Below are 57,671 nucleotides of genomic sequence, written 5' to 3'. Positions count from 1 at the left end.
GGCAAGCTTAAGCTACAGCAGATAATTCATTAATTTTATGAGGGGCTTTTTTAAAGTCTCTCTTTATATTTTTACTGATTATTTTTATACATTTTCTTTTTTTGAGAAGAAGGCTCTTTAATATCGTTTATAAAATAAAATAAAGATTCAATTTCATCGGCTATATTTATATCATTTATAATGCAATCCGGTCTTTCCAAAAGTTTTATAGGAGCGAAATTCAAAACTCCTTTTATGCCTGCATTACAGATAACATCAAACATTCTTTGAGCCTCTAAGTCTGGAACGGTTAATATAGCTATTTCAATATTATTGTTAATGATGAAGTCTTTTAACTCTTCTATTGGAAGTATGGGAGTGGCTGTCTCTCTGTTGATTTTATCAGGATTATGATCAAATGCCGCAACTATTTTTATAGATTCGCTTTCAAAACCTCTGTAATTAACCAAAGCTTTACCTATTTTGCCATAGCCTATTAATACTATATTATGCGATATCTGTTTTCCTAATATTGCATTTATCTGATCCAATAAATCATCTATATTATATCCTCCCTTTTTATTTCCTGAAATATTAAAAAGAGAGAAATCTTTTCTTACCTGAACGGAAGTAATTCCTATAGCATCTCCTAAATTATTAGAATATGCTTTTATAAACCCGAAACTCTTCATGCGTCTTAATGCATTTTTATATTTTAATAGACGCATAATTTGTGTTCTGCTAATCATAATATATCCTTAAGATTGTTATTATATTTATAATTAATTAATATAGTAATATTATAACATAATAAAGTTGTCTGTCAATAAAAATACTATTATAAAATATTGATTTATGAGAAATAATATATAAAATTAAGAACATTAATAATATATTTTGTATTATTGTATATTTTATTAATATGAATTATAATTTATTTTTTATCTTTAATTAAGATTTATTTTAATTTTAAACTAGTAAAAAATATATTTTATTATATAATACAGCTATGATAGATTATAAATTAATAGCAAAAACAATAAAAGAATCAAAATATGTTTCAGCCTTTACAGGTGCGGGCATAAGTGTGGAAAGCGGCGTTCCTCCTTTCAGAGGAGAGAATGGTCTCTGGGAAAAGCATGGCAGTCAGTTTGCCGAGATATCTTATTTTATGAAGCATCAGAAAGAATCTTGGAAATCTTTGAAAAAAGTTTTTTATGATCCTATTACCGATGTAAAGCCTAATAAGGCTCATATAGTTTTGGCAAATTTAGAGAAGATGGGTATAATGAGAAGCATAATTACTCAGAATATTGATAATCTTCATCAGGAAGCGGGAAGTAAAATAGTTTATGAACTTCATGGCACGGCTAAATATGCTGTATGCATAAAATGCAAAACAAGATATAAAATAACAAAAGAAATTTTAGACATGGATCCTCCTGTATGTGAAAAATGCGCAGGTATATTAAAACCCGATTTTGTATTTTTCGGAGAACAGCTTCCTGCATCGGATTTTAATTCCTCAATAGAAGATGCTGATAAAAGCGATTTGTTTATTATAGTGGGAACAGGAGGAGAGGTAATGCCTGCTGCTCAGATTCCTCATATAGCAAAAAAGTCTGGTGCTAAGATTATGGAGATAAATCCCGAACCTTCAAGTTTTACAAATAATATAGTTGATATATATGTCGGTGAGAAAGCGGGCGTAGCATTCAGCGAAATAGAAAAATATTTATAAAGTAAAAAGCCTATAACTGATTGCTATAGGCTTTTTTATACAGCTTTATATTTAAATTAATTCATTTCCTCTTCATACATTTTGCTTAATTTATCTTTTACTTCGGATATGAATTTTTTATCGTCAAGAACTATATGATTTAGAAGCCATTCTTTTAAGAAAACAATAAAATCTTTTATAACCAAGCTGTCTCCGCGTTCATATTTATTCACTTCTTCCACAACTTTAAGAGAAAATGCCCTATGTTTGGATAAATGCTCTTTTGATATTGAATAATTGATAGCATTCATAATTTTTTCTTCATAAGAGAAATGATATGTGGCATAATCTATAGTTCTCTTAATTATCGCATTAAAAGATCTTTTTACTTCCTCATTGCCAAGATCCCCTTTTACACCCGTATCATAAAGATCATTGATTATATTTACAAGTTCTTTATGCTGATTGTCAATTCTTTTATAGCCTGTTTTGAATCTTTCTTCCCATTTGATCCAGCCTTTTTTTACGACAATCTCAATCATTTCTTCCATAAATAAAGCTCCTAAAATTGTTATTGTTGAGAAAGTTTTTGCAGCACTTCCTTAACTTCGGTTATGAATTTTTTATCTGTAACTAAAATATGATTTAAAAACCAGTCTTTCAGATACTGAACTAAATTATTTATAGCGTCCAGAGAACCGTTCTCATAAGACTTAATATAATTATATATTGTCTGCGCAAATTCCCTATGATATGCAGAATGCTCAGACATCTTATTATATTCAATTGCCTGCATTATTTTTTCCTCATAAGAAAAATGATATGACACATAATCTACCGTTTTTCTCAAAGCTTTTTTAAACTCCGACTTTAGCAATTCATCTTCAGAATTTTGATTATCCATACAGTCGTATAAGTCATTAATTATCTCTATTAATTCTAAATGCTGATCGTCTATTTTTTTATAACCTACTTTATATTTATCTTCCCATACTATATACTTATTGCTCATCATCGTTCCTTATATTGTGAAGAAAAAAATATAATTATGTTTAATATCGTAATATTATATATAATTATTATATAAATATTTTTTTCTTTTTAAAGTAAAAAAACAAATTTATGAAAAAATTTATTAATTTTTTTAATTAAATAGTTTTTATTATGATAAAAAAACCTGCATTATTATGCAGGTTTTAAAACTATCATATAAATTAAATTATTTTATAACATTATAAAAAGCTTTTTTACCTAAGTAAACAGCTCTGTTTCCTAATTCTTCCTCAATTCTCAATAATTGATTATATTTTGCAATCCTGTCGCTTCTTGAAGCAGAACCTGTTTTTATTTGTCCTGCATTAGTTGCCACAACTATATCTGCAATAGTAGCATCTTCGGTTTCGCCTGAGCGGTGAGAAACTACAGCCGTATAGTTATGAGTTTTAGCCAATTCTATAGAATCCAAAGTTTCAGTTAAAGTTCCTATTTGATTTACTTTAATTAAAATGGAATTAGCCACGCCTTTATCCAATCCCATTTGCAGACGCTTAACATTTGTAACAAATAAATCGTCTCCCACTAATTGTACTTTTTTGCCTAATTTTTCAGTTAATATTTTCCAGCCTTCCCAGTCATCTTCAGCTGTAGCATCTTCTATAGAAATAATAGGATATTTACTGCATAAATCTGCATAGAAGTCCACCATTTCAGAAGATGATAATTCTCTGCTGTCAGATTTATGGAATACATATTTTTTCTTTTCTTTATTATAAAACTCACTTGATGCAGGATCCATAGCTATCATAATATCATCACCAGGTTTATATCCAGCTTTTTCTATAGCCTGCATAATTACCTGAAGAGGCTCTTCATTGTCTTTGAGAGTAGGTGCAAAACCGCCTTCATCTCCTACAGTAGTGCTTAATCCTCTGTCATGAAGTATATTTTTTAAGTTATGGAATACTTCCGCTATATAGCGAAGTCCTTCTTTGAAGGTCGGAGCTCCTACAGGCATTACCATATATTCTTGGAAGTCTATAGGCGCTGATGAGTGGGCACCTCCGTTTAATATATTAGCCATAGGCACAGGCAGAGTTTTGGCATTGGTTCCGCCTATATATCTGTATAAAGACATGCCTAATTCTTCTGCCGCAGCTTTTGATACGGCAAGAGATACGCCAAGTATGGCATTAGCTCCTAGTTTTCCTTTATTTTCAGTACCGTCAAGTTCTATCATAGTTCTGTCTATTTCTACCTGATCCAAAGCGTCCATATCTATAAGTTCATTGCAAATAATTTCATTAATATTTTCTACAGCTTTTTGAACCCCCTTTCCTAAATATCTTGATTTATCTCCGTCTCTTAATTCCACAGCTTCATGTTCTCCTGTAGAAGCTCCTGAAGGCACAGCCGCTCTGCCCATAACGCCGCTGTCAAGCCATACATCAACTTCTACCGTAGGGTTTCCTCTTGAGTCTAGTATTTCTCTGGCAACTATATTATCTATTAAAGACATATTAAAACTCCTTAAAATTATAATTGTCTATATGATATAACATAACATATAAATTTCAAGTGAGAAACAGACATAATTAAAAATATACATTAGAGTTTTAATCTGATATGCCGTCATTTATATAATTATTTCAAATCTATTTTTTATTTAATAAATTCTTTAAATTTACGATACTTTAATTAAGAATTTATATATTTTAAAGATTTAATTATGAATGAAAATATTTTAGTGGTAGAGCATAGAGCGGATCTTTTAGAAAGATTTGTGGATCTTTTAAGGGAAAGGCATTATAATCCTATAGCTACAAAATCGCGTTCTCAGGCTGTTAATATATCGAATGAAAGCACATTGGATTTAATACTTTTAGATGCCGATATAGGAGATTCTCAGGGACTGCAGCTTCTTGATACTTTTAAAAATCAGGAATCTACCAAGGGAACTCCCGTAATACTTCTAAGCACGCCTTATAGAAAGATGGAGTTTATAGAAGAGTCTATAAATCTAGGCATTGACGGACTTATATTTATACCTTTTGATGAAATGGAGCTTTTTGTAAGAGTTAATAGCTGTCTTAAGTATAGAAAGCTTTATATGGAGCATCAGAAATTAATTAAGCAGGCGGATTATCTTCAGAACTCTTTAAATGATGTTACGGAGGCTTCAAATAGAAATTATCAGTCTTATAAGGAAGCGCAGAAAAAATATGATGATATATTGAATATAGATTTGGAAACAGGACTTTGGAATAAAAAAGAGTTTTATGATCAGTTTACAAGATTAGTTTATGAAACTGTAAGACATGAGGAGACTATAGTATTGGCATGCTTTTCTATAGACGGTCTTGATAATATTATAAGCGAATTCGGTATAATCGCCGCAGAAGAGATAATGCTTAGATTTACTGAAGTACTCAAAAAAACTACAAGAAAAGAGGATATTATAGCCAGATTTGATAATAATCAATTTATGGTTGCATTTAATAGAATGAATATAAAGCTGTATGATAAAAAAATAAATGATATCAGAGGTCTTGTTGATAAAAATGAGCTTGAGTACAACGGTATTATAATAAAATATACCATATCTGTGGGAATATCATATACTGCATATAAGAAAAATTATCATATAGAGGGTATGGAAAAAGAAATAGCTCCCGTATTATTGGCTCTTCATAATGCTAAAAGAAGAGGTTTTGCAAGTTTGTTCATTCACCCTACGCTTATTAAAAGGTAGAGAAATAATGATAATTAATCTTGATAAAACGGATAAGGAAAGCATAAAATATGCAGCATGCGAAGTTATAAAGGTAATAAATAATGGAGGTGTAGTTGTTTCTCCTACCGATACAGTTTACGGAATGCTTGCCGATGCTTTCAATACAGATGCGGTTGATAGAATATACTCTATTAAAGAGAGAGAGAAAGATAAACCTCTTTTAATTCTCTTAAAAGAAATAGATGATATAAAAAAAATTTCGGATAAGGAAATTCCTGATATAATAAAAAAAAATATTCCAGGAGAACTGACTTTTATTATGCCGCTTCTTGAAGAATTAAAAGACAGATTTTCATACTTAAAAGATACAGCAGCTTTGAGGATACCTAAAGACGAATATATGCAGCTTATATTAAAAGGCGTTAATCCTCTGGTGGCTCCCTCAGCAAATCCAAGCGGCTATGGAGTAATATTAAACGGAAATGAATTAGCCGAACTTTATAAAGATAAAGCCAATTTGATAGTTAATGCGGGTATTTTAGAAAATAAAATGCCTTCCACTCTTTACAGCTGCATTCAAAATAAAGTGCTTCGTCAGGGCTCTGTTTATATTAATATATGATTTTTATTATATTATTTGTAATTATATATTTTTATTATATAATTAATAAAATTATAATCAGTTATATAAAAAATAAAAATAAGTTAATTTTATGCAGGATATATGTATAATAACGGATATAGGAACGATATACGGCTTCGGACATATTACCCGTATGAAGTTCATATCGTACAGATTAAAAGAATATTACCGCTTTATATTTTCTTCTATTAATAATGAAAGCGGTATATTTAAAGATGCAGGAATTAAAACATGCCGATATGATGAGATAAGAAATTTAAATCCTTATTTAATAATAGTTGACAGCAGAGAGGTTGAATCAAAATATATAAAAGAATTAAAGAGTATAAGCAGCGTTATTATTATAGACAGTGTGGGTGATGAAAGGGCTTTTGCAGATATAGTAATAGAAATGCTTCCTAATATTGATAATTCTAAAGAAGTTAATATAAAGCCTTTCATAGCTACGATTTTAAACTCTAATATAAAACCTAAATATAAAGAAAATGCCCCTGTGCTTTTATATCTGGGATTTAATAATGAACTAAAAAAGAAAGCCTTAGAAATAATAAGCAGAATAGAAAATAAAGAGTTTGTTATTATAGATACAGAAAAAGAAATCGGTTATGATAATATAAAGTATGTTAATTTCAGCCCTGATATATTTATAAATCCTTACAGCTCGGTTATTACATATTTCGGTCTTACAGCATTTGAATGCATAGAGGCTTCAATTCCTACAATACTGCTTTCTCCTACAAAATACCATGATGATTTGGCTGAAAATCAAAAAGAATTATTTTTTAATTTGGGATTTTTTGAGAATATTAATACAGATGAGGCTGTAATTAAATTAAAAGAGTTTCTCTTTAATGAAGATATACGCATCAAATACCGTGAAAAAGGCAAATTGGTAAATACTGAAAAATCTCTGGATAGAATAAAAACCATAATAGACAATATAAAAGATTTTAAAAATATAAAATGTCCTTTCTGCGGAAGCGCTTATGCATATATGAAAAACAGAAACATAGAATCTAATCTTTACAGATGCAGAAAATGCCAAGCATTATTCAGAAAATATTTTCTTCCTCCTTTTACAGATTATTCTTCTAAATATTTTGTTGAGGATTATAAGAATCAGTACGGAAAAACATATAAAGAGGACAGCAGCAATTTAATATCTTTGGCTAAAATGCGTTTAAAAAAAATAAAAAAAATAAAACCTCAGGGAAAAATACTTGATATAGGAAGCGCTATGGGTTTTTTTCTTAAAGAGGCAGAAGAATGCGGATATGAAACAGAGGGCATAGAGATAAGCGAATATGCATCAAATTACTGTGTTAATACTCTTAATCTTAATGTTCATAATATATCATTACTTGATTTTGAATATAAAGAAAAAGAATATGATATAATAACCGCTTGGTATGTCATAGAGCATATTTATAATTTTGAAAGTATTTTAAAAAAAATAATATTTTCTCTGAAAGATGGAGGGATATTGGCTTTTTCCACTCCTAACGGCAGCGGATTAAGCGGAAGATTCAATAAAAATTATTTTTCAATAGTTCCGAGCGATCATGCTTTTGAAGCAAATCCTAAAGCTTTGGATATATTATTATCTAAATATTCTATGAAATGCATAAGCTTGCAAAATCAAAGTATATATTATAACAGATTCTGCGATATATTTAATTTAAATTTTATTAAAAATAATAATCTTTTATCTAAAATATATACTGCCGTATCAAAAAAAGAAAATTTAGGAGATACTTTTGAATGCCTGTATATTAAGAATAAATAAAATATATAAATTTATTTTATTTATATATTTTTACGAATTATAGGCAATTTTGTTTAAATTATATAATATTAATTATCTCAGCATAATACTAAAATGATCCTTCAAATATTAAGAGGAAAGACTGTTATGAAAAAAATATTTTTAATTATGTTTTTAATTTTAATACCTATTGCAGCCTGCAAAAGCGCTCCTGTAGTTTCAGGACCTGAAGAAGGCAGCGGATTTAACACAAAAGAGGCAGGAGAAGACTTGAATTTACCAGACGGTGCGGGCATAAGAGAAACCCCTAGAGGAAAAGTATTAGTTTTATATGATCCTAAATCTAAAACCGATATAGGAAAGCCTCAGAACACTTATGAAGTAAAATTCAAGTTTGATAATACTATAGAAATAGGAAGCTATAAAGATGCCTATAATTTAGTATATCAGATAATAAATAATAATCCTGATATAAAAATAATGGTGGAGGGACATGCCAGTAAAGACGGACCTGCTCCTTACAATTATAAGCTCTCTCAAAGAAGAACTGATAAAAGCTTTAACTATATAATAAAATTAGGTTCCGAAAACAGCAGATTATTAAAGAATGCATTCGGTGAAGCCTTGCCCGAGTATCCTGTTTTAAGAGAAAACAGAAGAAGCGAGTTCATTATTATAATGAATGAAGATGATTTGAAAAAGTATAACGATTTTGCTAAAACTGTCGACATTAATAAAGAAACAGAATAATGCCGAGGTTATAGCAAGCTATGAAAAAACTTTTATTTATTTTTATTTTTATTTTATTTATATTTGCGCTGTCATGTAAAAGTACGCCGTTAAATAGTGCTCCTGAAGATGTAGTTATAGCAGAAGAGCCGCCGTCTGAAGTTGATACTCCAAAAAAAGCTTTTTATCTTCCAGCTGATACTTATGTGAGAAATACGGACAGAGGAAAAGTATTTGAAACTTCTCCTAAAATAATATTTAAATTTGTGGAGACTAATATGCCTGCATACGCCGATGTACCGTTTACTAAAGTTATGGAGTTATTAGAAAAAAATCCTAATGTAAATATAGTTTTGGAGGCGCATACAAGCAACAGAGGAAAGGCTTATCCGTATAATTATAACTTATCTGTAATGAGAGCCAGAAACGGAAAAGCATACCTTTTAGAGAGAGGAGTAAAGGGAGATAGGGTGATAGAGAGTCCTTTAGGCGAAGCTTTGCCTGAATATCACAGTCAGGACAAGTTAAGACGATATGAGTTTATAATAATAGAAAATGAAGAAGATATGATTAAATATAATACTTATATTTCTAATTTGGATGTGAGAAAAGAGAGCGTATATCAAGGCAATTAATTTAATACAGGTCTCCTTATAGTATTTTAAATTTATAAAGAGGTTTTATTTATAATCTTTATTTATAAGGAAATTTTTTATTTTATGAGAAATATTATTTTAAGTTTTTTATTTTTTAATTTATTTATTGCTTTTGAAGCTTTTTCCCAAACATCAGATGATTATGAAAAAACATTTAAATACGGAACTCCTTCTCAGAAAATAGCAGCTATTTCAAAGATAAAAAGAACAAAAAATGAGGCTGATATTGCAATGATTGCAAATCATTATCCTGAGGAAATGAACAGCGGAGTAAAAAGCGAAATTATAAACTTCTTTAAGCAGAATAAGAATGATAATGCAAAAATTATTATAGAGTATGCTATTGAAGATGAGAATGAAAGCGTGCGCAAAGATGCTTATTATTTATGTTCTATTTATCCTGATATTCAATATGAGATTCCTATAATGAATGAAATTACTAATGCATCAGGGCTTGTATTGGATAGCATGATAAATGCTTTAGGCTCGATAAAATCCGAAACAGCGGCAGATTTTCTATTGGAAAAATATGCGGATAATACGGCTGCTTCAAGCACTAAAGTTGAGATATTAAGATATTTCAGCGAGACAAAAAACCCTAAGGGAGAAGCAATATGCAGAAATGCTGCTCAAAATGCGGGTGAATCTGCTTTAGTCCGTTATATGGGCGTTGTAGCATTAGGAGCTTACCCAAGTATTGAAAATTATAAAATACTTCAAAAACTTCTTGCAGAAGATCTGCCGGAGATTACAGCAAGAGTTATATATATACTTCCCGAATATGAGGCTTACGGCGATGTAAAAAAAGATATAGTGGAAGCCGCTAAAAATGACAGCGATTCTGTGCGTATCTATGCTATTAAAGCTTTAAATAACTATAAATCGGAGCCTGAAATAGAGGAATTGCTGCTTTACAGACTTAAAAATGATAATTCAGAAGCAATTACCATAGAAATATTAAATTTGTATAAAGACTCTCCTTCAGCTGGAAATATGTATGAAGCTATAAAGACTCTTGCCGATTCGTCTGCAAGCGATAAAATAAAAAATCTTGCAAAATCTGTCATAGGCAGAGAATCTAAAACTATAGACGAATCTCTTACAGGTATAAAAAATACTTCTGAAAATTAAAAGCCGTATATATTACTATGCATTTAACTGCATATAAAGTATAAACAGATTGTAATTTAGAGTTTAAATAATATATAAAAATGCATTTGGAATACTGAAATAAAAATTTGCTGTCTGTATTGTTTTAATAAAATATATTATCAGTTTATAATATATACAAAAAGTTATCAGTGTTATTGAAAAAACTATTGAGATTCAAAAGAGTATTGATGAGGTTTATAAGAAAATTGATAATTAAAAAATGCTAGACTTAATTTATATATATGCTAAAATTTATTATAAGAAAATATTTTTTTAATATAAAAATTAAAGCGGGAAAATAAATGCTTGTAAGTTTCAGTGCAAAGAACTATAAATCATTTTATGATGAAGTTGCTCTCGATATGCGTATAGAGGTTAATGACAGCAACAGAGAAGAAATTGAAAATAACCCATTTGTATATAAAATAAATGATGATTATATATCCAAATTATGTATACTATACGGACATAACGGAAGCGGTAAGTCCAATTTATTAAATGCAATTTCATATTTAACTAATATTAATATATATCATGATGCACCTATAAATTATAAATACTTATTTTTACCTAATATGATTTATGGTAAAGATGAAAATACAGAATTTATTTTAGAATTTTATTATAAAAATAATTTATATCATTATAAAATAATATTAGATAATAAAAATAAAAAAATAGAATATGAATTATTAAAAGAAAATGAAAATATAGTTTTTGAAAGAAATAATAGTAATATAATAAATGGAAATAACTTTTTTATAAATATAAAAGGCATACCTAATCAAATTACAGTTATATCTTATTGTTATATTGTAGATGATTATCGTAAAGAAATAAATTATTATATAGATGCATTTGTAAACAATTTTTTTTCATATATGTTTACAAATTTTTCAGATGCATTATTTATTGATATTGATAATATATATTCTCTATTAAAAAATTCAGGACTATGGAATATATATAGAAAATTAATCTCCCTTGCTGATGTTGGAATAGATGATATAAAAGTAATTGAAAATACTGATTATAAAGAAAATAATGGTTATATATCAAATTATTTGAGAAAAAATAAATATAGATTAATATCAATACATAAAGATTATGAAGATGATTTTAGAAAAATAGAATCTGATGGAACAAAAAATTATGCTATTAATCTATTCAGTATGTTAGGTTCTTTGAGAAATGGTATTTTATCTGTATTAGATGAATTTCAAGGTGTGCAGTCTGAACTTTTAGAGCTTGTTATTAGCTTGTTTCAAAAAAATATGTTTGAAGATTTGAATAATCCTACATCTCAATTAATATTATCTACCCACGATACTAATTTGATGTGCCTTAAAAACACACTATTAAATCATTATTGGTTTTTAAACAAAGAAGATAATAAAAGCGAATTATATTGTGCTTCTGACTTTGAAGATTTAAAAAGAGAAGATTTAGAAAAAGAGTATAAAAGAAACAGTCTTAAAGCTAAATACAATTCTAGATTATTTGAAATCCCTTCAAAATTTTTTATTAAAGATAATGAAAATAATGAGCAATAATAAATGAGAAAAAGAAGACAATTAAATAATGAAAAATATTATTTATACTGCTTTTCACCCGGAAAAACTGAATTTGAATATTTAAAAAAATATATAAATGAAAAACTTAATAATAAAATTAAATATAATGGTAATGCTCAAACACATCAGTTAAGTGCAAATATTAGAGATGATAAACAAAAAAATAAAGAAATAAATGGAATAGCAGATTTTATAACAAATAGAACTTCTGCTATGAATGAATATGGTTTAGGAAAGATAATTGTATTTATAACTGACTGTGATAATGCCGAACTTCAATATATAGAAGATTTAAGAAAAAAATTTAATAAGAATTTAAAATCAGTACAAAATATTAATTCTAACTTATTTATATTTAATTATCAGGCATTAGAAAACTGGCTTGAATATTATTACAATGAAAAAACTAATAAAGAACAAATGAGAAGAGATATTATTAAAGATTGGGATAAAATATTTAAAAATAATCATGATAATGCCGTAAATAAATACTTAAAAGATCATAATCAAAAAGAAGCTTCAACAATAGATGATTATTCAAATATACACTCATCAAAATATTCAGATTTTCCTTATGCTTTTAAATATTTAGAAAAGCTGAAAACTAAATAAAACTTGAATATTAAAAAAAGATATCATATAATAAAAATATATTTTTATATTTAAGGCGTATAAATGGATATACTTGAAGGTGTAAGCGATGTTCAAAGGCAGGGAATACTGCATACGGGAAGTCCTTTGCTTGTTCTTGCAGGTGCTGGAAGCGGCAAAACCTTATTAATTACTAGAAAAATAGCATATCTTATTGATAATTTAGGAATATCTCCTGAAAATATAATTGCCGTAACTTTTACAAATAAAGCGGCTAATGAAATGAAAGAAAGAGTATGCCGCATGCTCCCGTTTATAAGACCAAGCAGATTATTTATAAGAACTTTTCATTCGGCAGCTTTAAGAATTTTAAAAGAGAATGCTCATTATTTGGGATATAAATCCAATTTTATTATTTTAGATGAAGGCCATAAGCATTCCATATTAAAAAAAATAATGAAAGATGAAAAAGTACCTAAAAGTATTAATATTAAGCTGATGTCAAAGTTCATATCATCTGTAAAAAGCGGAATTGAAGACGGCATTGTTTTTGACAGATATATTTTTGAGAATGTATACAGTAAATATATAGAATATGAAATTAATGAAAATTTAATGGATTTTGACGATCTTATACTTAATACTGTAAAATTATTTGAACAGGAAAAAAAAGTTTTAAATTATTACAGAAACAGATTCAGATATTTTTTGGCTGATGAGTTTCAGGATACCAATTCACAGCAGTATAAGTTTATAAAATTATTAACTAAAGATGCGGAAAATGATTTAACAGTTGTAGGCGATGATGATCAGAGCATATATGCATTCAGAGGCGCCAATGTTCTTAATATACTTGATTTTGAAAAAGATTATCCTAATACAAAAATAGTGCGTCTTGAAGAAAATTACAGATGTCCTAAAGATATTGTTGAGGCAGCTTTAAGTGTTATAATAAATAATTCAGGAAGGCATGAAAAAAATGTTTTTTCAAATAAGCCTAATGAGTTTAAAATAGAAAATTGGATTTGCTATAGCGATTTGCAGGAAGCTTTAAGCGTAATTGATGAAATAGAGATATTATTCAATAATGGATTTGAGGCAAGGGATATAGTAATATTATTCAGGACCAACAGTCAGTCAAGGGCTTATGAAAAACAATTAAAAATACATTCCATTAATTATAAAATAATAGGCGGAGTTGGATTTTTTGAACGCATAGAGATAAAAGACTCCATTTCTTTTTTAAGGCTTATGACAGGTTTCAGAGATAATTTCAGCTTAAGAAGAACTATTAATGTTCCGCCCAGAGGCATAGGAGATAAAAGTTTTAATAGTATTGAAGTTTTTGCAAATACAAGAAAAATAAGTATTTATGAGGCTATTGACTATGCAGAAGAAATTAATATTACAAAAAAAGTTAAGCAAAGCATTAAAGAGTATAAAAACTTAATAGAAAAATACGGAGAAAAGATAAAAGAAGATATTATAAATAATGATGATAAAAATATAGAATATATGTTCTTTGAGTTTCTAAAAGAAATAGATTATTTTTCAATATTTAAAACAGATGATAATAATCAAAGAATTATATCCGCAGAAGAAAATATAAAAGAACTTTTCAAAGGCTATTATGAATATAAAGAGACTGAGCCTAATGCATCTCTTATAACTTATTTGCAGGAGAATACTTTATTTAGGGATAATATAAATAACGATGATAAAGAAGATTATATTACTCTTATGACTTTGCATAATGCTAAGGGATTAGAGTTTGACGCCGTTTTTATTACAGGACTTGAGCAGGGTGTTTTTCCTCATTATTTTTCAATTGAGGAAGATAATACCGATGAGGAAAGAAGGCTTTTTTATGTGGGAATTACAAGAGCCAGAAGAAAGCTTTATCTTACATATTCCAAAAGAAGAAGAATAAATACGGGAACAATGGAGCAGATGCCGTCTCAGTTTTTAAATGAGATACCAAAAAGATTAATGCTTATCAAGGAAAAAGCTGATTATTGTTCAGCTGACTATATAGACGAAGATGCTTTTGATTATTAATTTTTCAATATTATTAATATGCAGACATATCTGCTTGATATTAAAAAGGCTGCAATACATCAGTCAAATAATAATATTATTATTAATGCTTATATCATGTGCAGACAAAAATAAAATATCAGGCGTCGCTTTCATTGAAAAAGAAGAAATAGAGCCGAATAACAGCTTGGAGTATTCGCAGTATATAGATTTAAGCAGCTCGATTAACGGCAGTTTTTATAATGAAAGCGATGCTGATTTTTATTGCATAAGCCCTACAAACGGATTTATAATGGATTTTTTTATATCCGTTTATGATATTAAAGCCAATGTTTCTTTAGATATATTTTCAAGTAATGATATGCTGTTCAGCATTAATACAAAAGATATTGAAAATTATAAAGGGTTCATAGAGTTAAAAGATATTTTATTTAAATACGATTCATATTTTCTTAAAGCAGTATCAGATAAAGAATGCAGATATAATTTAAGATTTGTATTTAAAGATAATTATCTGCCTTTAAACGAAACAGAGCCTAATAATTTTTTCGTTTCGGCAAATAATATTAATTCTCCTAATGAATCCGTTTACGGATATTTTATAAAAAACTTTTCTGATATAGATATAATAGATGAAAAAATAAAACCTTATATAAAAGATTCTTCTTTAATTGATATAGATATATATAAAATAAGAAACGATACAGATATAAATACTTCCATAAATATAAAATTAGAATATTCTAAAAATATAGATATGATTCTATTTGACGGAAGCTTAAATTATATCAAAGAAAGCTTAAACGAATTAAGCACATCTTTTAATTCGGGTAATGAATATTATATAGCTCTTATATGCTACGGCGAAAAATATATATTAGAGGGATACAAATTATATTATGAGTTTAACTTGCAGAACTATTGACAAAGTAATATTTTTAGTATAAAATTATTTTACTGTTAAGTTTAAAAAACTTCGGATTTTATTAATGAATAATTCTTTTTTATGCAGAAAATTTAAAAAAAGCCTCTTTCTTCTGGAGTGTTGAAGTATTTATATGTTTAACTATACATGATAATTTTTAATATTCAGCCTCCATAAATAAGGAGGCTTTTTTATATTTTTTGTAAAATTATTTAGGAGCATATTCTTATGGAACATTATGGTTTTTTGGGTATCATACCGCCTCTTTTAGCCATTATACTTGCATTAGCAACCAAAGAAGTTATTATTTCGCTTACACTTGGAATACTTTCAGGTACATTTATAATAGCACATGGGAATGTATTTACGGCAATTACTATATTCACAGACAAGGTTGCGGAGATGAGTTCGGATTCTTGGAATATACGCATACTTTTATTCTGCGCTTTGCTTGGGGCTTTTGTAAGCATGCTTTCAAAAACTGGTGCTACTAAGGCTTTCGGTTTATGGGCAAGCAAATATTTAAAAACAAGAAAAAGCGTATTAATATTTACTTGGTTTTTCGGACTTATTATATTTATAGACGATTACTTTAACAGCTTATCTGTAGGCACCGTTATGCGCCCTGTTTCGGATCAAAATAAAATTTCTAGGGCAAAATTAGCCTATATATTAGATTCCACAGCCGCACCCGTATGCATACTGGCACCGATATCCACTTGGGTTGTAACCGTTATGAGTTATATAAGAGATTCTGAAGGATTTGAATTTTTAAATATGAGCGAGTTTGTTTTTTTCATTAAGATGATACCTTATTCTATTTATCCTCTTTTAGCTTTGACTTTTGTTGTTCTCATGTCTTTGGTATTTAAAGATTTCGGACCTATGAAAAGAAGCGAATATAATGCCCAAAACGGAAAGCTTTTTGATGATGAATTATACGGAGCTTGCCCCGGCAATATGGATACCTCTTCAAATAATACTGCAAAATGGTATGATATGGTTATAGCAATACTTACGCTGATATTTGCATGCATTAGTCTGTTTCCTATTACAACATATATGGGTTTAATAGGAAAAGACGGTATAACTTCTTTTTCTCAGGCTATGTCAAGCATAACATTAAGTCAGGCTTTTTTGGATACAGATGCTTCAAAGGCTTTATTTTACGGAGCCGTTATTTCTCTTATAATAATGTATATATACTATATTGCAAGAAGACTATTAAGCATACGCTCTGCAGGAAATTCCATTATGGAGGGCGTTAAATCTATGGTTCCCGCTTTAGTGGTGCTTTCATTGGCTTGGTCTATAGGAAGCGTTATTAAATCAAGTCCTTCAGACGGAGGATTGGGACTTGCCTCTTTCTTATCCGAAACTGTTAAAGGAGGCGGTTTTCCTATTTGGATACTTCCAGCTATAGGGTATTTATTAGGCTGCGTTATAGCTTTCTCTACAGGAACAAGCTGGGGTACTTTTGCCATACTTATACCTATAATTATACCTATTGCAAACGGCCTTGCATCCGCAGTCGGATATACAGGAAGCGAAGTTTTAAATGTGCTTCTTATAAATGTGGGCTCCGTTGTTTCAGGGGCTGTATTCGGCGATCATTGCTCTCCGATATCTGACACTACAATACTATCTTCAACAGGAAGCAACTGCCCTTTGCTTGAACATGTTGCAACTCAAATTCCCTATGCTGTATTGGTGGCTCTGTCCTCATTTATAGGCGTCATAGTCGGGGGAGTTACCTTAAATCCTATAGCCGCTTTGCTTGTGGGATTTATAATAATGTGCATGCTTGCTGTACTTGCTCCTAAGTTTTATGATAAAATATCAAATGCTGCTTATAAAATAAAATCGGCATTTACTAAATAATTATTTTAAGAAAAATTAATAATTAAATATAAAAGCCTTTTATATATTAACAATTAAAAATATATAAAAGGCTTTATTTTTTATTATAAATTCCGTAACTTATATTTTATATGCATATTTATTTAACTTAATACGGTAACTTCTGTTATATATAGGAAATTAAAAAAACGAATAATATAAACTATGAGAAAAAATAAAAAAACATTTCTATTATTTTATGCGGTATTAATATCTGCTTCGGCTCTTTTTATTATAATTTTTTCATTGCTTGGAAATATTGAAAGAAAGGGCTATCTTTCTGATTTTAATCATATACTGGAAAATAAATATTATTTTATATTAAAATCCGACAGTAATTTTTTTAAAAATAATAAAATATATAAAATGTATCCCAATACAAATGAAATGCCTGATAATGTTTCAGATATCAAATGGAGCGGAAGTTATTACGGAAATTTAATTATCAGTGATGCAGATACAGAGTTAAAAGAAAATGATAAAATTGAAAATATTAAATATAAATTAAAAATAAAAAAAAATGTGTTTTTATTTCTGATATTTATTATTATAATTTTTCCCGTACTTTATTTTTATTTAGCTCCTAATATTTACGGCAATTATAAACTATATATTTTATTTTTTATTTTTAATTCTTTTTTATATTTAATCATATTAAATTTTATAATGCCTTCATTTTCTATGATGAAGATCGATTTTAATATATACGATTTTTTATATTCTTATGTTTTTGTAATGACTGCATATAATTTATTTTATTATTTTAATTTATCAAATATAAAAAATATAAGAATAATACTTACTTTTTTATTTTGCATAATATCTTCATTCTCTTTTTTTGTAATAGAGGTTATAAGCTTAAGCGTTCTTAATATGATTATATTATTTTCCGATATTCCTAATCTTTATGCTTCGCTTATTACAGTGCTCCCTATGTATTTAAAAATTATTACCGTAACAGTAAGCATAATATATTTTTCTTCTTTGCTGTTTTTTATATTGGTATTTATTTTTAATTTATATAAGATGTTTATAAAAAGAAAAACAGCCTCGCTTACTATGACAGCTTTTATAATATTTATATCATTTTATCTGTTTTTTAAGCCTAAAAATATAGATATATGGAGTATAGACTTTGTAAGAAATGCAAATAGAAACGGCATAATAAACACAATCAATTACAGAATAAATTATGACAGATTAAACAGCATAAAGCCAAGCAGAGAATTAGTGTATAATTCTGTTAATCTATTAAAAGAATATGAATTAAAAAGAGATGTATCAGAACTTTATTTAAAATCAACAAAAGATATTTTTGACAGTATAAAAAAATTAGAAGACGGTATTAATTATAAAGAAGAGTCTGTTTCTGATAGTTTGAAAAAAATAGAGGAGCTTAAGAAAAGCTTAAAAAGAGATGTGTATCTTATATTTTTAGAATCATTTTACGATTATTCTCATTTTAAAAGCTTATTTGAAAAAGATCCTTTTATAAAAGAATATAGAATATGGGCTCATAAATCCAGAAAAGTACCGCCTAATATAAACAATGGAAGTTTTTATGCAAGACTTTCAGGGCTTACAGCTTCTTCTCCTCTTTATCCTAAAACTCAGTCTGAAAAAATAGAAAATACTCTTCCGTATTTGCTTTCGGAAAACGGATATAATACAATAGTATTAGAAGAAGCTTTAAACACATACAATTTAAAAACCTTTTATCCTTCTATAGGCTTTAAATCGGAAGTATTCGGTCTTGGCATTACCAATATTAATACATATTTAAGTACAAATATATCAAATTTAAAAAGTCCTGTATTTGCGGCTGGCTTTACCGTACTTGGGCATACTGATTCTCATTTATCAAATGATTTGAATGCAGTGCAAAACAATAAAAAATTTTTTGATAATTTTAGAGGCAGCGACAGATTTCATATAATTGAAACTTTGGATAACTCGGCAATGACTGCTATTGAAGTAATAAAAACAAGAGATACCATACTGAAGCATTCCCCTAATGCTGTTATTATATTTAAGCATGATCATCTTTATCCCTATCTGAAATCTATAATAAAACGCTCGGATATAGATGAAAAAATAAAGAATGATTTTTTGAATGATTATAAGCCTTCGCCTATACTTATTTGGGACGGAACTAACGGAGCATATAAAGCCCCTGATAATTTTGTTCCTGAGAATATACCTTTATTTATAGCCTTGAATTTAAATATTGACTATACAAACAGCATTATATCTTTATTGTATAAGGAAGAGATTGACGGAGCTATAAGCACTTATAACAGATTTTATTATACTGAAAATAATTCTCCTGTGAGCCCAAGCGAAATATCTAATCTTACGGTATTTAAATATGAAAATTCTCAGAGAATATTATCAGAGGATATTTTTCAGGGAAAAAAATATTATTATGATATTATGAAAGAGCTTACTAATTAAGTTTAAGCATATATATCCGTTTACGGTTTCAATTAAGTTTAAAAATCTATTTTATTGTTTTTTATTTTTGTAAAAACATGCTATTATTTATATATAAAATTTTAGGAGCAATTTTTATGATAAGAGGCGAAGATATACATGTGTTAGATGAAATGTTTGATTCAAGAAAAACATTTTATATTCCTGTTTATCAAAGAAATTATGATTGGAGAAAAGAGCAATGCAGAAAGTTAATCCATGATATTGAAAAAGCAGTTGACAGAGATGTAAAGGAATACTTTATAGGCTCATTTGTATTAGTTAGAAAAGAAGATGATAAAAAAAGTTTTTATATTATAGACGGACAGCAGAGAATAACAACTATAGTGCTTTTGCTTTTGGCTTTATTAGATTATGCAAAAAATAATAATGATGATACTTTAAAAATATCTATAGAAAAATTAATTTTTTCAGATGTAAAAGAGCATAGCGGAAGACTATTTTTAAAGCAAATACAAAAAGATGATGAATATTTAAATAAAATACTGAATAATGATAAAGATATAAAAGAAGGCGCCTCTAATATAATTAATAATTATTTGTTTTTTAAAGAAATATTAAATAATGATAAAAAATATATTGCAAAATTATGGAAAGGCTTAGATCTGCTTAAAGGTATCAGAATAACTTTAGAACAGGAAGATGAGCCTCAAATAATTTTTGAAACTTTAAATGCTACAGGATTATCTTTAAAAGAAGGCGATAAAATAAGAAATTATGTTTTAATGTATAAAAATCAAGACAGACTGTATAAAGATTACTGGATAAAGATAGAAGAAAATTGTATTCAAAGTGCAGACGATGAAAGCGTATCAGTTTTTATAAGATTCTTTTTAGCAATAGAAAATAAAGAGTTTTCCAAAGAAGCTGAAGTTTATAATGATTTTAAAAAATATTTAGAAAATAAAGACAATGAGGAGGTATTAAATAAATTACTTAAATATTCTGAACTTTATAATATTATTTTAGATACTTCAAAAGAAAAAAATGAAAAGATTAAATTTAAATTAAATAATATAAAAGAATTAAAAGCTAATGTTTTGACTCCTCTCATTATGCTTTTTCTGAAATATAGAAATGAAGGGTTAATATCTGAAGATATATTGCTTGATTGTCTGCATTTGCTTGAAAATTATATATTAAGAAGACTTATATGTTCCAGAAAAACCAATGATTTAAATAAAATATGCATATCTTTAATAAAAAAATTATATTTATTTTTTGAAAATAAGAAAGATATAAATACTATTAAAGACTATATTTCAAATATTTTAATTGACTTAAAAGGAAACGGAGAATTTCCAGATGATAAAGATTTAGAAAATTCTATTATAGAAAAAGATGTATATAAAACTATTTTAGCAAAATTTATTTTAATAAAATTAGAATTATTAAACAGCAGCAAAGAAAAAATAGATTCTGATAATATCACAATAGAACATATCATGCCTAGAACTTTAACGGAAAGCTGGAAAAAATTAATAGGAGATAATTATAAAGAGATTCATGATAAATATGTAAATACAATAGGAAATCTTACTCTTACAGGATATAATTCTGAGCTTTCAAATAAATCTTTAGAAGAAAAACAAAAAATGTATAAAAATAGTAAATTCATATTCCTAAATGAAGATATATTAGATTTAAAAACTTGGAATGAAAATATAATAATAAACAGAAGCAGAAGATTAATAAATAAATTATTAGAGTATTATAAATATCCTGAAGTTATAATTAGGGTTAATAATGAAATAGAAGAGTATTCTTTAGATGACAGTATAGACTTTTCAGGAATGAATATATGTTCTTTTGAATATAAAAATAATAAATATGATGCCTCTAAATGGGCTGTATTTCTTACCGAAATATTAAATTTAATATATGAAGAAGATTCTGTCGAATTTAGACGCCGCATATTTGAAGATAAAATTTTTAAAAATAAAATAAGCGATAAAGAATTTTCTTATAATTATTGGAAAGCCTCTGAAACTAAATCAAAGTTTTTTGTAAATACAAATACTGATACTAATACGAAAATAAAACTTTTAATAAGTGTTTTAGATAAATTAAATATTAATGCAGATAAAATAACTTTATATATAAAATAATTTTAATTTTCTGCTTTAGTTTTTTGTACAATTATAATTTTTGTAAGCAGCAATAAAAGATTATTATATTTAAGCCTTATAATTCATAACCTGATATTTTAAATTAACAATTGATTTTTATAATTATTTATAATATAATATTTATTCTAAAGATATAAATTTGTTTTAATAATAAAATAAACGACTAATTAAAAAGAGGAATTAATATGCGTTTTAAAAGTGCCTACAATGGAATATTAACAAAAAATGATATAGGTAAAGAAGTAAAGCTTGCAGGCTGGATTTTAAGAAGAAGGGATCATGGCGGAGTAATATTTGCAGATTTGAGAGACAGAACAGGTTTTGTGCAGATAGTATTTAATCCCGAGATAAGCAAAGAAGCGCATAATGATGCTCAGGATTTAAGAAGCGAGTATGTTATAAGTATAGAAGGAAAAGTAAGAGCCAGAAGCGCCGAAATGATAAATCCGAAAATACCCACAGGCGAAATAGAAGTTATGGTTGAAAAAATGGAGCTTATTAATACTTCGGAAACTCCGCCTTTTCTGCTTGAAGATGATATAGATACAGGCGAAGATATAAGACTTAAATACAGATATTTAGATTTAAGAAGACCTTCAGTATTTAATAATTTATATAAAAGATTCCAAATTATTAATGCTTTCAGAAAACATTTATCGGATAACGGATTTATAGATGTGGAAACGCCTATATTAAATAAAAGCACTCCTGAAGGAGCAAGAGACTTTCTTGTTCCTTCAAGACTGAATGCAGGAGATTTCTATGCTCTTCCTCAATCACCTCAGATATTTAAGCAGATACTTATGATAGGAGGATTTGACAGATACTATCAGATAGCTAAATGCTTCCGTGATGAAGATTTAAGAGCAGACAGACAGCCCGAGTTTACTCAGGCTGATATTGAAACTTCTTTTCTAAGCACCGACGAGTTTTTATCTATTATGGAAAATGTTACGGCTGATATGATTAAAGATGTTTATGGTATTGATATTGCAAGACCTTTTCCGAGATTAAATTATTATGATGCTATGGAAATGTATGGAAGCGATAAGCCGGATACCAGATTTGAATTAAAACTTATAAATGTTGAAGAGGCTGTCAGAGGCTGTGATTTTGCCGTATTTAAAAATGCTTTAGAAAACAAATTTATAATAAGATGCCTTAATGCCAAAGACGGAGCCGATAAATTAAGCAGAAAAGATATTGATGATTTTACTAAATATGTTGGAATATTCGGAGCTAAAGGACTTGCTTGGATGAGAGTTACAGAAAAGGGACTTGAATCAAATATAGTTAAATTTTTCTCAGAAGATAATCAGAAGAAAATATTAGAAACTGCAAAAGCCGAAAAAGGCGATATTTTATTCTTTGTAGCTGATACTAAAAAAATCACTTATGACGCTTTGGGTAATTTAAGATTAAAAGTTGCTGATAAATTAAACTTAATAGATAAGGATAAATTAAATTTTTTATGGGTTGTTGAGTTTCCTTTATTTGAATATGATCATAAAGAAAAAAGAATATCTGCAACTCATCACCCTTTTACAGCCCCTGTGCCTGAAGATGCTGCTTTGCTTGATGCAGATGCACTTAAAGTAAGAAGCGATACTTATGATTTGGTATTAAACGGAAATGAAATAGGCGGCGGCGGTCAGCGTATATATGACAGCAAAATGCAGGCTAAAATATTTAATCTGCTCGGCATAGATGAAGAGAAGGCAAAAACAAGATTCGGGTTTCTTCTTGATGCTTTGAAATACGGAGCTCCTCCTATGTGCGGCATAGCTTACGGAATAGACAGAATTGTTATGCTTTTGCAGAAAGAAGACAGCATCAGAGAAGTTATAGCATTCCCTAAAACACAGAAAGGTCAGTGCTTAATGAGCGGATGTCCTGCTTCTGTTGATGAAGAACAATTGGAAGAGCTGCATTTAAAAATTGAAGAATAATTTTAATTTATAAATTAATTAAAAGCCTTTTTATATTTATTATAGAGAGGCTTTTTTTATTTTTTTAATGCATCAGCTTTAAGAAGCAGTAAAAGATTATAATTAAAAATAAATTTTCTGCTGTTTAATTATTATTAATTTCTATTCAATCTGCTTGAAATTATCAAAAAATATTAATATAATAGCAATTGTGCGTTTTATAACAGCAAATTAAAGGAGTAAAAAATGGCTTCAGTAATTATTGTGGGAACTCAATGGGGCGATGAGGGTAAGGGTAAAATAGTAGATTATCTTGCAGATAAATGCGAATATATTGTCCGTTCTCAGGGCGGAAGCAATGCGGGTCATACCGTTATAGCAGATAATATTAAATATAAATTGAGACTTCTTCCTTCTGGGATACTTCATGAAAATAAGATATGCATTATAGGAAACGGCGTTGTAATAGAGCCTAAAGTTTTTTTAAGCGAAATAGATGCCCTTATAGAAAAGAAAATTAATATATCAAATCTTAAAATTTCAGACAGAGCTCATATACTTATGCCTTATCATAAAATACTTGACAGTCTTCAGGAGGAGGATTTGGGCGAAAATAAGATTGGAACTACAAAAAACGGAATAGGTCCATGTTATATGGATAAGGCAAGCCGTTTGGGAATAAGAGTATCAGACCTTATGAATAAAGAAGTTTTTGCTGAAAAATTAAAGTTTAATGTTGAGATTAAAAATAAATTACTGAAAAAACTTTATAATCATGAAGGCGTCAGTTATGATAATATATTAAAAGAATATATGCAGTATGCAGAAAGATTAAGAGATTATGTTTCAGATACTGCATTTATATTGAATAAGGCAATCAAAGAAAAGAAAAATATTTTATTTGAAGGTGCGCAGGCTACTATGCTTGATTTGGATCATGGAACTTATCCTTTTGTTACTTCTTCTTATCCGTCTGCAGGAGGGGCATGCATAGGTTCGGGAGTAGGTCCCAGAAATATAGATAATGTTATAGGCGTAGTTAAAGCTTATTCTACAAGGGTGGGCGAAGGTCCTTTTCCTTCCGAGCTTCATGATGATATAGGGCAGACTATAAGAGATAGGGGCGGAGAATACGGCACGGTTACAAGAAGACCTAGAAGATGCGGCTGGCTTGATGCATGCGTTGTAAAATATGCTTCGTATATTAACGGGCTTGATTCTATTGCAGTTACAAGACTTGATATATTAGACGGCTTAGATAAATTAAAGATATGCATTGCTTATGAATATAAAGGCAAGATATTAGACGGATACCCTGCCGATTTGCATATACTGTCTGAAGCAAAGCCTGTATATAAGGAGTTTGAAGGCTGGAAAACAAGCATTAAAGATATAAGAGAATATGATAAGCTTCCTGAAAATGCTAAAAAATATTTAAAATATTTAAGAGAAATAATAGATACGGATATATCTATTGTGTCTGTGGGAGCTGGAAGAGATGAAACTATAATAATTAAGGATATTTTTAAATAAGCCGTATTGTAAAATTTTAATAATATTTAATTAAGAAGTAAATATGCATATAACAAACGCTTCAAAGTTATTAAAATATTATAATATGTATAATGCTTTTGGAAATCCTCCTAAACTATTTAAAAAATATTGCAGCAGAGAGATATATATATTATACTTTTTTCTGCTGTAATATTTTGAATTCTTTGGATTTTTATTAAAAATATAGAATATTATAAAAATAAGCGGATATAAGCAAGTATATCCGCTACTAAGGTAAATTATGAAGAAAAAAATTTATAAAATTAGATATGAATCAAACTTATATGTTTAATATAATAAATTTTTTAAAAAAGTGTTTAAAAAATAAATATTTTTTATTTTTGCATCTAAAAAAGTATTATTATTTAAATCCTGCAGTTTTTATTATGCTAAATCTTTTACAGCATCTCTTCCTGCATTTAAAGCTTTTTCATTAGACGGTAAAAACTCTTTTTTTCTTTCACCAAATACTTTTATAAATGCCTGCTGAACACTGTCAAATGATACAACCTTATGTAAAGTAAGCAAAGCTCCGAGCATTACCATATTGGCAGACTTAATATTTCCTATATCCGATGCTATTTTATTAGCTTCAACATAAGCTGCTTTTATATCGTATCTGGACGCCTTTTTATCTATAAGAGATGAATTTACAAGAAGTATTCCGTTAGGTAAAATATCTTTTTCAAATTTAGTAAGAGAAGGAAGATTCATTATAACAGCCGCATTGGCATCATGAGAAATAATAGGAGAACCTACAAGCTCATCGCTTATAACAACAGAGCAATTTGCTGTACCGCCTCTCATTTCCGGACCGTAAGAAGGGCACCAAGTAACATGTTTATTTTCAATCATTCCTGCATAAGCTATCATCTGTCCCATAGACATAACTCCCTGACCTCCAAACCCTGCAAAAATTATTCTTTCTATGCTCATAAATACTCCTTTTTAAACATCATTTCTAAAATTACCAAGCGGATAATAAGGAATCATATAATCTCTTATCCATTTATGCGAATTTTCAGGAGATATTCCCCAATTTGTAGTGCAGCTGGTAAGCATTTCCACTATAGAAAACCCTTTTCCTGCAATCTGATTTTCAAAAGCTTTTTTAGCAGCCATTTTAGCTTTTCTGATATTTGCAGGACTGTCTAAAGAAACCCTTTCAACAAAAGAAGCCCCTTCTATGGTGGCAAGCATTTCGCATACTCTTATAGGCTTTCCTGCATTGTGGAAATCTCTTCCTGCCTGAGTTGTGGTAGTTTTTTGTCCTTCCAAAGTGGTGGGCGCCATTTGCCCGCCTGTCATACCATAAATAGCATTATTTAAAAATACTACTGTAATATTTTCGCTTCTCGCCGCCGCATGTATTATTTCGGCAGTACCTATAGCCGCTAAATCTCCGTCTCCCTGAAGCGTAAATACAATACTGTCAGAAACAGCTCTTTTTATTCCTGTTGCAACCGCAGGAGCTCTTCCATGCGCCGCCTGCTGCATATCGCATGAAAAGTACTTATAAGCAAGTACGCTGCATCCTACGGAGGCTATACCTACAGTTCTATCCAATACTTCAAGTTCCTCCAAACATTCGGCTATTATTCTCTGCGCTGTGCCATGCATACATCCAGGGCAGTAATGAGTTCTGTAATCGCTTAATCCTTTAGATTTTTCAAATACTATCATATGAGACCTCCAGCAAAAGCTTTGACATTATCTATTATTTCATTAGAAGTTGGAACTAATCCCCCTGCTTTACCATAAAATTTTACATCTGTCTTGCATTCGCATGCCAGCTTTATATCATCAGCCATCTGTCCCATACTCATCTCTATAGATACATACATTTTACAATTTGGATTATTAAAAGCTTTTACAGGAAAAGGCCATAAAGTCTGAGGACGAATCATTCCGGCTTTTTTGTCTTCGCTTCTAAGTCTGTCAACAACGCCGCGCACGATTCTGGACATAGTACCGTAGGAAACAAATATAATTTCGGCATCTTCAGTATTATATTTTTCAGCTCTGGCTTCTTTCTCTTTTATTTCATCATATTTTTTCTGCAGATGTATATTATGTTCATACAATAATTCAGGTTCTAAATATAGTGAATTAATTATATTTTTCTCTCTTTTTTTTCCTCTTTTTCCGCAGGCAGCCCAGTCTTTTTCTTTAATTTCATATTTAGGCTTATAAATAATTTCTACAGGCTCCATCATCTGACCTATATATCCGTCAGCTGCAACATATACGGGAGTTCTGTAATTATCAGCTAAATCGAAAGCCTCCATTATCATATCGGCTGCCTCCTGTAAATTAGCGGGCGCTAAAACTATGCAGTTATAATCACCATCTCCTCCTCCTTTAGTCATCATATTATAATCGCTTTGAGCTGGCTGTATGCTTCCAAGACCAGGCCCCCCTCTCATAACATTAAGTATTACGGCTGGAACTTCTGCGCCTGCAAGATATGATATGCCTTCCTGCTTTAAAGCTATTCCTGGCGAAGATGAAGAGGTCATAGCCCTGACACCTGCACCGCCTGCGCCGTAAACCATATTAATAGCTGCAACCTCGCTTTCAGCCTGAACAAATGCGCCTCCGGATTCATACATAGCTTTTGACATAAACTCGGGTATCTCGTTTTGAGGCGTAATAGGATAGCCAAAGAAACATTTGCAGCCTGCCGCTATAGCAGCTTGAGCCATAGCTTCATTTCCTTTCATTAAAGTTTTAGCCATTATTTATTTTCCTCCTTCTTATCAATCCTTTCAACCATTATGCATATATCAGGGCACATCATAGCGCAGTTAGCACACCCTATACATTTTTCCATATCGGTAACTGCAGCGGGATAATATCCCCAAGAATTCATATTTTTTTTATCTAAATATAATATTTTTGCTGGACAAACAGATATACAATTAGAACATCCTTTACATTGTTCGCTGTCAATAGTAACTCTGCCTTTAGCCATATTTACCTCCTTGCATGATTGTTTTAATTTTTATTTTAGTATATAAAATATTTATATAGAAATAATAACTAAAAATTAAAATAAGTCAATTAATAATATTTTAATATAAAAAAATAGGTATTACTTAAAAAATAATACATAATTATTAATCAAAGCTTTATACAGCTTCCGTTTCGTTTAAATTTATATTATTAGAATTAAATTTATTCATACCGACTTTTTTGAATATTTATCCTGTTAATATTTTTTTAATATTATAGCTATAATAATATAGTTATAAAAAATTGATAGTATTATGATTATATCTTTATAAATTAAAAAATAACGGCTGCTAACCATAAAGATTAACAGCCGTTATTGATATATTTATATCCTATGCTGAACTTTTATAGAACAGGACTTTCATGCATAGCTTTTAAGCGGTTCCATCTCCTGTCAACTTCTTTTTGGAAGGAGTCAAGCAAATCCTGATATTTAAGTATATGTTTAGTTTTACCCATCATTTTAAGCCATTCGCCTACAGGCTGTTTTTTATCATCGGCTACCATAGTTGTAATAGTGGTAATGCCATGCTCTACTTCATATAGCGGGAAGAAACAGCAATCAACGGCAGCTTTTATAACATCTTTACCCATATCATCAGGAGATTTCCAGTTTAAAGGACATGCGATAAGAAGCTTAACAAAAGCAGTACCATGATTATTTGCATACCATTGAGCTTTAGCAGCTTTTTTAACTAAATCTAAAGGATAAGCTTCGCATCCTGTAGCCACATAAGGTATATGACATCCTGCAAATATCTGAGCTACATCTTTATGATTGAACTGCTTTCCTACTTCTGCTTTACCTACATTTGAAGTTGAAGTTCTATGTCCTATAGGAGTTGAGAATGATAATTGGTTTCCTGTATTCATATATCCTTCATTATCATATTCTAATATAATCATTTTATGATTTCTAATAGCGGCTCCTATAGAAGGTCCCATACCTATATCATGACCTCCGTCGCCTGTAATCATTATGAAAGTAGGATCTTCAGGTCCTTGTATTTCTCCTCTTCTTTTTCTTTCATAATACATTTCAACAATACCTGAAAGAGCTGCGGCGCCGTTTTGGAATAGATTGTGAACATAAGTAGTTCTGTAAGAGCTGTAAGGATAGCCTGTTGTAACAACCATAGAACAGCCTGTATGCACCAAAAGCACAACTTCGCCTTCAATACCTTTCATAAAAGTATTTATGCCTGAGAAAATACCGCATCCGTTACAAGCTCCATGACCTTGAGCATAACGATAAGCCTTTCCTGTAAGTTCTCTTAAAGGAGGAGTTTTAACTTCAAGCTTATGAGTCTGTTCATTCATAGTAACAACTATGCCCGATTTCTGGCTTTCTAAAGTAAGAGGTTCATGTATAGGCTTCATTTCCACGCCTTCATGTCCCATATACTGCTCTAAATAAGAATGTTTTTCAACCGATCCTGATTTAGCAAATTCTTTTAAGCCTAATTCAAATAATTCTTTAGCTTTTTCTAAAGTAAACTCAGTGCCTCCTAAACCGAATACTCTGCTTACAATAGAAGTTTTATTATCTGCATCGTTTTTAAGAGCTGCTCTTATTTCAGTGGACATATTTCCGCCCATACCTGAATAACTATCTTGTCTGTCTCCTACAACAACAACTTTTACATTTGAAAGCAGTTTTTGTAATTCTTTTTCAGGGAAAGGACGAATCTGAGTAACAGCAAAAGCACCTATTTTAAGATTAGGATTAACTTTCTTCATTTCATCAACAGCTAAAGTAACAGTTTCATAAGCAGATCCGCATACCATTACGGCTACTTCGGCTCCTTCCATATTATATGTTTCTATAGGGCTGTATTTTCTTCCTGAAAGAGATGCAAATTCCTCAAATACATCTAATATAATAGCTCGGGAATCTTCTAAAGCCTGAGAAAGCTGCAGTTTGCTTCCAGTTAATTCATCTTCATTCATATAAGGTCCGATTGTAACAGGATTTTTTCCGGGCTCAATTGAGGTAACTTCAGGAGTATAGGTTCCTAAGAAATCCTGAACATCTTTATCATTTTTGAAAAGATTTATTTTTTTCTTTTGATGAGATGTAAAGAATCCGTCGGAAGAAACTATTATAGGAAGTTTAGCTCTTTCTGCAATTTTTAAAGCAAAAATATTAAAGTCATAAACCATTTGAGTGGTATGAGCCATAATGATAATCCAGCCTGTGTTAAGCGCCATCATTATATCTGATTGATCGCATTTAATATCAAGCGGACCTGAAACAGTTCTGTTTACAACATTTAATACCATAGGGAATCTTGTGCCTGATTGTACGGGCAGCTGCTCCATAGCAAAAAGAAGACCATTGGCGGAAGTGGCATTGAATACTCTTCCTCCTGCGGTTGTGGCACCATAGCATATACCTGCAGCTCCATGCTCTCCGTCTCCGGGAATCATACAAACCGTATGTCTTCCGTTAGCTTTCATCTCGTCCAAATACTCTGCAATCTGAGTGGACGGAGTAATTGGGTAATACCCCATAACATGATAATTGATTTGAGCGGCTGCAATGGCTGCTAATTCATTACCACTTTCAAGTATGTTTTCTTGTTCAGCAAGATTATATTTGTTAGCCATTTATACGCTCCTTATTATTTTTTATAACGGCTGTATGTAAGTTCATCAACATTACATTCTGCTTCTGTTTCTATTCTTAAAGCTTGTTCTTCTTTAGGGAACTGTTTAGGAGCATAAGGTCCTTTAGGACAGGCTCTGACGCATTTCAAACAGCCTTTACAGTATTGATAATCGATACCCATCATATTCATTGCTGTTTTCTTAGGATCTTTTCTGTCGGCTCCTCTCTCCCATACTATGCATAGATCAGGACATACAACTTCGCAGTTAGCACAGTCAATACAGTTTTTAGGATTGAATACTGGAATAGCACCTGTACGGGTTACCTGAAGATCTTTTAAAGTAGAGTTTCCAGCTGCATTAATATAGCCGCCTGTTAATTGATTTTTTTTACCGTATACAGGCTCAGGTTTTTTATAAGGTATATAAGGATATTTTCCATCTGCAGAGAAATCTTTAACAACGGAATCGCTTCCGCCTCTTCTGAAAGCTTCAACATTCGGCTCTACCAATTCAGGTTTTTTTCCTGAGAACTGCTTTCTGATTTGCTCTTCAAATTTAACGGAATCTATAAAATCAAGCTGCTTAACCATAGCACCCATTATTATAGTATTAGCCGCCTGAGAAGGAAGCTTTAAATCGTTGGCAATTTTAATGGCATCAACGCAGACTACTTTACCGCCATGTAATTTGGCAAATTCTCTTGCCTCATCGGGTGTTTTATTAGTGTTAAAAATAACAATGGCGTCTTCTTTAACACCCATTAATGTCATAGGGTTCTTAAGAAGATTCATATGGAACACTGCAACAACATGAGGCTCCTCTACAGTAGAGTTTACCCTAACTTCCGAATCAGAAAATCTTACAAAAGATTTAACGGGCGAACCTTTCTTTTCTGAACCATAACTTGAGAATGTTGCGCCATAGAAGCCTTGAGTTAAAACGCCTACTTCTGCAAGCATTTTACCTGCACTATTAGCACCCATTCCGCCTATACTTTCGAGACGAATCTCGAAAAAGCCTAAATCATTGACTTTTGGGAGTTTCACGATTTTTTCTCCTTTATTTAATTATAATGAGATTTTGGGAATAAACATTAATATTATATACTACCAATATATATATATTGTACTATAAAAAAGATAAAAGTCAAATTAATTATTATTATTTTACCCATATAAAGTATATTTCATTTATGATATATTTTATTAAATAGAAAATACGAAAATATTTGACATATAAAAATTTAAATCATATACTATTATTGTATTCACTAATCTAAAATTAATTTTTAATGCTAATTTGTCAGGAGTAATATTTATGAAAAAAAAGTTTAATAGTTTAGCAGTTCAAATTCCTCTCATAATTAATGTTCTAGTAGCTATAGTCATAATAACATCAATATTAACTTTATCTCAAATGAGCAGGAAAGTAATTGATGATTCTATGTTTGAAGGTTTTAATACCACTATTAAAGGGTATGCTACTTTTTTTAATAATTTATTGAGCGATCAGATGATTTTTGCAGATACTTACGGTTCTTTTCCAATCATAGTTAATTATGCAAAATACAGACAGCAAGCCGATTTAGAAGGAGTAAGAAGCTTATATCTTTCCGTTACCAGCAAAAACCGATTTATATCAGACTTATTTTTATTTGAGAAAGACGGAACATTATTTTCAGGTCTTCATGGCAATACAGATATAGGAAGAAAGGTATCGGAACTATATCCTGATTTATGGAAGCAGTACGAACCCTCTAAAAAAGTGCTTTTATCGGATTCTTTATATAAAACCAAAGACGGAAAATGGATTTTGGTAATAATTTCACCTATTATGGACGAAAATGAAATAATTGCAGGGCTTTTAACTATTTTAGATTGGCAGGCAGTTATTGATGAAATTTCAAGTATTGCAGGAAGTGTTCTTACTCATTGGATAAGATTATGGGTATTTAATCATGATACTCTTTTAGTTATGCATAATGTTCCAAGTGAAGTAGGTAAATTTGCTCCTGTAGAGGTTAAAACTATAGTAGATGAAAAAGAAGGCGTATTGGAATTCCAAAATGACGGAATGACTAAAATATGTATGTATACAAGACTTGAAGTTATGCCTTGGCATGTGGCTTTTTCAATGCCTCTTAGTTTTATAACTTCAAGAAGCCAAAGAATACTAATGATTTCCATTATATTAATTATAGTAGGTATTATACTTAGCTCAGCAATAGGTATATTATATATAAGATATTTAGTTAAGCCTTTAAAAATATTGGTGGAAGAAGCTAAGGAAATGTCTCAAGGAGTTTTTACATTAAGAAACTTCAGATTCAATAAAAACGAAATCGGAGATATAGCATTAGCATTTAAAGATATGAGAAAAGCTTTAGGCTCTATAGTAAATGATGTCAGCTTAAAATCTGATAGTATCAGAAGCACAGCAAAAAGCCTGTCTTCAGGTTCCGATAATTTATCGTCCAGAACGGAATCTCAGGCTGCAAGTTTGGAGGAAACCTCTTCAGCTATAGAAGAGATGGCTTCCACAATAAAATCTTCGGCACAAAATTCTGTAGAAGGCAATGAAATGATGATAGCCTCAAAAAAGGCTGTTGAAAACGGTGCAAGCGTCATAGCTGAAACAACCAAAAATATAGAGGAAGTTTATGAGGCAAGCGAAAAAATAAAAAGTATTACTAAAGCCATAGAAGATATAGCCTTTCAGACTAATATACTTGCTTTAAATGCTTCCGTAGAGGCGGCGCGTGCGGGAGATCAGGGAAGAGGTTTTGCCGTAGTAGCAAGCGAGGTAAGAAATCTTGCTCAGAACTCTCAGGCTTCGGCTAAGGATATTACTTTATTAATAGAAAATATTTATGAAAAAATTAATAAATCAGCAGAAACTGCAAGAGAGTCTCAGGCTATATTTAATGATATACAATCAAAAATTGAGGATACGGCAAAAATTATGCAGGAGATAAGCACTACAGCAGTAGAACAGGAGCAGGGAGTTAATCAGGTTAATATAGCCATATCAAAAATTGAAGGTATAACTCAGAAAAATGTTGATTTAGTTGATGAAACATCTAATAATATAAGGGAACTTTTGGAGCATTCCGAAGGTTTGCAGGAGCTTATGACTTTCTTTAAGATTGATTGATTTTTTATAAGCTATGAAATTTTAAAAATCTTTTATATATTTAAAATTATCATAGCTGATATTTTTTATATTCGGCTTTATTAATAATTTCTATTATATTTTTTATTATTTGATGACGGAGAAATTTATGAAAAATAATATAAGCATAACAGCAGCATCAATAATATTTTTATTATTATCTTCTACTGCTAATGCTCAGTCAAAATATACAAATGCAGTAATGCCTCCTCTTCCGAATGCATTCAATATGTTTATAGGAAGAGAAGGAAATAATGAACTTCCGCAGTATATAAAACCTGACTATTTCAGAGACGATTATAAAAGGACTTTGCCTAATCTGAATGAAACGAATTTAAGCTACTTTAAAAAATATCCTATAGAGTTTCATTTGACTGCTGCTTTTTCTTATGCAATAAGAACAAATACTTTTAATATGAGAGACACATTTGCAACAATAGGTCAGACTTTTCATAATAATTATATACAATTTACAGGTTTTATTACGGCTTACGGATATTTTGACACTCATATTCCAGAAACAAATTATGGATATATAAAAGGAAACGGCGGACTTTATGACGGAGGTGTGCAGGCTGTTTTCGTAGATAGAATATTGGTATCTGCAAGAGGAAGAGCAACTTTTGATATTAATACGGCTACATTTATGCTTATGCCTCATTATTATGATACAACTTTAAATCCTGCAAATATTGATACGCCTGATTACTATATACCGCAAGTATTAAACGGTCCAGGCATAAGAGCAGGTTTTATAGGAAATCATTATGAAATTGCCTATTCTCAGGGAGATTTCAGACACAGCATACCGAAAGCTTTTCTTTTTAGATTTAATATACCTAATATAGAATTCAGATTTTTATATGAGCATGAAAACAGGCAAAGTCCTGAAAATTATCATATAAGTTTATTTGATAATCTTATTCAGGCATCGACGGTATTCAGATTTCCGTTTATGAATGAAGCTATTTGGCTTAATCTAATAGCCGAATATACTTGGAGAGAAAATGATGCGCATTATATACGATTAGAGCAGGGATTTGAATGGTATATGCTGAATATTGCTTTAAGAGAGACTGTTCATATAAAGAACAGGCAGGCTAAAGCCTATTTGGAATATGCTGTATTCGGAAAGTTCAAAGCGGGACCTGCAGAGTTCAATATAGGATTTCAAGGCTCTACCGACGGAAGATATTATATTGCAGGAGATGTAAAACTATAAAAAACTTGTATATTATAAAAATAGGAGTATTTAAATTTATGAAAAAAACAGTATATGCTATATTATTATCTTTATTTTCAATATATGCTTATGCTTCTTCAATAGCTTTAAGCGAAGTTCCAAGTTATGCTATAGAATTTGCAGATAAATATTTTTCTGACTATTATTTATACAGAGCAATGGACCTTGGAGGCAATTATTCTTTAATATTTAAAGGCGGTCTTAAAATATACTTTAACAGAAAAGGAGAATGGAAAAGCGTAATGGGAGGAGGAAATGAAATATCTATAGCTTATATTGAAGATAAGGTAAAAAACTCTGTAAAAAAAGAATATCCTAATGAAAAAATAATATATATTCAGAAAAAAAGCAGAGAGTATAAAATAGAGTTTAAAAGCGGTAAAAAAATAAATATAGATTTTGAAGGAAATATAACAAAGTCATACAGAGATTATTAACTTTTTTAAGTTTTCTTCACTTTCATAAATTTTCTCTAAAAACTCCTTTTCTTTATTTGAAGGGATTTTTAAAGCGTATTTATGTATTTCGCAATCAGCATTATTATATTTGCTGTTTAGTTTTCCTATATATGTATTTTCTTTGCAATTATTAATTTCATTGATAGGATAAACAAATCCTGCCTTTTTAGCATTAAGTGTATAAGCATAGGAAACTATTTGATGTTTATCATTTCTGTCTATATTTTTATTATCAAGTTTTTTATATTTGGCATCAAGCACTATATTATTTTTATTATCATTTGATAATTTATAGAAGTCCGGATAAACTCTCCAAGCATTATTAAGAAGATTTATACCTTTACTGGAATTTCTATTTTCAGCATGTTCAAAATTAATTTGCTTTAATATAGTAAACAGATATTCTTCAAAAAGCCAAGCCCCGTCAAATAATAGTCCGTATACAGTATTATCATTGTTTCCGTATTTTAATTTTTCATGCCTTAATATCTGAATGCATATTTTTCTTAAAGGTTCATATTCATAATAGTATGGGTGAGCTAATTTTTTTAAGTTTTTATTTATAATGCTCTCTCTTTTATTTCTTTCATAATTAGGAGTTGAATAAAATATCTGATGAACATAATTTTTTATTTCACTGTCATAACTTAAAAGATATCTGTTTTTTGTGTTTATATATTCTATAGTGTGCCTTATTAATTGCATGATATTATTGTCATAGCTGTATTCTCTAGTATTATACGAAATTTTACCATTGAAAGGGATATTATTTTTGATGTATCTGTTAATATCAATAGTTCCTTTAACATTAGCATCATTATGTTTTATTAATTTGTATTGTTTGAAAAGTCCCTGTCTTAATGCTCTTTTAAAAAAATTAATAAACATGTAAATTAAAAAATCAAATGAATCGTCATAATCTTTGCTATGCTCTAAATTAACAATATTAAGAGAAAGCACTTTCATAAGCATATAATGCAGAAAATAATCTTCATTATCATTTACAGCAAACCTTGAAGAAATTTTTATTTGCGTATTATTATAGCTTATAAATCCCATTATATTATTAGTTAATAAACTGTCATTAATAATATCAAATATTCTGCTATCTTCTTCTAAGTCCTTACTTTCTTTTATAGAATTAGGAAATATTATAATATTATCTTTTATGCCGTATAAGGTTTTACTTGCTATATCTTTTATATTTGTTAAATCCTCTTTAGGAATATGTGTTATTTCATGTTTAGTATTATCTTTTAATTTAATAATTTTATTACTCATATTATTATTTTTATATTGAAATAAACTTTATTAATTATCTGCGCTGTCATTTTATTTTGTATCATTTGAATTGATATTACTATCTTCTGCTTCACTACTATCTTATGTTGCATTATTATCTGAAACTTTATCATTATCATACGCTTTTTTTAATTCATCATCAAGTTTACTTTCAGCATCTGGCATACCTCTTAAATATTCAAATAAAAGCCCTTTTAAATGATTATCCCATAAACTTTTAAATGCTTCTTCTTTATTGTTGTTTGAATTTTTATAATAATTTTTTAATTTCAAAAAATAAGAAGCTCCTACATGATATGAAGAGTTAAAGCTTTCAATTTTCTCTATAGCATTATTTAAATTATCCATTCTATTAATTGCTTCTTGTTTTATATTTTTATCTAAACTTTTTAATATATTTTCTTGTGTATTTTTAGCTTCAATTTCTATAAAGGCGAATCTTCTGCGCATAGCAAAGTCCATACTCTCAACGCTTCTGTCAATATCATTCATAGTGCCTATTATATAAACATTCTCTGGAACAAAAAATCCGTCTTCAAATTCATCATCTTCATCGCTTTCATCATTATTAATTAAATTATTATATTGAGTTTTTACTTTTCCGCTTTCGCCTCTATACCCGGGATCAACAGCAAAAAATAATTCTCCGAAAATTTTTGAAATCTCTCCTCTGTTAATCTCATCTATTATGAATACAAATTTACTGCTTCTATTTTTTAAAGCTTCCTTGCAAAACTTTTTAAAAACCCCGTCCTTTCTTTCAAATCCGATATTTCCGTCACTATCTTTAACTGGTCTTAAGCCCTCAACAAAATCTGTATAATCATAAGATGGGTGAAACTGTACAAATCCGTAATCATTATTATTCACATTTACATCTTGTTTTTTCCCGCTTATTAAGTCTAAATTTTCTAATAATATCATTCTTACTATATATGAATCAATACCATTTAAATTTTCATCAAAGAATTTTTTTATATTTTTATTTAATTCATATATATTATTATCTTTTTTTATACCAAATATATCACATATATTGAGCATATCTTTTTTAGGCATCATAGGAAAATATGCATTAGGATTATATGTATTATATATTTTTATTGCCATATAATCATTTCTTTTATTAAAATCTAATACAGAATCTTTAAAATCATAATCTTCTGTTGTAGCCATATTATATAATTCTTTACCTATTTCTTTTATAAGTTCGTCATCAGTTTTATCAGTTTCATTTACCAAATTACCTGTTTTTTTATCATAATATAGCAAATATGTTTTGGCTCCTCCAGCAAAAAATCCTCCTAATAATTTTCTCTTAAGTCCGAATTCAATCCAATAACAAAAAGAATTATTATCTCCTCTGCCTACAGCATAATCATCTATACTTATATTTTGCAAACTCTCTTTAGGAAATTTATTTTTGAACTCTTCTCTTAATTTATCACCTTCTTTTTTTAAGTTATTTAAACGTTCTTTATTACTATTATAATAATCTATTATAAATTGTATATAGTCTTTAATTTGTGTAGTATTATCCTTCATCATTTCTTTGGCTATTTCTTTAGCCAAATATGTTTTTCCTGTTCCCGGTGCTCCTGTGAGTACAAGATTATAATTACTTTTTAAAAGGCTGATACAGTTTTCTTTTAATTCTTTCATAGCTAATTCCCCAGAATATTTTTTTAATAATTTATTTATATAGTTTTTATATTTTTCATCTTTAATATTACAAAATCTTTTTCCCTGAGATCCAAAAGAAAATTGGTCATCTTTACTTAATTTATATAATTTAGATTTAACACATAATATGGTATCATCAATATAAGAAAGATAATTTTTAATTGCCTCCCTATCTATTTCACTAAATTCTTGTATCAATTTATCTAATGTAATTGAATCAGAAATAGCTATGCCTACAGCCTTAACTTTTGTACCTTCGGCAATAGCTATTTTTGCACCTTTTGCTATACAGGTATTTTTAGTTTTTTCTAAAGCTTTCTCATAATTTGTATCATCATCTTTAAATCCTACAAATGTTATTTTATATTTAAGAAATATTTCATCTATGAGTTTTTTATTTCCCCAATTACTTCCAAAACATAAATATGACATGCATAAACCTTTTTAATATTTGGTATAATATTAAATTATATAAACATTATTTATAAAATCAATATATAAATTGTATTAATTTAATATAGAACTTTATTAAATTTATGTTATTATAATTGTATATAAAGATTAATCGGAGCTTTGCAATTTATGAAAAAACTATATCATAATCTGTATGTAGGAGGCGATAGAGACTGCGCAGAGTTTAAAGGCGCTATAGTTCATGCATGCCAAAGCTGTTTTGTAAGGAGCGTTAAAGGAAATATCAGAGATAAAAAAGTTTATGAAATGAATAATAATTTATATTTGAATCTGCTTGATATAAGCAGTTTATCTTTTGAATATGCTTTTCCTATGATAAAAAGATCTATGGAGTTTATAGATGAACATATAAAAGATATGGAAGTTTTAGTACATTGTAATTTCGGAATGTCAAGATCTCCTTCTATTGCGCTTCTTTATATGGCAAGAAAATGCTATATTAATAATGCTTCTTTTAAAGATGCTTTAAAAGATTTTCATGAAATATATACTTATTATTCGCCGGGTATGGGAATGTACAGATATTTTGATAATTACTGGTATGAAATAATGAGTTTTTAGAAAACTGAATATATAAAAGTTTAAAAATAATTCTTTGACAAATATAAATTATGATTATATAATCCGAGTAATTAAATTACAATTTATGATAATGTAAATTAACTTTAATTAATATATATTAGGAAATCATATAATGTGCAGATTTATTGATTTATTTGCAGGAGTAGGCGGCTTTCATTTAGCTTTTAATTCTGAAAATTGTGTTTTTGCGAGTGAAATAGATGTTAATGCAAGAGAAACTTATAAATTAAATTTTCCTGATACTGTACTTGAAGGCGATATTACAAAAATAAATGAAAAAAATATTCCTGAACATGATATACTTTGTGCTGGTTTTCCGTGCCAGCCTTTTTCTGTAGCAGGATACCGAAAAGGTTTTAAAGATACAAGAGGGACTTTATTTTTTGATATAGCCAGAATAATAAAATATCATAGACCTAAAGCAGTTCTTCTTGAAAATGTGAAAAATCTTAAAAATCATGATAATGGAAATACTTTAAAAACAATTGTTGATATATTGAGAGATTTAAATTATTATGTTTTGTATAAAATATTAAATTCTGCTGAATATTCCAATATTCCTCAAAATAGAGAAAGAATATTTATTGTAGCTTTCAATAAGGAAAAAGTATTTGATTATTTAAATTTTAAATTTCCTGAACCTATAGAATTAACTAAAACTATTCATGATTTTATAGAAAATGAAAGACAAGATGATATATATTATTATAACAGTACTAAATATTATGATATTTTCAATGAAAATATAAAAAATAAAGATACTGTATATCAATGGAGAAGACATTATATAAGAGAAAATAAATCAAATCTGTGTCCTACTTTAACTGCTAATATGGGAGAAGGCGGACATAATGTTCCAATAATATGCGATAATTACGGCATAAGAAAATTAACTCCAAGAGAATGTTTTAACTTTCAAGGATACCCCAGAGATTTTAAACTTCCTAAACAAGCTGACTCAAAATTATATAAACAGGCTGGAAATTCAATAGTCTATCCTTTGGTAAAAAAAATTGCTGATAATATTCTTAAAATAATAAATACTTAACTTACGGTGTTATAATGATTAATTTTTTTGAATTAGATAAAAAAGATAACAGAAACTATGTAAAACTAATGCAGATAGTTTCTAAACTTTCAAGACTATATACTGAAAGTGATAATCCCTATATATATTACAGAGCTATGGAGAATTTATTTTGCTATTGCTTTAATGCTAAAAACTTAAGCCGTTCAGACACAGCATTTGATGCTAAGCTGTATAATATGGGAATAGGATTAAAGACTTTTTTAGGAGAAAATAAAAATTATAGTTATGAAAAAATAGCAGAGTTTAATAAAGATTCAAATATGATTAAAGAAAAAACTGATGAAAAAGATATTGCAGAATTTTTATCAAATCTTAGAAATGAAAGAATTAAGCTTGCTGAGAATATTTATGGGATATCAGAATCTCAATATCATATAATAGCAAGAAGAAAAAATTTACTTCTTTTCTTTGAAACTGATTATAATAAAATCAACATATCAAATTTAAGAATTGAAAAACAAAAAGGTTCTCAAAATGAAAAATCTTTAGATTTTACAGACGGCAATCATTTATATAAGTTTAATTTTTCAAAAAGCACATTGTTTAGAAAATTTGATATACCTTCAGACTGCTATACAGCAGAAGCCGCAATACTTGAAAATCCTGCAAAACTTCTTTTATCCATTGATGAAATGAGATGTGATATAATTTCAGATAATACAGAGCATAAGTTAGAATATGTTATACTGCCGCTTTATACTATAAAAAATAATATGAAGGTAGTTCAGGAAAAAGCAGGTCTTAATCAATGGAATGCATCTGGAAGAAAAAGAGATCCTAATGAAGTATATATAGCAATACCTGCATTAATAAGAAATCATTTTAAAAATTTTTTTCCGGAAAGAGATACTCCTTTTATTCTTAAAACTCCGTTAGGAGAGGTATTAAATGCAAAAGTATGTCAGGATAACAATAAAGCTCTTATGACAAATCCTAACAAAGCATTAAGCAAGTGGCTTCTTAGAGATGTATTAAAATTAAAAGAGTTTGAGCCTGCATCCATTGATAAACTGGAATTTTTAGGAATTGATTCTGTAATAGTGACTAAAGAAAAAGAAGGAGAATATTCTATAGATATACAAAGTTGGGGAAGCTATGAAGAATTTGAAGATAAATTAAATACATATTAATTTAAAATATTATAAATGGAATATATAAATGGCAGACAATAAAACTATTGAAGAAAGAAGCAGGAATATGGCAAATATCAAATGTAAAGATACCAAGCCTGAGAATATTGTCAGGAAATATCTTTTTAAGCATGGATTTAGATATAGGAAAAATGATAAACGGTATCCCGGAAAACCTGATATTGTACTTCCCAAATATCATACAGTAATTTTTGTAAACGGATGTTTTTGGCATATGCATAACTGCTCAAGAGGAAGAATGCCTCTTTCTAATCAGAATTATTGGGTTCCCAAAATTCAGCGTAATATAGAAAGAGATAAAAATAACATAATTAATCTTGAATCAATGGGATGGAAAGTTATTGTAATTTGGGAATGCGAATTAAATAATAAAATTGCGGAAGAAAGACTGCATAAATTATGTGAAGAAATAAAAAATAAATATTAATAATTAATAATATTTTACAGCTGCTTGACAATATAAAATATTTGTATTATAATGTTAATATATAAATCTTCGGGGCTAGGTGAAATTCCATACCGGCGGTAAAGTCCGCGAGCTTTTTTAAAGATATTTATTTTTGAAAACAGCCGATTTGGTGCAATTCCAAAACCGACAGTTAAAGTCTGGATGGTAGAAGATGTTAATGTAAATTTAATACATATCAAAAAATTTAGGCTCTATTTGTTATATTTTAGCATTTAGAGTTTTTTTTGCTTATAATAAAAAGCCTGCCGAAATAAAAAACCAAAGATTTAATTATTTATTTAGAGATTAGCATTATGCATGAAAAGTATATGAAAATGGCTATTGAAGAGGCAAAAAAAGGAGAAGGTTTTACAAGTCCGAATCCTATTGTAGGCGCTGTTATAGTGAAAGATGATAAAGTTATAGGAATTGGATATCATCAAAAATACGGAGAAAATCATGCCGAAATTAATGCTTTTATTGATGCTGAAAAAAACGGAGAAAATACGGAAGGTGCTTCAATATATGTAACTTTAGAGCCATGTTCTCATTACGGTAAAACTCCTCCCTGCGCCGATGCCATTATAAAAAAAAATATAAAAAGAGTAATTATAGGGTGTATAGATTCTAATCCTAAAGTTGCAGGAATGGGCATAAAAAAATTAAAAGAAGCAGGAATTGAAGTTATAGTTAATGTGCTTGAAGAGGAATGCAGAAAATTAAATGAGGTTTTTTTCTATTATACTGCTAATAAAAAACCATTTGTTATTATGAAATATGCTATGACAGCAGACGGTAAAATAGCATCTTCAAGCGGAAAATCAAAATGGATAACTTCTGAAAAATCGAGAGAGCATTCCCATAGATTCAGAAATAAATACTCTTCAATAATGGTTGGAATAAATACTGTTATAAAGGATAATCCTACGCTTAACTGCAGACTTCCGAATACAAGAAATCCCATAAGAATTATTTTAGACAGTTCTTTAAAAATAGATTTGAACTCTAATATCTGCAAAACGGCAAAAGATATAAAAACTTTTATAGCAACTTTAAGCGATGATGAAAAAAAAATTAAAGAGCTTGAAGACTTATCAATAGAAATAATAAAAACCGAAAATGATAATGGAAGAGTAAGTTTAAAATACTTAATAAAAATATTGGGAGAAGAAAAGCATATTGACAGTATATATGCGGAAGGGGGATCTAGTCTGCATGCAAGCCTGCTTAAAGAGAGGCTTATAAATAAGGTTTTAATTTATATAGCCCCTAAAATATTGGGAGGCGAAGGAGCAAAAAGCCCTATTGAAGGCATAGGAATAGATGATCCTAATAATGCCGTTAAATTAAAAGAAGGCGGCATAACAAAAATAGAAGATGATTTATTTTTGGAATATTATTTATAAATTATTTTATAGGAATTATATTAATAATGTTTACAGGTATAGTTGAGGAAATAGGAATTATTAAATCTGTGCAAAGTAAAATCATAACCGTAAAAGCAAATAAAATATTTGAAGATTTGCATTTGGGAGACAGTGTTGCCGTTAATGGAGCATGTTTAACAGTATCTTCTTTTGACGATAAAATATTTAATGCCGATGTTACGCAGGAAACTTTGAACCGCACTAATTTGGGAAGCTTAAAAAACGGAAGCATGGTTAATCTTGAACGCGCTATGACTTTAAGCGGAAGATTCGGAGGGCATATAGTAAGCGGGCATATTGACGGAGAGGGAAGCATTAAGTCTATGAAAAAAGATGATAATGCCGTTTTGCTCACTATTGAGGCGCCTAATCATTTAATGAAGTATATAGTTGAGAAAGGATCTGTGGCTGTCGACGGAATAAGCCTTACGGTTGCAGGCTTAGATAATAATAGTTTTTCTATAGCTGTTATTCCCCATACATTAAAAGAGACTGTACTTTATTACAAAAAAGAAGGCGATAAGGTTAATATAGAAAATGATGTTATAGGCAAATATGTTGAGAGGCTTTTAACATTTAAAGAAGATAATAACATAGATAAAAAGCAGGGTATAACAATGGAATTCCTGCTTAAGAACGGATTTTAATATTTGCAGTTTTTTACTGCCGAAAAAATCTGAATAAAAAATTAAACGGAGCATTAAAAAATGGAAAATGTTTACAGCACTATTGAAGAAGCTTTAGAGGAGTTAAGAAAAGGAAAAATAATAGTAGTTTCCGATGATGAGAATAGAGAAAATGAGGGAGATTTAATATGTGCGGCAGAGTTTGCCACAGCGGAAAATATCAACTTCATGGCGGTTTATGCTAAAGGATTAATATGCATGCCTATGAGCAGAGATATTACAAATAAGCTGAGTTTAAATCAAATGGTTTCAAAAAATACGGATAATCATGAAACCGCTTTTACTGTATCTATAGACCATATTGACACTGCTACAGGAATTTCAGCAGTTGAAAGATCTATTACAGCTTTAAAAGTGTCAGATGAAAACTCTAAACCTGAGGACTTCAGACGCCCTGGTCATATGTTTCCGCTGCTTGCAAAGGAAGGCGGAGTATTGGTAAGAATGGGGCATACAGAAGCTACTGTTGATTTGATGAGGCTTGCAGGACTTAAGGAATGCGGTTTATGCTGCGAGATTATGAGAGATGACGGCGATATGATGAGAAGAGATGATTTAATCGATTTCGCTAAAAAACATAATTTAAAAATGATAACCGTTTCCGATTTAATTGATTACAGAAAAAAGAATGAAGATTTAATGGAGCTTTATGCTAAAGCAAAAATGCCTACAAAATACGGCGAGTTTGAAATACTGACTTTTGTAAATAAAATAACTAAGCAGCATCATGTTGTTCTTACAATGGGAGATATTACAGGCGGGGAAGATGTATTATGCCGAGTGCATTCCGAATGTTTAACAGGCGATGCTTTGGGTTCTAAAAGATGCGACTGCGGAGAACAGTATGATTATGCTATGAGAAAAATTGCTGAAGAGGGCAGAGGCATAATGCTGTATATGCGTCAGGAAGGAAGAGGAATAGGACTTGTAAATAAATTGAGAGCTTATGAACTTCAGGACAGCGGACTTGATACAGTAGATGCAAATATAGCTTTGGGTTTTAAGGATGATATGCGTGAGTATTATGAGGCTTATCAAATGCTTAAAAACTTAGGAGTTAAAAGCATAAAAATTATGACAAATAATCCTGATAAAATAAAGTATTTAAATAATTACGGTTTGGAAATAAAGGAGAGAATTCCGATACAGATTCAAGCTTCCGAGCATGATGCTTTTTATCTGAAGACTAAAAAAGAGCGTATGGGGCATATATTGGACTGAAGATTTAAAAATAATAAATGGTAAGTTTACAATATTATAAATAATATTGCAGATATTAAACTAATAATTTTATATTGAATTTAAAAAAAGGATATAACATGAAAACTTTTGAAGGAAAACTCGTTGGCGAGAAAGAAATTAAAATCGGCATAGTATGCGCCAGATTCAATGAATTCATTGTCTCTAAGCTTTTGGCAGGTGCTTTGGACGCTTTGAATCGTCATAGTATTAAAGATGATAATATCAGTATGGCTTGGGTTCCCGGAGCTTTTGAAATTCCGCTTATAGCTTCAAAAATGGCTAAGTCTGGAAAATATGATGCTGTTATATGTTTGGGTGCAGTTATAAGAGGCTCCACAACTCATTATGATTATGTTTGCGCTGAAGTATCAAAAGGCATAGCGAATGTTTCTCTTGACTCCGATATACCTGTAATGTTTGGCGTACTTACTACTGAAAATATTGAACAGGCTATTGAAAGAGCAGGCACCAAAGCAGGAAATAAAGGTTTTGATTCAGCTATGGCTGCTATTGAAATGGTTAATCTAATCAGAGAAATAGAAAAATAATAATTTTTTATTCCTGCTAATAAAAATTGTTCGCTTAAAGGTTCTGTCATTCTTGCAAATGCCAGAAGCTCACAATTTTTATAATTTATAGTGTTGACATTTTTATATAAATTTACTAAAATAAAATTGTTATGGTTATGCATATATCAGAAGCTATATCTAACCTAACATATAAAATTTTTTAGGAGAAATAAAATGAAAAAAGTTTTATTAACAGCTATGGCTTTATTAACTATAGCAAGCGCTTCTGTATTTGGTATGTACGGAAGAGGTGATTCTTGGATTGACTTTCTTGTTCATGGCAATATGTTCAGAGCTAGAATGGACCAAGTAGGTTTTGTATTAGGAAACGGAACTATTAAAGGTACTCTAGGCTTCAGAGCTAACGGCATAAACTTAGGCAATTGGGGAAGCATATTAAGCGATACAGGTGCAGGTACTAGCTTAAACTCTACATTATCAGCAGGCTTAGGATATACTTCAGATATGTTTGGCATAGGTGTGGGATATAACTTTACTTATTTAGCTAAAGACAGGTATGTTCATACTCCTGTACTTATGATAAATGCTTTAAATAACAATTTAAGAATTGCTGCTCCTATACAGGTACTTACTTCAGATAAAAATGGCACAAAATATACAGGCGTAGCTTTTGATAATCTTCAATTGAGATACTATACAGGCATAGATGCTTTCAATGCTTTAAGATTCTATGTTTACTATAGAAACACTACAAGTGAAGTTGCAAGTACTAAATCAGTTAATGAAGCATTAGGATTGCAGTTAAGATTATATTTCTTGAACACTCAGGTTGGAAATGTAACAATCAATCCTTATTTAAGATTGGAATATCATACAGCTCTTAGAGGAACAGTTCTTAAAAATTATGTAGCAGAAAATAATGGTGGAGCTTTAACTGGAGGTCAAAAGCAGACAGATATTTATGATGTTTCTCCTTATGAAGTTACTATTAAGCCTGTACTTGCAATCACAGCAGCAAGCGATATAGTAACTCTTTATGTTGAGCCTTCTTTAGGTTATACAGTTCAAGCACAAAAAAGAAAAGGTGTGAGCGGTACAAGCACGCATAAATTAGCTTGGGGTGCTTATACAGAGCTTTATGTAAGACCTGTTCAGGATCTTGAATTCTATTTCGAAATGGATGTTAATAACAGCAATGCAGATGCTTCAAATGTTCCTGTACATTTTGAAACTACTACAGGTATAACTTGGTATCTTCCTGCACTTTAATTAATAGTTTAGAAAATTAACAAGATTAAGGAGCTTTTAAGCTTTTAAGCTTTTAAGCTCTTTTTTATATTATAGAAAGGTTTAAATGGCTTATTTATATTAATTAATAAATTTCATAGCTTTCTATATATATTCTTGCATCTTCGCTTCCGTTAAAACGGTTTACTCTCAGTTTATAAATAATATCTATATAGTTACAGTTCAAAAGTCTGTCTGCTTCATCTTCGCAGCTATTCCAGATAATGGCATTTACTTTTTTATTGTCCTGCATAAGCTCCAATCTTAAATGAAGTTTTCCGTTTTTCTGCATTTTATTTATATTATTTACTGTTGCTTTTTTAGATGAAAATAAAGGCTCTTCGTTTCCGAATCCGTAAGGCTCAAACAATTCTAATGATCTTGCAAGTCTTATATCTATATCCTTAAAATTAATCTCCATATCAAAAGCATTGCCGTCTTTTTCTGTTGCAAAGTTACTGGAATAGGCATATTTTATAATTTTATTTTTGAACTTATCAAAATTATCAGTATTTAAAGTAAATCCTGCTGCATTTTTATGTCCTCCGAATTTAATTAAATAAATATCGGCATATTCAAGCATATCTCTGGCATTATCCTCCCTGCCGCTTCTTATGCTTCCTATACAAATGCCGTCATTAGTTTCATGCATAATAACAGCCGTTTTTCCGTATTCGTTTAAAACCTTACCCGCAATTAATCCTGTAAGTCCCTGTTCTATATCTCTGCTTTTTACAACTATTACAGGACAATCCAAACAGCCGTTAATTTTTATATATTCATTTACAATACTGAAATTAGATTCTGTTAAAGATTTTCTGGCTTCATTCATATTATAAATCTCTTCGGACAAGCTTACAGCCTCCTCTCTCATTTCGCATGTAAGTAATTTTAAAGCAGTTTCAGGGCTTCCCATTCTTCCAGCTGCATTAATAAAAGGAGCAAGACGCCAGCTTATTGCATGAGTGTCTATTTTAACATTTAATAAATTAATTCTTTCAAGCATAATATTATATCTTATATGGCTCGGTTTTTCTAATTCTTTTAAAGCGCATTTTACATAAGCCCTGTTTTCTTCTATAAGAGGCACAACATCGGCAACGCTTCCGAATAATACAAGTATGGATTTCTTTTTTATATAGTTATGAAGCTGTTTTTGGCTTATATAAAACAATCTTCTGAATATTTCCATCTTTATAATTAAATCTCTGTAATCTGTATTCTCATATCTGTAAATATTAACATTAAGAGCCAAAGCAAAATCGTCTAAAGTTTTTACCGTTTTTATATTTATATTTCCGTACTTAATGCCGAGCTTAAGAATATCATATACATTATCATACTCAGGCAAATATATATCATATTTCTCATAAAGATGCAGAAGCTTATTTAATCTATCCTCCCCTCCTGTAAGAACCAATACTGTTTTGTCGCCTTCAAACATATAGCTTGCAAGCTCCTCCAATACCTCTTCTTCTCTCATAAACTCACCGTAATAATCTGCGTATAATGTTTTATAGCAATTATCATCATTAATAAGCTCAAAACCGAATACATCGCCGTTTATAACAAAATTATAAGATTTTAACGCTCTTATTCTTTTTAATCTGTTCTCAGATCTGTCAATATCATAATCCAGTACCACTATATCTTTATTGTAAAGCTTAGTATATGAAAAAACAAATGCCTGCATAAGCTTAAAGGCAACGGCGCAGCCTGAAAAGTTTTTTGATGCAAAACCAGTATTGGAAAGTTTAGGATTAAATAAGGCATAAGCATTAGGAAGTATTTCAGGTATATCATGATGATCCGTTACTATAATATCAACTGAAAGCCCGCACGCAAATTCCACCTCTTCGGCATTTGAGATTCCGCAGTCAACTGTAATAATAAGGCTTACTCCTGAGTTTGCATACTCCTCTATAACAGCTTTAGAAAGTCCGTATCCTGTGGTATGATTAGGCACAAATGCATCAACATTCTTTGTTACAGCTTTTAATGTATTATATATTATTGAAGCCGCCGTTATGCCGTCCGCATCCTTATCTCCGTATATTAATATCCTTTCATCATTATATACAGCTTCTTTTACTCTGTCTATAAATACATTAATATCTCTTATATTAAACGGATTTGATAAGGAATATATATCCTGAAAAAAGAAATCATAAATATCCTCTTTTGAAGTTATTCCCCTTAATTTTAAAAGTTCTATTATTATAGTATTTAAATTATCTATATTCATATACCGCCGCTTCTTTAATAATTATAAAAAATAAAATTATTTTAATTCATTTAAAACTTCATTATAGCTTTCCAAAACTTCTTTTAAAGTTAAGCTGCGCCATTCTTTTAATTTATTTTCTCTTTTATATCTATTGAATATTTTGTTTCCTGTAAACTGAACATATAAATTAGAATGCCGTATATTCAAAGAATGAGACAATCTATTTAAATGCATAGACTCAGACCTTAAAGCCTTTTTGATAATATAAAAAGGACATTTTACCTTTAACATAAAACCTTCTGCATCTTCAAATACAACTCCCTCATAATCTATAGAAAAATCATCAATATATTTATAAAGCATATTATATATATATTTATTATAATCTTCTTTTGAAATATTATCTTCAGGTTTTTCAAATATTTCAATTCTCTCTTTTATTGCAAACATGCTTATTATCTCTTTAATAGAAAGCTCTTCATAAGATAATTTTCTGAAATTCTCATCATTGTAAATTATATCAAGCAGAATTAAAAAAGATTTATCATAAACTATAGGGTGTGCGGAATCTTTTAAATGTATGCATTCAAATACAAAAGTAGTATTATTCTTTCTGCAGTATTCTTTTATAAAAGCTTTATTTTCTTTAGTTAATAATTCTTCCCCCCAAGATGTCATTTCAGTATTAACAGAGCTTTTAGTTGCATATATTAACTCATCTTTAGTTTTATCTAAAAATACCAAAAATAAATATCCGTTGTATTTTTTATAAACATTTACAGGAAACTTTATATTTTTCTGTATGCTTTTTAATTTAGTTTTATCAACCTCATCATAATTAAAAAACTTATCATAGCTTCTTCCAGCCACCTCATTGGTATCAATATATCTGTATAATCCTCTGGCTTTAATGGTCTGCTCATTCCATAATCTTTTATAAAATACCTTATCAGAAAAGTTGCAGGAATAAACCGTATCAAAATATTTAAATCTAATAAGCTCTTTATTTTCTTTTAAATTGCCGGGTTTTTTATCATTTTTATATCTTTCAACTGATAAATCTATTAAGCTTAAAATTATTAAATCGCCTCCGTATTCAACAGAGTTTTCTATGCAGTAAGCATTATCATTTATCTTGCATAAATTATCCTCAAGATCCTCCTTAAGAATATTTCTATGCCCGAATATCTGAATAATGTCCGAATGATTTTCTTTAAATCTGTTTCCTACTTCTATATAAGATTTATAATTATCTTCGCTGTCATATCCGTAAGTTGCAATACCATTTAAAATAGATGCAGGCGTATGCTTATACATTTTATCTATGCCTGAATGATTAATAAAAAATTTTCTTCCCTTAAAAGTAAAAAAATAATAAAGTCTGAATCTTTTATAAAAATTTCTTATTTTCTTTTTGTATTCGGAAAGTTCATTTTCATTTAATGCCTCTTCTTTAATACCGTCTATACCGCTCTTAATTATGCTGAAAGCTTTTTTTATTTCTTTATAAGTCGTTTTATAAAAATCCCCGCTTAAAGATTTTATATCATTGGAAAAATAATTTAAGCCTACATCATGATTGCCTTCAGTAAAATAAACATTATTCGGTATTTCATTATATAAAAAATAATCAAGCAGTTCTTTTGATTTTTCGCCCCTGTCGGTTAAATCGCCTGCAAATATATAAGCCGTTTTTTTATTCTTAAAATAATTTTCTTTTTCTAAAAACTTTTTAAATACATCATATTCTCCATGCAGGTCTGGTATTACCTTTATATTGCTATATTTTTCAAACTCGGTTTCATTCAGATAAAAATCATCCCATTTGCAAGCCTCAAGCAAAGCCGTTTCAGCACTGCCGTAATCCGAAGCTTTAAAAATATTGGCGCCCTGCAATTTAAAATTTTTCATACGCAGAAAATAGTCCTCTATAACTTCCTTCGGTATGCCGCCTCCTATCTCTCTTTTTCTCACATTATCAATGCATTCTTTAAGCGTTATATTATCAAATAAAACCGCCGCTATTCTGTATCTGTATTTTTTAGCAAGCTCAGTAATGCCGCTTAGATTAAAAAGTCCTGTGCTGTCCAATATGGTAAATTGTCCTAATTTGAATCTGTTTTCTAATATGCTTAATATTAAATTATTCCAAATATAAAAATTATCTTTTTGATAAAGAGAAAATCCGTTATTTCCGTCTGGAAAAAGCCCCGAATATAATATTCTTAAATTATCAGAGCTTATGCTGTAATGCTCTAAATCTGATTTTTTTATAGTATAAGTTTTTCCGCTTCCCTGAGCTCCTACGGTTATTATTAATACTTTCATATAATCCTCTTTTAAGATGCATACTATAAAATATTTTCTATGCCTTTATACATGTAATTTGAAAATAATATGATTTATAAATTTCTTTATATAAAAAATTAAAAAAATATCAATTCTATATAAAAATGATGAATGTATGCAGTTTTATATATAAAATTATTCCTCTTCCAAATCTATAAATAAAGTGTAGAAAGCACATATTTCATTATTTTCATCATAAGCAAAATATGAAGGATAATATCCGTCTCCGTAACCGCTTGTAAACATCACTATATTTAAATCGCTTCCGTCTATATTATAATTAAGCCAGTCTCCGCATTTTCTCTGATATTTAGGATTTTTTTCGGCATTAGACTCCAATAAATCTTCAAACAGATCATCATATCTATTATTAAAATTGCCGCCCATTTCTTTTATAAGTTTATTTTCATAATCCAAATATTTTTCAGCGGTTTCATAATCGCATACGCAGCCCATACCAGCATCAACAGGATATCCGAAAAAATCGCCCTCTTCTATTTCAGACAAATCTTCTCCGCCTGTTAAAGCAATTTCGTATATTTTAGGTATATTATCCGAAAAAGAAACTTTAATCATAGCAATTCTATTCTCATCTTCTATAATAAGAAGAGAAACTTTATATTTGCCGCATTTTACAGTTTGAATAAAAGGAGATATTTTATCTTCATATAAATATGCTAAAGGATCGCAGGCTAATATTTTTCCGCTTGATAAATTAACTTCTCCTATATCAAGCAAATCAAGCTTTATATCCTTAAACTTCCTGTCTCTGAATGGCTTATCCAAATCAAAATTAGGAGCAAGAAGATACTTGACTTTATCAAATTGTTCTTTGAAATCTTTATTCATAATTATAATATATAATAATATATAGAATTGTCAAATAAGTATTTAAGCAATGCTTTAATAAAAAAATAATATTATTAACTATTATTTAAGTTCTCTTTTATTTATAATACTTATTTTAATATGAGGTACTGCAAAAATCATATCGGAGACAATAAGCCATATATTTTTTGAGTATATTCCAAGAATAAAAAATGAAGCTATGGGAAGTACCGCCCCTGCCAAAGGAATGCCTAAAAATGAACCGTATAGATAAACAAGTTTTCGCCCTTTAAAAAAATAGCGTATCCAAAAGCATTCATACATTAACATTAATATAAAACTTAAAATAAGAAGCAAAGTATAATTTGACCGATAATTTATATTAAAATCGTCAGAAATAAGAAGGCTTATAATAATTAAAATTTGCCCTGCTTTTTCAAATATATTAAGCAATTTATTTTCAGTATGTATATTAGGTTTTAATACCGCATAAATAATATTCGGCAAGAGTATCAGTCCTATATAATAAAAACCTAAATATCTCATAATATATTAGTTATGTAATTAAAAACCGATTAATACAGTTTTATAATGTTTCTGATACTTCAGCATTTCTAGTAGCAACTATATCTGAGCCTGCAACATTTGAAAGCACAATATCGCCTATATAAACGGGGGCATTTACTTCAACATTTTTTAAAGCTTTTAAGCATTCTTCTATTCTTGATTTGTCAATAGGATTTTTGGTTTTTACTGGAAGCATTTTTATTTTTCCGTTTCTTACTTTTACTATTGAAGTAACCATTCTTACAGGACGGACAATCTCATCTCTTGCATAGGTTTCTCCTCTTTTGCATGTATTTCCGCTTACATTCAAAATTTTATTTTTATCAATTTCAACCGTCAAAGCGCAGCCCATAGGACAGCATATACAAGTTAATTCTTTTTTTTTCATAATTAATTACTTCCTTAATATATTTTTGATTTTTGTAAAGTATAATATTTAATTAATAAGATATAATATTTTTTACCCTATTCTAATTATAGAATATATCAATTATCCTCTATCTTAAACTCTATATTTTTTAAGCCTTTTTTTGAAAGCATAGCTTTATCAAGCTTCAAAGTCTCCATCTCTCCGGGAGCAAATATTAAATGCTTTTTATGTATAAGTTTCTCTCCGTCAAAATATACATTAAGAAATTTATTATGAAATACATTACTCACCCTAAATCTTACCGTAACATAATCATCTACATTATCAGTATTAATCATAGAAGGCACAGTATGTCTGACACCGCTGGAGGCTTTTAATAAAACAGAATCAGCATCATTTCTTCTTTTATTTTTAAGAATATAAAGAGATGCGCTCTTTCCTGCAGTTTCCGCTTCTTCAGATACAAAATCAACTAAATCATGCACATGCAGAACATTTCCGCATGAAAAAACACCTTCAATATTAGTTTCAAGCCCCTCATTAACTACAGCACCTGAGGTTAAGGGATTAATTTCAACTCCAATCTCTTTTGAAAGCTCGTTTTCAGGTATAAGACCTACAGATAAAAGCAAAGTATCGCATGAATAGTATTCTTCGGTACCCTTAATAGGCTTCATATTCTCATCAACTTCAGCTATTGTAACGCCTTCAAGCCTGTCTCTGCCTTTTATATCAATAATCGTATGACTAAGCTTTAAAGGTATTTTGAAATCGTCCAAACACTGAACTATATTTCTTTTAAGCCCTCCTGAAAATGGAAGTATCTCTGCAACAGCTTTAACTTTGGCGCCTTCAAAAGTCATTCTTCTAGCCATAATAAGCCCTATATCTCCAGAACCGAGTATAACAACTTCCTTGCCCGGCATATATCCTTCAATATTTACTAAATGCTGAGCGGCTCCTGCAGAGAATATTCCCGCAGGTCTGAAACCAGGTATATTTAAAGCTCCTCTGGAACGTTCCCTGCAGCCCATAGCAAGTATTACGGCTTTTGCATTAATCAAAACTACGCCTTCTTCTTTATTAATATAAGTAATCTTTTTACTTTTATCGCTGTTAAGTTCTATATTTAAAACCATAGTATTAAGCCTGCAGTTTATATTTAACTCTTCAGCTTTTTCTATAAATTTATACGCATATTCAGGACCTGTAAGCTCCTCTCCGAATCTGTGAAGACCAAATCCGTTATGTATGCATTGATTCAGTATTCCGCCAAGCATATTGTCTCTTTCTAATATAAGTAAATTATATATGCCGTTTTCTCTGGCGGAAACAGCGGCGGCAAGACCTGCAGGACCTCCGCCTATAACAACAACATCATAAGATTCCATTTTTTAATCCTTAAAATTAATAAGATTTTATTTTCTTTTATTATACAACATTTTTATTAATGTTTATTATTATTTTATTTCTTTCTCCGCTTTTTTTGAAAAAAGTAAAAAGTTTTTTGGTTCTTTTTATCTGTATAAAAAAGAACAAATAAACAAGTAATAAAAGATACTAGAAATAAGAAATATTAAAAAATGCGAGCCTGAGTCATTGACTTAATTTATTTAATTCAAGTCTTAAAGGCTTAGACTCGCAATTATTACTTAGCTGCATTTCCAGCCACATTCAAAGAATCCCAAGTTCTTGCAAAAGGAGGAGCATAGCATAAATCAAGCATTCCTAGTTCATCTACGGTAAGTCCTGCATATATACAGGCTGCTATAACATCAGCTCTTAATACGGCGCCTCTCTTTCCTAATATCTGCCCGCCTATTATCTTTCTGCTGTCGGCTAAATATACAAGCTTATATGCAAATCATGATAATCAGGATAATAATGCGTATGATCTAAATCTTTTACAGTAACTGCTTTATAATTAATATTTCTTTTTTTTGCTTCTTCCTCTGTTATTCCTGTTCTTGCTGCCTCAAGCTCAAATGCAAGTATGCATGCACTGGTTAAACTTCCTGTAAACTTTTCATGTCCCCCTGTTAAATTAGATGCAATCATTCTGCCTAATTTATTGGCTCCTGTAGCAAGTGCTGCATAAGTTTGTTCGTCTAATACTTTATCATATATACTTGCACAGTCTCCTGCAGCGTATATACAATCAATACTTGTCCTGCCTTCCCTATCAACCAATATAGCGCCATTATCCATTAATTTAATTCCTGCATCTTTTGCTAAATCACTGTTAGGCTTAACTCCTATAGCTACAACAACATAATCGGCATCATATTTGCCTTTATCCGTAATCACGGCTTTAACATTATTATTATTATCAGCTTCCAATGACATAATTTTTTCATTAAGATGCAGGTTTACATTTTCTTTTATATGCTCTATTAAAATATCAGAAAAATCTTTATCGAATTTGCTTCCGAATACTCTGTCGGAACGCTGTATTATTGTAACATTCTTTCCTATATGCTTTAAAGCATGAGCTGCCTCAATAGCTATAAAACCCGCACCTAATATCACAACATTTTTTATATTTGAATCTTTCATCTTCTCTCTCATATTAAGCGCATCATCAAACTCTTTTAAAGTTGATACATTTCCTATATTGATATTCGGTATATTAGGTATTATTGATTTTGCCCCTGTAGCTATAAGCAGAGAATCATAATTATCTTCAAATTCTTTATTATCAGCTGTATTTTTTACTAATACTTTTTTATTTTTAGAATCTATTTTCAAAACTTCATGTTTTACTTTCAAATCTATTCCAGATTTAATGATAGTCTCAGCGCTTCTGGCTATCATGGTATTAGGGCTTTCATAAAAACCGCCTACATAATAAGGCATACCGCAAGCACCCCAAGATACAGCATCTGTTTTTTCATAAACTGTTATAACAGCTTCTTTATCTATTCTTCTTGCTTTAGCCGCTGCGCTCATTCCTGCGGCAACACCGCCTATTATTATGATTTTTTTCATAATTAAAAACTCCTTATTTTAGTATTGCTGTTCTCTTTACTGTTCTAAATTTTTTCTGCTTATTATAATACCGTATCCGCTTATTTCAAGCAGGTATTTATCATCTAATTTAATAATAAATATCTTATCTCTCCTTTCTATATCTGTTATTTTTGAAAAAGGATATTCATTATCTATAATATTAACCATTGATTTATGAATGCAGCTTCTTGGTATTCCTTTTGATTTAGCCTCATCGCTTGAAGCAGTTATTTTTTTCCAAAGTCCCGTATTGTAAAATATAAAATTGTATCCGAAATTTATGCCTACATTATATCCTCCGCCGTTTTGATATAAAGATACTTCTTCTATATTATTTCCTTGAAAATTTAAGTTTAAAAAATTTTTTGCCCTTAAAGGAAGAGAGTTTTCAGTTATAGTCTGAGAGTATATATTT

The 57,671-nt window shown here is 29.6% G+C and carries 50 protein-coding genes and 1 riboswitch (2 of these 51 only partly in view); of the genes, 29 read left to right on the top strand and 21 right to left on the bottom strand.

All coding sequences use genetic code 11. The annotated features are described in order from the left end of the window. On the top strand, positions 1–25 hold the final stretch of the coding sequence (locus QZ306_RS01855; RefSeq protein ID WP_295160271.1) for an ankyrin repeat domain-containing protein. It extends 1,082 nt beyond the left edge of the window; the window shows 25 of its 1,107 coding nt (coding positions 1,083–1,107); the start codon falls outside the window, past its left edge; its stop codon occupies positions 23–25. Between the two features lie 46 nt (positions 26–71). On the opposite strand, the gene QZ306_RS01850 is transcribed toward QZ306_RS01855, so the two are convergent. Further along, positions 72–728, bottom strand: a complete 657-nt coding sequence (locus QZ306_RS01850; protein ID WP_295160268.1) for a redox-sensing transcriptional repressor Rex — start codon at positions 726–728, stop codon at positions 72–74. Positions 729–988: 260 nt separating this feature from the next. Here QZ306_RS01850 and QZ306_RS01845 point away from each other — a divergent pair, with 260 nt between their 5' ends. Continuing rightward, the gene (locus QZ306_RS01845; RefSeq protein WP_295160265.1) at positions 989–1,720 is read left to right on the top strand and encodes an NAD-dependent deacylase; all 732 of its coding nucleotides are present in this window, start codon (positions 989–991) and stop codon (positions 1,718–1,720) included. Positions 1,721–1,776: 56 nt separating this feature from the next. On the opposite strand, the gene QZ306_RS01840 is transcribed toward QZ306_RS01845, so the two are convergent. The 3 genes from QZ306_RS01840 to eno all read right to left on the bottom strand — a co-directional run bounded on the left by QZ306_RS01840 (position 1,777) and on the right by eno (position 4,214). After that, positions 1,777–2,250: a bacteriohemerythrin gene (locus QZ306_RS01840; protein ID WP_295160262.1), complete on the bottom strand. Its 474-nt coding sequence runs from the start codon at positions 2,248–2,250 to the stop codon at positions 1,777–1,779. Positions 2,251–2,270: 20 nt separating this feature from the next. Beyond that, positions 2,271–2,711 (bottom strand): bacteriohemerythrin, encoded by a 441-nt coding sequence (locus tag QZ306_RS01835; protein WP_295160259.1) that lies wholly within the window; start codon positions 2,709–2,711, stop codon positions 2,271–2,273. 207 nt (positions 2,712–2,918) lie between these two features. Next, the gene (eno, locus tag QZ306_RS01830; RefSeq protein ID WP_295160256.1) at positions 2,919–4,214 is read right to left on the bottom strand and encodes a phosphopyruvate hydratase; all 1,296 of its coding nucleotides are present in this window, start codon (positions 4,212–4,214) and stop codon (positions 2,919–2,921) included. A 210-nt stretch (positions 4,215–4,424) separates the two neighbouring features. Between eno and QZ306_RS01825 the strand changes: the two genes are divergently transcribed. The 15 genes from QZ306_RS01825 (at position 4,425) to QZ306_RS01755 (ending at position 25,483) form a co-directional block, all read left to right on the top strand. After that, positions 4,425–5,447, top strand: coding sequence for a diguanylate cyclase (locus QZ306_RS01825; RefSeq protein WP_295160253.1), 1,023 nt, complete (start codon positions 4,425–4,427; stop codon positions 5,445–5,447). 7 nt (positions 5,448–5,454) lie between these two features. After that, positions 5,455–6,051, top strand: a complete 597-nt coding sequence (locus QZ306_RS01820; RefSeq protein WP_295160250.1) for an L-threonylcarbamoyladenylate synthase — start codon at positions 5,455–5,457, stop codon at positions 6,049–6,051. 91 nt (positions 6,052–6,142) lie between these two features. Further along, entirely contained in the window at positions 6,143–7,858 is a 1,716-nt protein-coding gene (locus QZ306_RS01815) for a class I SAM-dependent methyltransferase (RefSeq protein WP_295160248.1), read from the top strand. 126 nt (positions 7,859–7,984) lie between these two features. Beyond that, positions 7,985–8,587 (top strand): OmpA family protein, encoded by a 603-nt coding sequence (locus QZ306_RS01810; RefSeq protein ID WP_295160245.1) that lies wholly within the window; start codon positions 7,985–7,987, stop codon positions 8,585–8,587. A gap of 20 nt (positions 8,588–8,607) precedes the next feature. Next, the gene (locus QZ306_RS01805; RefSeq protein ID WP_295160242.1) at positions 8,608–9,201 is read left to right on the top strand and encodes an OmpA family protein; all 594 of its coding nucleotides are present in this window, start codon (positions 8,608–8,610) and stop codon (positions 9,199–9,201) included. Between the two features lie 84 nt (positions 9,202–9,285). Then, a complete protein-coding gene (locus QZ306_RS01800) occupies positions 9,286–10,353 on the top strand; it encodes a HEAT repeat domain-containing protein (RefSeq protein ID WP_295160239.1) in 1,068 nt (355 codons plus the stop codon). 323 nt (positions 10,354–10,676) lie between these two features. Continuing rightward, positions 10,677–11,927 (top strand): AAA family ATPase, encoded by a 1,251-nt coding sequence (locus QZ306_RS01795; RefSeq protein WP_295160236.1) that lies wholly within the window; start codon positions 10,677–10,679, stop codon positions 11,925–11,927. A gap of 3 nt (positions 11,928–11,930) precedes the next feature. After that, complete coding sequence (locus QZ306_RS01790) at positions 11,931–12,560, top strand: hypothetical protein (protein WP_295160233.1); 630 nt, start codon at positions 11,931–11,933, stop codon at positions 12,558–12,560. Positions 12,561–12,623: 63 nt separating this feature from the next. Continuing rightward, complete coding sequence (locus QZ306_RS01785; protein WP_295160231.1) at positions 12,624–14,597, top strand: ATP-dependent helicase; 1,974 nt, start codon at positions 12,624–12,626, stop codon at positions 14,595–14,597. A gap of 85 nt (positions 14,598–14,682) precedes the next feature. Next, positions 14,683–15,501 (top strand): hypothetical protein, encoded by an 819-nt coding sequence (locus tag QZ306_RS01780; protein ID WP_295160230.1) that lies wholly within the window; start codon positions 14,683–14,685, stop codon positions 15,499–15,501. A 228-nt stretch (positions 15,502–15,729) separates the two neighbouring features. After that, the gene (locus QZ306_RS01775) at positions 15,730–17,382 is read left to right on the top strand and encodes a Na+/H+ antiporter NhaC family protein (RefSeq protein ID WP_295160228.1); all 1,653 of its coding nucleotides are present in this window, start codon (positions 15,730–15,732) and stop codon (positions 17,380–17,382) included. 183 nt (positions 17,383–17,565) lie between these two features. Then, complete coding sequence (locus QZ306_RS01770) at positions 17,566–19,854, top strand: hypothetical protein (protein ID WP_295160225.1); 2,289 nt, start codon at positions 17,566–17,568, stop codon at positions 19,852–19,854. Between the two features lie 116 nt (positions 19,855–19,970). Further along, a complete protein-coding gene (locus QZ306_RS01765; RefSeq protein WP_295160222.1) occupies positions 19,971–22,001 on the top strand; it encodes a DUF262 domain-containing HNH endonuclease family protein in 2,031 nt (676 codons plus the stop codon). A gap of 206 nt (positions 22,002–22,207) precedes the next feature. Continuing rightward, positions 22,208–23,971 (top strand): aspartate--tRNA ligase, encoded by a 1,764-nt coding sequence (gene aspS, locus QZ306_RS01760; RefSeq protein WP_295160219.1) that lies wholly within the window; start codon positions 22,208–22,210, stop codon positions 23,969–23,971. Positions 23,972–24,196: 225 nt separating this feature from the next. Then, complete coding sequence (locus QZ306_RS01755; protein ID WP_295160217.1) at positions 24,197–25,483, top strand: adenylosuccinate synthase; 1,287 nt, start codon at positions 24,197–24,199, stop codon at positions 25,481–25,483. Between the two features lie 405 nt (positions 25,484–25,888). Here the strand turns inward: QZ306_RS01755 and QZ306_RS01750 are convergent, their stop codons facing one another. The 6 genes from QZ306_RS01750 to QZ306_RS01725 all read right to left on the bottom strand — a co-directional run bounded on the left by QZ306_RS01750 (position 25,889) and on the right by QZ306_RS01725 (position 32,178). Next, a complete protein-coding gene (locus QZ306_RS01750) occupies positions 25,889–26,440 on the bottom strand; it encodes a 2-oxoacid:acceptor oxidoreductase family protein (protein ID WP_295160214.1) in 552 nt (183 codons plus the stop codon). A 12-nt stretch (positions 26,441–26,452) separates the two neighbouring features. Further along, positions 26,453–27,187 (bottom strand): thiamine pyrophosphate-dependent enzyme, encoded by a 735-nt coding sequence (locus QZ306_RS01745; RefSeq protein WP_295160211.1) that lies wholly within the window; start codon positions 27,185–27,187, stop codon positions 26,453–26,455. Continuing rightward, a complete protein-coding gene (vorB, locus tag QZ306_RS01740; RefSeq protein WP_295160209.1) occupies positions 27,184–28,242 on the bottom strand; it encodes a 3-methyl-2-oxobutanoate dehydrogenase subunit VorB in 1,059 nt (352 codons plus the stop codon). The genes QZ306_RS01745 and vorB overlap by 4 nt, the downstream gene beginning before the upstream one ends. After that, a complete protein-coding gene (locus QZ306_RS01735) occupies positions 28,242–28,478 on the bottom strand; it encodes a 4Fe-4S dicluster domain-containing protein (protein WP_295160206.1) in 237 nt (78 codons plus the stop codon). The genes vorB and QZ306_RS01735 overlap by 1 nt, the downstream gene beginning before the upstream one ends. Positions 28,479–28,864: 386 nt before the next feature. After that, complete coding sequence (locus QZ306_RS01730) at positions 28,865–31,129, bottom strand: thiamine pyrophosphate-dependent enzyme (RefSeq protein ID WP_295160203.1); 2,265 nt, start codon at positions 31,127–31,129, stop codon at positions 28,865–28,867. A 14-nt stretch (positions 31,130–31,143) separates the two neighbouring features. After that, positions 31,144–32,178: a 2-oxoacid:acceptor oxidoreductase family protein gene (locus QZ306_RS01725; RefSeq protein ID WP_295160200.1), complete on the bottom strand. Its 1,035-nt coding sequence runs from the start codon at positions 32,176–32,178 to the stop codon at positions 31,144–31,146. 271 nt (positions 32,179–32,449) lie between these two features. Between QZ306_RS01725 and QZ306_RS01720 the strand changes: the two genes are divergently transcribed. The 3 genes from QZ306_RS01720 to QZ306_RS01710 all read left to right on the top strand — a co-directional run bounded on the left by QZ306_RS01720 (position 32,450) and on the right by QZ306_RS01710 (position 35,983). Further along, complete coding sequence (locus QZ306_RS01720) at positions 32,450–34,285, top strand: methyl-accepting chemotaxis protein (protein WP_295160197.1); 1,836 nt, start codon at positions 32,450–32,452, stop codon at positions 34,283–34,285. 127 nt (positions 34,286–34,412) lie between these two features. Further along, a complete protein-coding gene (locus QZ306_RS01715) occupies positions 34,413–35,525 on the top strand; it encodes a hypothetical protein (RefSeq protein WP_295160194.1) in 1,113 nt (370 codons plus the stop codon). Positions 35,526–35,563: 38 nt separating this feature from the next. Then, entirely contained in the window at positions 35,564–35,983 is a 420-nt protein-coding gene (locus QZ306_RS01710; protein ID WP_295160192.1) for a PepSY-like domain-containing protein, read from the top strand. Here the strand turns inward: QZ306_RS01710 and QZ306_RS01705 are convergent. Beyond that, complete coding sequence (locus QZ306_RS01705; protein ID WP_295160189.1) at positions 35,966–37,285, bottom strand: restriction endonuclease; 1,320 nt, start codon at positions 37,283–37,285, stop codon at positions 35,966–35,968. The genes QZ306_RS01710 and QZ306_RS01705 overlap by 18 nt on opposite strands. A 102-nt stretch (positions 37,286–37,387) precedes the next feature. After that, on the bottom strand, positions 37,388–39,421 hold the full coding sequence (locus QZ306_RS01700; protein ID WP_295160186.1) for an AAA family ATPase: 2,034 nt from the start codon (positions 39,419–39,421) through the stop codon (positions 37,388–37,390). Positions 39,422–39,571: 150 nt separating this feature from the next. Here QZ306_RS01700 and QZ306_RS01695 point away from each other — a divergent pair, with 150 nt between their 5' ends. From QZ306_RS01695 to QZ306_RS01655, 9 genes are all read left to right on the top strand, one after another. After that, positions 39,572–40,024 (top strand): phosphatase, encoded by a 453-nt coding sequence (locus tag QZ306_RS01695; protein ID WP_295160184.1) that lies wholly within the window; start codon positions 39,572–39,574, stop codon positions 40,022–40,024. Positions 40,025–40,157: 133 nt separating this feature from the next. Next, on the top strand, positions 40,158–41,093 hold the full coding sequence (locus tag QZ306_RS01690; protein ID WP_295160182.1) for a DNA cytosine methyltransferase: 936 nt from the start codon (positions 40,158–40,160) through the stop codon (positions 41,091–41,093). 14 nt (positions 41,094–41,107) lie between these two features. Then, on the top strand, positions 41,108–42,265 hold the full coding sequence (locus QZ306_RS01685) for a restriction endonuclease (RefSeq protein WP_295160179.1): 1,158 nt from the start codon (positions 41,108–41,110) through the stop codon (positions 42,263–42,265). 28 nt (positions 42,266–42,293) lie between these two features. Next, on the top strand, positions 42,294–42,713 hold the full coding sequence (gene vsr, locus QZ306_RS01680; RefSeq protein ID WP_295160176.1) for a very short patch repair endonuclease: 420 nt from the start codon (positions 42,294–42,296) through the stop codon (positions 42,711–42,713). Between the two features lie 61 nt (positions 42,714–42,774). Next, a riboswitch (FMN riboswitch) is annotated at positions 42,775–42,912 on the top strand. A gap of 136 nt (positions 42,913–43,048) precedes the next feature. Then, the gene (gene ribD, locus QZ306_RS01675) at positions 43,049–44,140 is read left to right on the top strand and encodes a bifunctional diaminohydroxyphosphoribosylaminopyrimidine deaminase/5-amino-6-(5-phosphoribosylamino)uracil reductase RibD (protein ID WP_295160173.1); all 1,092 of its coding nucleotides are present in this window, start codon (positions 43,049–43,051) and stop codon (positions 44,138–44,140) included. A 26-nt stretch (positions 44,141–44,166) separates the two neighbouring features. Next, on the top strand, positions 44,167–44,808 hold the full coding sequence (locus QZ306_RS01670) for a riboflavin synthase (RefSeq protein ID WP_295160170.1): 642 nt from the start codon (positions 44,167–44,169) through the stop codon (positions 44,806–44,808). A gap of 60 nt (positions 44,809–44,868) precedes the next feature. Next, positions 44,869–46,068 (top strand): bifunctional 3,4-dihydroxy-2-butanone-4-phosphate synthase/GTP cyclohydrolase II, encoded by a 1,200-nt coding sequence (locus QZ306_RS01665; protein ID WP_295160167.1) that lies wholly within the window; start codon positions 44,869–44,871, stop codon positions 46,066–46,068. 98 nt (positions 46,069–46,166) lie between these two features. After that, complete coding sequence (gene ribE, locus QZ306_RS01660; protein WP_295160164.1) at positions 46,167–46,637, top strand: 6,7-dimethyl-8-ribityllumazine synthase; 471 nt, start codon at positions 46,167–46,169, stop codon at positions 46,635–46,637. 195 nt (positions 46,638–46,832) lie between these two features. Beyond that, the gene (locus QZ306_RS01655) at positions 46,833–47,888 is read left to right on the top strand and encodes a cell surface protein (RefSeq protein WP_295160161.1); all 1,056 of its coding nucleotides are present in this window, start codon (positions 46,833–46,835) and stop codon (positions 47,886–47,888) included. Positions 47,889–47,991: 103 nt separating this feature from the next. Here QZ306_RS01655 and recJ read toward each other — a convergent pair whose 3' ends face one another. The 9 genes from recJ to QZ306_RS01610 form a co-directional block, all read right to left on the bottom strand. After that, complete coding sequence (recJ, locus tag QZ306_RS01650) at positions 47,992–50,151, bottom strand: single-stranded-DNA-specific exonuclease RecJ (RefSeq protein WP_295160159.1); 2,160 nt, start codon at positions 50,149–50,151, stop codon at positions 47,992–47,994. Positions 50,152–50,187: 36 nt separating this feature from the next. Next, complete coding sequence (locus tag QZ306_RS01645) at positions 50,188–52,461, bottom strand: RNA ligase (protein ID WP_295160156.1); 2,274 nt, start codon at positions 52,459–52,461, stop codon at positions 50,188–50,190. 156 nt (positions 52,462–52,617) lie between these two features. Continuing rightward, positions 52,618–53,331: a DUF4241 domain-containing protein gene (locus QZ306_RS01640; RefSeq protein ID WP_295160153.1), complete on the bottom strand. Its 714-nt coding sequence runs from the start codon at positions 53,329–53,331 to the stop codon at positions 52,618–52,620. Positions 53,332–53,412: 81 nt separating this feature from the next. Then, a complete protein-coding gene (locus QZ306_RS01635; protein WP_295160150.1) occupies positions 53,413–53,817 on the bottom strand; it encodes a hypothetical protein in 405 nt (134 codons plus the stop codon). Between the two features lie 79 nt (positions 53,818–53,896). After that, positions 53,897–54,265, bottom strand: coding sequence for a DUF1667 domain-containing protein (locus QZ306_RS01630; protein WP_295160148.1), 369 nt, complete (start codon positions 54,263–54,265; stop codon positions 53,897–53,899). 98 nt (positions 54,266–54,363) lie between these two features. After that, positions 54,364–55,638 carry an FAD-dependent oxidoreductase gene (locus QZ306_RS01625; RefSeq protein ID WP_295160145.1) on the bottom strand — a complete coding sequence of 425 codons (1,275 nt, stop codon included), beginning with the start codon at positions 55,636–55,638 and terminating at the stop codon, positions 54,364–54,366. Positions 55,639–55,895: 257 nt separating this feature from the next. Further along, positions 55,896–56,057 carry a hypothetical protein gene (locus QZ306_RS01620; protein ID WP_295160617.1) on the bottom strand — a complete coding sequence of 54 codons (162 nt, stop codon included), beginning with the start codon at positions 56,055–56,057 and terminating at the stop codon, positions 55,896–55,898. A 29-nt stretch (positions 56,058–56,086) separates the two neighbouring features. Continuing rightward, entirely contained in the window at positions 56,087–57,235 is a 1,149-nt protein-coding gene (locus QZ306_RS01615; protein ID WP_295160144.1) for a CoA-disulfide reductase, read from the bottom strand. Positions 57,236–57,271: 36 nt separating this feature from the next. After that, positions 57,272–57,671, bottom strand: partial view of a PepSY-like domain-containing protein gene (locus QZ306_RS01610; protein ID WP_295160141.1) — the 3' portion only. 50 nt of this gene lie beyond the right edge of the window; the window shows 400 of its 450 coding nt (coding positions 51–450); its start codon lies beyond the right edge, outside the window — the gene reads right to left on this strand; the stop codon is at positions 57,272–57,274.

Source organism: uncultured Brachyspira sp. (genome assembly GCF_910588665.1).
Classification (GTDB): domain Bacteria; phylum Spirochaetota; class Brachyspiria; order Brachyspirales; family Brachyspiraceae; genus Brachyspira.
Note: the sequence above shows the minus strand (reverse complement) of the source record. Positions and strands in the feature narration are given on the sequence as shown.

Coding starts and splice junctions, on each gene's coding strand:
- QZ306_RS01850 (WP_295160268.1), bottom strand. CDS start 728: ATGATTAGCAGAACACAAATTATGCGTCTATTAAAATATAAAAATGCA.
- QZ306_RS01845 (WP_295160265.1), top strand. CDS start 989: ATGATAGATTATAAATTAATAGCAAAAACAATAAAAGAATCAAAATAT.
- QZ306_RS01840 (WP_295160262.1), bottom strand. CDS start 2,250: ATGGAAGAAATGATTGAGATTGTCGTAAAAAAAGGCTGGATCAAATGG.
- QZ306_RS01835 (WP_295160259.1), bottom strand. CDS start 2,711: ATGAGCAATAAGTATATAGTATGGGAAGATAAATATAAAGTAGGTTAT.
- eno (WP_295160256.1), bottom strand. CDS start 4,214: ATGTCTTTAATAGATAATATAGTTGCCAGAGAAATACTAGACTCAAGA.
- QZ306_RS01825 (WP_295160253.1), top strand. CDS start 4,425: ATGAATGAAAATATTTTAGTGGTAGAGCATAGAGCGGATCTTTTAGAA.
- QZ306_RS01820 (WP_295160250.1), top strand. CDS start 5,455: ATGATAATTAATCTTGATAAAACGGATAAGGAAAGCATAAAATATGCA.
- QZ306_RS01815 (WP_295160248.1), top strand. CDS start 6,143: ATGCAGGATATATGTATAATAACGGATATAGGAACGATATACGGCTTC.
- QZ306_RS01810 (WP_295160245.1), top strand. CDS start 7,985: ATGAAAAAAATATTTTTAATTATGTTTTTAATTTTAATACCTATTGCA.
- QZ306_RS01805 (WP_295160242.1), top strand. CDS start 8,608: ATGAAAAAACTTTTATTTATTTTTATTTTTATTTTATTTATATTTGCG.
- QZ306_RS01800 (WP_295160239.1), top strand. CDS start 9,286: ATGAGAAATATTATTTTAAGTTTTTTATTTTTTAATTTATTTATTGCT.
- QZ306_RS01795 (WP_295160236.1), top strand. CDS start 10,677: ATGCTTGTAAGTTTCAGTGCAAAGAACTATAAATCATTTTATGATGAA.
- QZ306_RS01790 (WP_295160233.1), top strand. CDS start 11,931: ATGAGAAAAAGAAGACAATTAAATAATGAAAAATATTATTTATACTGC.
- QZ306_RS01785 (WP_295160231.1), top strand. CDS start 12,624: ATGGATATACTTGAAGGTGTAAGCGATGTTCAAAGGCAGGGAATACTG.
- QZ306_RS01780 (WP_295160230.1), top strand. CDS start 14,683: ATGCTTATATCATGTGCAGACAAAAATAAAATATCAGGCGTCGCTTTC.
- QZ306_RS01775 (WP_295160228.1), top strand. CDS start 15,730: ATGGAACATTATGGTTTTTTGGGTATCATACCGCCTCTTTTAGCCATT.
- QZ306_RS01770 (WP_295160225.1), top strand. CDS start 17,566: ATGAGAAAAAATAAAAAAACATTTCTATTATTTTATGCGGTATTAATA.
- QZ306_RS01765 (WP_295160222.1), top strand. CDS start 19,971: ATGATAAGAGGCGAAGATATACATGTGTTAGATGAAATGTTTGATTCA.
- aspS (WP_295160219.1), top strand. CDS start 22,208: ATGCGTTTTAAAAGTGCCTACAATGGAATATTAACAAAAAATGATATA.
- QZ306_RS01755 (WP_295160217.1), top strand. CDS start 24,197: ATGGCTTCAGTAATTATTGTGGGAACTCAATGGGGCGATGAGGGTAAG.
- QZ306_RS01750 (WP_295160214.1), bottom strand. CDS start 26,440: ATGAGCATAGAAAGAATAATTTTTGCAGGGTTTGGAGGTCAGGGAGTT.
- QZ306_RS01745 (WP_295160211.1), bottom strand. CDS start 27,187: ATGATAGTATTTGAAAAATCTAAAGGATTAAGCGATTACAGAACTCAT.
- vorB (WP_295160209.1), bottom strand. CDS start 28,242: ATGGCTAAAACTTTAATGAAAGGAAATGAAGCTATGGCTCAAGCTGCT.
- QZ306_RS01735 (WP_295160206.1), bottom strand. CDS start 28,478: ATGGCTAAAGGCAGAGTTACTATTGACAGCGAACAATGTAAAGGATGT.
- QZ306_RS01730 (WP_295160203.1), bottom strand. CDS start 31,129: ATGGCTAACAAATATAATCTTGCTGAACAAGAAAACATACTTGAAAGT.
- QZ306_RS01720 (WP_295160197.1), top strand. CDS start 32,450: ATGAAAAAAAAGTTTAATAGTTTAGCAGTTCAAATTCCTCTCATAATT.
- QZ306_RS01715 (WP_295160194.1), top strand. CDS start 34,413: ATGAAAAATAATATAAGCATAACAGCAGCATCAATAATATTTTTATTA.
- QZ306_RS01710 (WP_295160192.1), top strand. CDS start 35,564: ATGAAAAAAACAGTATATGCTATATTATTATCTTTATTTTCAATATAT.
- QZ306_RS01705 (WP_295160189.1), bottom strand. CDS start 37,285: ATGAGTAATAAAATTATTAAATTAAAAGATAATACTAAACATGAAATA.
- QZ306_RS01700 (WP_295160186.1), bottom strand. CDS start 39,421: ATGTCATATTTATGTTTTGGAAGTAATTGGGGAAATAAAAAACTCATA.
- QZ306_RS01695 (WP_295160184.1), top strand. CDS start 39,572: ATGAAAAAACTATATCATAATCTGTATGTAGGAGGCGATAGAGACTGC.
- QZ306_RS01690 (WP_295160182.1), top strand. CDS start 40,158: ATGTGCAGATTTATTGATTTATTTGCAGGAGTAGGCGGCTTTCATTTA.
- QZ306_RS01685 (WP_295160179.1), top strand. CDS start 41,108: ATGATTAATTTTTTTGAATTAGATAAAAAAGATAACAGAAACTATGTA.
- vsr (WP_295160176.1), top strand. CDS start 42,294: ATGGCAGACAATAAAACTATTGAAGAAAGAAGCAGGAATATGGCAAAT.
- ribD (WP_295160173.1), top strand. CDS start 43,049: ATGCATGAAAAGTATATGAAAATGGCTATTGAAGAGGCAAAAAAAGGA.
- QZ306_RS01670 (WP_295160170.1), top strand. CDS start 44,167: ATGTTTACAGGTATAGTTGAGGAAATAGGAATTATTAAATCTGTGCAA.
- QZ306_RS01665 (WP_295160167.1), top strand. CDS start 44,869: ATGGAAAATGTTTACAGCACTATTGAAGAAGCTTTAGAGGAGTTAAGA.
- ribE (WP_295160164.1), top strand. CDS start 46,167: ATGAAAACTTTTGAAGGAAAACTCGTTGGCGAGAAAGAAATTAAAATC.
- QZ306_RS01655 (WP_295160161.1), top strand. CDS start 46,833: ATGAAAAAAGTTTTATTAACAGCTATGGCTTTATTAACTATAGCAAGC.
- recJ (WP_295160159.1), bottom strand. CDS start 50,151: ATGAATATAGATAATTTAAATACTATAATAATAGAACTTTTAAAATTA.
- QZ306_RS01645 (WP_295160156.1), bottom strand. CDS start 52,461: ATGAAAGTATTAATAATAACCGTAGGAGCTCAGGGAAGCGGAAAAACT.
- QZ306_RS01640 (WP_295160153.1), bottom strand. CDS start 53,331: ATGAATAAAGATTTCAAAGAACAATTTGATAAAGTCAAGTATCTTCTT.
- QZ306_RS01630 (WP_295160148.1), bottom strand. CDS start 54,265: ATGAAAAAAAAAGAATTAACTTGTATATGCTGTCCTATGGGCTGCGCT.
- QZ306_RS01625 (WP_295160145.1), bottom strand. CDS start 55,638: ATGGAATCTTATGATGTTGTTGTTATAGGCGGAGGTCCTGCAGGTCTT.
- QZ306_RS01615 (WP_295160144.1), bottom strand. CDS start 57,235: ATGAAAAAAATCATAATAATAGGCGGTGTTGCCGCAGGAATGAGCGCA.